Consider the following 57,671-nt stretch of genomic DNA (forward strand, 5'->3'; position numbering starts at 1 on the left):
CCTACTCCTGGAGCAAGGACCACGTTGGCCTCTTTCAGCAGGAGGTCAGAGAAGGATTCAGATGTGTAGCCGTCAGGTACAGGCAGCCAGCAGAAGAAGGAGCCGCCTGGCTTGACTGCTTTCCAGCCGATCCCGCTAAGTGCGTCAAACAGAGCATTGCGGCGCTGCTCATACATGGCGGACAGGCTGTGGACACTGTCCTGAGATCCTGTAAGGGCAAGTGCGGCCGCTTCCTGAATGCCGCCGAAGAGGCTGCAGTAGTAATGATCCTGGATAAGGTTGATCAGGCTGATCAGCTTGGCATTGCCTAATGCAAAGCCGACGCGCCAGCCGGCCATATTATAACTCTTTGACAGTGTATAAAACTCCAGGCCAACTTCCTTGGCTCCAGGTGTCTGGAGGAAGCTGACCGGCCTTTGTCCGTCAAATCCGATGCCGCCGTATGCAAAATCACTGGACACCACGATATTATGCCGCTCAGCGAAGCGGACTGTTTCTTCATAGAAGCTGCTGCTGGCCACGGCACCGGTAGGGTTATTCGGATAGTTGATAAACATCAGCTTGGCCTTGTCTGCAACAGGCGCAGGAATCCGGCTGTAATCCGGCAGGAAATCATTGTCTGCCGTTAGCGGCATAAATGACATATGAGCACCGGCAAGCGAAACACCCGACCAGTAATCCGGGTACCCGGGATCCGGTACAAGGCACAAGTCACCGGGATTGAGCAGACATTGACTGATTTCTACGAGTCCTGTCTTGCCGCCAAACAGAATGGCGACCTCAGTAGCAGGATCAAGATCGACATTATAGTCTTCCTTATATCTGGCGGCAACCGCCTCTTTAAGGAACGCATAACCGCTAAATGGCGGATATTTATGATAAAGCGGGTTGGCCGCTGCTTCCTGCAGCTTAGCTACGATATGAGGCGGCGTCGGCTTGTCGGGGTTTCCTTGTCCCAGGTTTATTACGTCATGGCCTTCAGCCAAGCGGGCCGCCGCTTTACTGACCAGGCGGGCAAAAAACTGCGTCGGCAGTTCCTGCATCCGGTGGGCGGGCTCAATCGTGATGCGTGAATGATTATGGTTCATGGTTTGGCAACACTCCATATCTTCCGGTTCGGAACAGAATATTCCTAATGTAGCATGTACATCCCGGCCTGTCGAGACATGGGCGCTTAAGCAAAGGTTCGGTCGTAATAAGCAGCTACTATAGTCACAGAGCGCTTATACCCGGACCCGATGAACCGGAGCAGGTTATCAAGGTGCTGCGGTTTTCCTCAGGAAAGGCTTAAGGTCTGCTTCAAATTCAAGCAAATACGGCTTTTTGGCCGCATCAAAGACGAGCAGCAGCGGGTCGTTCTCCGGACAATAGAAGAGAAATACATCGTCAACGGCGAATTCTGTTTTGCCGATCTTTAAGCTGACAGGCTTGTCGAGCGGTACCCGGTATACAAAACCGCATTTCTCATCGGGCTTTACTTTCGGGGAAAGCTTGGTTGCCGAACGCAGCCAGCCGGACGCCATGTTCTGGTATTCTGCGTCGTTTGGCAGCGTCCGTACAACTTTACCTGCCTTTACATCAAAAATTTGAACCGGCTTTAATGTAATATCCTCTCCCTGCACGGCTGCCTGTGCATGCCACGCAAAAAGGGATGCAAGCATTAGCAGCGCCAGAATAGCAGCAGCTTGTTTTCGCATGTGAACATATCTCCTTTGACTGAAATATTGGTTGACCTTCCGTTATATTGTTCCCAGCTTGACACCTCACCATGACAGGGTAAGATAGTAAAAAAGGTTTTGTGGACGAATGGAGGGGAAGGCATGACCGAACGTTTAAAAGTAGCACTCCTGCAAATGGATATCCAGGCAGGTGATCCGGAAGCGAACTTCCGGCATGTTGAGGAGCTTTTGCAGCAAGCAGTCAGCGGTCCGGAGAAGCCGCAGCTGATCGTGCTGCCAGAGCTGTGGAATACAGGATATGCGCTGGACATCATTGACTCAATCGCCGACCGGGAGGGACAACGGACCAAGGAAATGATGTCCGCATTCAGCCGCGAGCATCAGGTTCAAATTGTGGCAGGCTCCATTGCGGAGCTGAAGGCGGACGGCGGCGTTTACAATACCATCCATGTCTTTGGTCCCGATGGGGCGGAGGCTGGTGAATATTCAAAAATTCACTTGTTCTGTCTGATGGATGAGGAGAAGCATCTGCAGGCCGGCGGGGAGCTCGGGCGCACCGAGGTGGGCGGCGAGCAGGCGGGCATGATGATTTGTTACGATATCCGTTTTCCGGAGCTGGCAAGAACACTGGCCCTGCAGGGAGCAAAGATACTAATAGTACCCGCAGAATGGCCTAACCCAAGGCTGAACCACTGGCGTACACTACTGACTGCCAGAGCCATCGAGAATCAGATGTATGTCATTGCATGCAACCGTGTAGGAACAAGCGGGAGCACATCCTTTTTCGGACACTCCATGATCATTGATCCTTGGGGTGACATTATCGCCGAGGCGGGAGAGGAAGAGACAATCCTTACGGCTGAGATCAATCCTGAGCTTGTTGCCGAGGTGCGGGGCCGGATTCCCGTTTTCACCGACCGCCGGCCGGATCTCTACAAATTAGGATAAAGGTCAATGGTTTCCTTCATCGTCTGAATAAACGCTTCTGCTGCCTTGGACAGGTACCTCCCTTGACGGCTCGCGATGACCAGCGTCCGGGATGGAGAGTGGCTGAGCTTCTTGTATACTGGGGCAAAATCGCTCCACTTCGCACGGGCTACCATCGCTGGTACGAATGCAATGCCCATGCCCGCTGCCACCAGAGATTGTACGGTCTCGATGTTGCTCGTTTCAAATACGATTCGAGGCTCGAAGCCTGCCTTGGCGCACAGGTCATGCGTTATTTGCCGGAAGCCCTGGCCTTTCTTCAGTACAATGAACGGCTCATCAGCCAGTGAGGTAACCGCTATGCCTTCAGCTGAAGTATTCTCCTGGCCTGCGAGACTATGCTGCGGAGGCAGCGCAAGCAGAATTTCTTCTTCGGTCAGGGGTACACAGTCCAGTGACGGGTCAAGGAGAGGCAGGGAAAGAAGGGACAGATCGGTCTGTCCGCTGGCCGTCAGCTGTTCAAGATTCGCCGAGGTTTCCTCGACCAGCACAATTTCAATTTCCGGATAACGGGACTGGAAGACTGGCAGCACTAGCGGAAGCACATGAGCACCCGTAATCGGCAGGCTCCCCACAACGAGCCTGCCTTTTCGCATGTGATTCAGGTCATCCATCTCTTGCTTTAACTGTTCTACGGCATCAAGTATCCCTTCCGCCTTCTGAACGAAGACGGAGCCGGCATGTGTCAGCTCAACGGAGTTGGTTGTCCGCCTAAAGAGCATGACGCCGATTTCCTTCTCCAGCTTTGAAAGCTGCTGGCTGAGGGAAGGCTGGGCGATATGAAGCTTTTCGGCTGCTCTGGAAAAGTTTTTTTCCATGGCGATTTGAACGACGTATTGTAGCTGGCGTATTTCCAAGGCTGCTGCATCTCCTTTTGTTTGGTATAGAAGTAATAGGGGAAGAATCTGATCGTTAATAGGCTATAACTATTAGTCTTATAGATATTATATCTTGGATCAATGATTTAGAAAATGTTAATATGATAACAACAATTCGACAGGGGATACAACTCCCGTTATTTTATCGAAATTTATGGGGTGACAATAATGGCTAAGAGAACGATGTTTGAGAAGATTTGGGATAATCATGTGATTCATTCAGAAGAGGGAAAGCCTAGCGTTATTTATATTGATCTTCACTTGGTTCACGAGGTTACATCTCCGCAAGCATTTGAAGGTTTGCGGTTGTCCGGCCGCAAGGTTCGCCGTCCTGACCTTACATTTGCGACTATGGACCACAACGTTCCAACGAAAGACCGCTTCAATATCACTGATCCGATATCCAAGCAGCAGATTGACACGCTGACGAAGAACTGCCAGGACTTTGGCGTCACACTCTTCGATCTGAACAATATTGATCAGGGTGTCGTGCACGTTATGGGCCCGGAGATCGGCCTGACGCACCCAGGCAAGACAATTGTCTGCGGTGACAGCCATACATCAACCCATGGCGCATTCGGCGCATTGGCTTTCGGTATCGGTACAAGCGAGGTTGAACACGTGCTGGCTACCCAGTGCCTTCAGCAGTCTAAGCCTAAGACAATGGAAGTCCGCTTCAATGGCAAGCGCAAGCCAGGCGTAACGGCGAAGGATATGATTCTTGGGGTTATTGCCAAATACGGTACCGACTTTGCGACTGGTTACGTACTTGAATATACGGGCGAAGCAATCAGCAGCCTGACGATGGAAGAGCGTATGACCGTCTGCAACATGTCTATCGAAGCAGGAGCGCGTGCCGGTCTGATTGCTCCGGACGCTACGACTTTCGAATATCTGCGCGGCCGCCAGCATGCACCGCAGGGCGAAGAGTTCGAGAAGGCGGTTGCCCGCTGGTCTGAGCTGACTACAGACGAGGGTGCAGTATACGATCATGTTGTTGAGTTTGACGTCGACAGCCTGATCCCGCAGGTAACCTGGGGAACAAGCCCTGGCATGGGAACCGATATTACGGCTGTCGTTCCTGACCCGAAGGATTTCGCAACGGAGAACGAGCGGAAAGCAGCTGAGAAGGCTTTGGAGTACATGGATCTGAAGCCGGGTACGCCGATCAGTGAAATTCCGATTGATTATGTATTTATCGGCTCTTGTACGAACGGCCGGATCGAAGATCTCCGGGCTGCCGCCGAGGTTGCCAAAGGTTACAAGGTTAACGAGAAGGTGACGGCGATTGTCGTACCGGGCTCCGGACGCGTTAAGATGCAGGCTGAGAAGGAAGGTCTTGACAAGATCTTCATCGAAGCAGGCTTTGAATGGCGTGAAGCTGGGTGCTCGATGTGTCTGGCCATGAACCCTGACGTTCTGCAGCCGGGACAGCGCTGTGCATCAACATCCAACCGTAACTTTGAAGGCCGTCAAGGCCGTGGCGGACGCACGCATCTTGTATCTCCGGCAATGGCAGCAGCAGCAGCAGTTATGGGCCGCTTCACGGATGTGCGTGACTGGAATTTTAAATCCGAAGTACTGAACTAATCGGACCGATATAGAGGGGAGCAGCATAACTATGGAAGCCTTTAAAACTATGACCGGCATTGTCGCTCCGGTCGATCGTGTGAATGTAGACACTGACGCTATTATTCCTAAGCAATTCCTGAAGCGCATTGAGCGCAGCGGATTCGGACAATTCCTGTTCTATGAATGGCGATTTGACGAAGCCGGCAATATTAATCCGGATTTTGAACCGAATAAGCCTCGTTACCAGGGTGCTTCAGTTCTGATCTCCCGTGCCAACTTCGGCTGCGGCTCTTCGCGTGAGCATGCGCCTTGGGCTATACTGGATTACGGATTCAAATGTGTAATTGCTCCGTCCTTTGCTGATATCTTCTATAATAACTGCTTTAAGAACGGCATTTTGCCGATTAAGCTAAGTGAAGAACAGGTCGAAGATTTGTTCCAGCGTACGGCACAGTACGAGGGATATGAACTGACCATCAGTCTTGAAGATAAGACTATCACCGATAACCATGGACTTCATATTACATTCGATCTGGATGAGCACCGCCGTCAATTCCTGCTTCAGGGACTGGATGACATCGGGCTTACGCTCCAGCATGAAGACAAGATTTCTGCTTATGAAGCGGAGCGGGCAGCACAAGTATAAGGTATGTTAATGAATCAAATCATCAAGCCGTTCCGCCGGGAACGGCTTTCTTTTTTACACATATACGCGAAAAATCACACATTTAGGTTGATCTAGGGCTGTTTTTCTTCAAAAATCGCATTGTTGCACATTTTTCCCTGACGACGCAACTTTTTCTGCAGGATTGCGTCTAAATATACGTCTGTATTCGTCAAAGCTGACGATTCGGTGCGGGCAACAAATCTGGCTTGAGGTGAATTATGAAGAAGTTTGTAACGATGATGCTGTTGATGTCGTTCGTTTGTGCGCTTCTCCCGGGAATCGGACAAGCTGCCACTGTAGTCCCGAAGTTGTTTCTGGACGGAAATGTCATCCAGACGGATGCGCAGCCGCGCATTGTCAAGTCGTCAACGATGGTTCCAATGCGGGTTATTGCCGAACAGCTTGGTTACAGTGTAGACTGGAATTCGAAGACCAGAGAAGTAACAATCGCGGATGGCAGCACGCTTATCGTGCTTACGGCTGATCAGGATGTTGCTGTTGTTAACGGGACAAGCGTGAAGCTGGATGCTCCCGCGTTCATCGACAAAGGTGTAACGTATGTGCCTCTGCGGTTTGTTGGGCAGAACCTGGGTCTTACTGTGAGATGGGAGCAGACAACAAAGTCGGTTTACTTGATTACGCCGGCCATGCCAGAGTTGCCATCAAACGGTGCTGGTGTAGGCGCTCCAGTAACACAGCCTGCGGCCGAGAAGCCGGCAGCGGATACAAGTGCTCTAATTGAATCGATCAATTATAACGGCATGGGCCGGATCACCATTAAATACGATGGTCAGTTGACGCCTAACAATGCATTCTGGCTGGAAAATCCCGACAGGCTTGTGATTGATATTCCTAATACTGCTTTCTCCCCGGAGTATTCTGCGGCCCTGGCTGCGGCAGGGAGCAGGAGTGAGGGGAAGATCATAACGGAGACATTGAATCTCAAGAGCATCCGGTATTCGCTCTTCTCCTCCGATCCGTCAACTGTACGTGTTGTGCTGGATATGGCGGTAAAATCCGAATACCAGGTTTCCTCGGGAGAGGGCGAGTATTATATTGATGTGGCGCTGACTGACGTTCCGGCTGATGCCATTACTGAGCCAGCTCCGTCACAAGTTATCCCGGTCGGAGGGACTCCAAGTGGTTCGCCGACAGGCTACAAGGTCGTTATTGATCCTGGTCACGGGGGTAAGGATCCGGGTGCAATCAGTGTGATTGGCAAGGCTGAGAAGGAGTATAATCTTGCTATTGCTTTGAAGGTGAATGCTCTTCTGGAGAAGGAGCCGATGATTCAGCCCTATCTCACACGCAGTACGGATGTCTTCATTGAGCTTGAGGACCGTGCCAAGTTTGCGAATAATTTAAAAGCTGACTTATTCATTTCCATTCATGCCAACAGCTACAAATCTACCATCCGTGGTACGGAAACCTACTATAGCCGTGCGGACAGCAAGGCGTTTGCTGATATTATGCACAAACAACTGCTGGTCGGAACCGGACTGCCTGACCGTAAGGTCAGACAAGCCGGCTTCCTGGTTATCCGTAAGACGAACATGCCGGCCGTTCTTCTGGAATCGGGGTATTTGTCCAACAGAGAGGATGCAACTGTACTCTTCACTGAATCCGTTCAAGATCGGACCGCAGCTAGGATAGTAGCGGCCATCAAGGAACAACTGAAGCTGAAGTAAGGAGGCCGTCTCTAATGAAGAAAGTAGCTTTACTGTTGATGCTGTCCGTTGCAGCAATGTCTGTTTCTGCCTGCGGCAAGGGCAGGGATGTGAGCGAGCCGGCGCAAGTGCCGGCTTCATCGCCTGTTCAGGTGGATGATAACAATCCTCAAGCCCAAGAGGAGATTCCAGTCATCAGCATGCCTGTGAACGTCTATGTATCCGATGAGGACATGTCTGATCTCAAGGAGAAGTCTGTCATCATCGAGTTTGGGGATGATACCGCGAAATATTTGTCTGCTCTGGAAGCACTCAAAGGGGAGGGCGAGGGAGAGGTATCGCTCTGGCGGGATGCGGTTTTCCATTCGGCAACATTTGGCGACGGCAGGCTTACCGTTGACCTCAGCTTGCCGGAGGAGGCCCGGCTGGGTGCTCCGGGAGAACAGCTTGCTGTGGATGCTCTTCAGCAGACATGCTTCCAGTTCGATGAGGTGAAAGAGCTGGAAATCCTTGTTGACGGTGAAGCGGTAGAAAGCTTGATGGGTCATGTGTATCTCGACCATCCGATTGTAAGACCTTAATGATCATAGGACCATCCCGGCTGCCGGTAGATGGTTCTTATCTTATCTAAGTAGTTCATTACATATAATAGCGTAGGGGGACTGGCTGAATGCCTCACTCAACATCACATTGGAAGAAGTTGCTGATTTCTACATTAATCTGTTCCATGCTAACCGGCGGAGCTGCATTTGCAGAGACTGCAGGTACAGGTGCGGCATCAGGCGCAGCAGGCACAGAAGGCTCCGCGAATACGGCGGTCGGCGGCTCGGTGTCCATGCTGTTCTCAGATGTAGCCGCAGGTCATTGGGCTGAGAAGCATATTAGTAAATTGTCGCTGCAGGGTATTGTGAAAGGGAACAACGGTAAGTTTCGTCCTTCGGATAATGTAACCCAGCAGGAAGCAGTTGTAATGGCGATTCGTTTCCTGGGCCTGGAGAACGAGGTAGCCGCGGCAGTCATGAGCTTTCCCGATTCATTTCGTGTAGGAAATTATTATACGTCTTATACAGCTCTGGCTTTCCAGAAGGGTCTCCTGGAACAGGAGGCCGAAATGAAGGCCGCAGCAGCTGATACCTCGGTGGATTGGGGCAGCAAGCCGGCTACACGTGAGTGGATCACGAAGCTGGTGGTCCGAGCTATTGGCGAGCAGGAGAAGGCCGCAGCACTAAGCACTTCGGTGCCAGCTTTCCATGACGCTGCTCTAGCAGACAGCTCTTATAACGGTTATATTAATGCGGCTGTGTCTCTTGGCCTTGTGAATGGTGTTTCTGCAAACCGTTTCGACCCGAAAGGGCTTGTCAACAGGGCGATGATGGCGACTCTGCTGAGCCGGGCAGAAGCGAAATATCCAGTTAACTATGAAGGGCAAGCGCAGGGTGTTATATCCGCAATTTCTGATAATCAGATCACGCTCTATTATGCTGATGGACAAACGGTTACCTATGCCATCACGCCGTCTACGATGATATTCCGTTTTGATTCCGAGAAGGCTTCAACATTGGGATCGTTAAACGCCTATACCAATGCCATGGTTATTACTGAGAATGGCACTGCACGTTATATAGAGCAGCTGGATGCCAATGTTCTGGTCGAAACGGTAACGGGTACGATAGGCAGTATTGATTTGGCATCCGGTGAACTCTGGCTTAAGGTAGGCAGCGGATATCAGTCGTTCAAGTATGACGGGAATCTCGTTATTGCGAACAGCAGCGGGGCCCCTCTAGCTCTGACTGATTTGCAAGAGGGAAGCACAGTTGAGGTTCTTCGGGATAAATTCCGCACTACACCGCTCGTTGTGAAGATTATTGTCAAGGGTGCTCCGGTCAGCCGTGCGGGCAGTGGAACCATTACACAGATTCAGGCAGGAAAAATAACCATTCAGGAAACCGAGAGCTCGGTAACCTGGAATGTCTCTTCATCCGTTGCAGTTACAAGAAATGGACGTCCGGCCAGCCTCGGCGAGATTACGGCAGGGGATAAGGCAGTATTCGAAATTCAGAATGATCTTGTAACCAAGCTGGATGTTACAGCAACCGGAAGCCAGAAGTTGACGGGATCGTTCAACGATATCAGTGCGGACGGCAAGACTATTACCTATATCGTGAACGGCCGGCCAGAAGCGAAGTTCATCGCTGCCAGTGCCAAGATTATTATTGATGGTATTACTAACCCGGGAATAACCGACCTTGCCAAGGACGATGAGTTGGAGCTGACCCTAAATGCGGATGGACAAGTTACCCAGATTAAGGTTATCAACCGGGAAGTCGTGATGCTGAATAATGCAACCATATTATCTTATGTGCCGGAGAGCAAGGTGCTTACGGTAGCTGATTCCAGCGGCAAGCCGCATGCTCTGTCTCTTTCCTCTAAGACGAGGATCGACTTTAACGGTACAGCAATGGCGGTTGAAGCTGCGGGCTCGATGCTGGTCAAGGGACGTAAAGTTAGTGTCGGATACTCGGATTCCAATGCTATTATCCTTAAATTTGTATTCCAGTACTCCGGCAAGCTCTCAGGCATCAACTCGTTGACCAACCAGATTACCATTCGAATGTCAGATGACTCGGCAGTAACACTGCCGCTCGAAAGTCCGACTGTTGAACTCCTTGGCAAAACGAATCCTGTATTGGCCGACTTGAAGACCGGTGACAGTGTGACACTTCTTCTGAATGCTACCCAGGATAAGGTGGTACTAATTAAAGTCGGACAGGTGGTGCAGCAAACAGTGTCTTCTGTGGATATAGCTGCGAACAAAGTGAAGCTTACCTCAGCGGAAGGTCAGACCAGCGAGTGGAGTACAGGCTCTGCATTTACTATCTCGGATGAAAACGGCAAGGCGATTGCACTGAATCAGCTGGCGGCAGGCCAAGTGGTCAATGTCACCTATGAAGGCAGAACAGCAGTAGCAATTAAGAAGGTTGCAGTGACGGCAGGACAGCTTGTTGCTGTAGATGCAGGTAAGGTCACGGTGAAGGACTACACTGGACAGACGGTTGTGTACCAGATGGATAACGGCTATCAAGTGATGAAGAATGGCGCTTCCGTCACAGCCGGCACGCTGGCGGTTGGTGACCGGGTAGAAATTCGCAAAAATACGAATGACCAGCTTATCATTACCGTGAATCCTGGTCTGGTCAAAACGTATTGGAAATATGATGCGGCAGCTAAGACGTTGTATACAACCCGTTCTGCTGTAGCGGACCGTTACATGTATACGATCCTTCCGGAGACTGTCATCCAGTCGGCTGATGGCGCCAAGCTGGATATACAGAATCTTAAGAATGGCGATAAGATTACTCTCTATCTCTATCAGGACAAGCTTCTCGAGGTTGTGAAGCAGTAATAAATTGCACGAAAGAGGTGCTATCCGGCAGGCCGGACTGGCATCTCTTTTTGTGTATGATAAATCCTGTTTGCGGTTGATTACGATGTTCTATGATAAATTCGTGAAATCCTTATAGGGCATGCAGGAATATTTCTATTAAACCGTATTCTATGCTTGCGATTCGTGACATTTTTCGCTACACTTTGTACGATAGCCCATTTCTCTTAGAAGAATAGGGGACGCAAGCGCCACAGAGGCGGGCAGGAGAGAAGATATGAACGCTAAGCAAATGCGTCACATCTTGGACTGTATTGCCGAGATGTTTCCTGACGCACATTGCGAATTAAATCATAGTAATCCGTTTGAGCTGACAATCGCTGTTTTGTTGTCTGCGCAATGTACGGACGAAACGGTTAATAAGGTGACAGCGGACCTGTTCCGTAAATATAAGAAACCGGAAGATTATCTTGCGGTTCCACTTGAGGAGCTTCAAGAAGATATCAGGCGGATAGGCTTATACAGGAACAAGGCGGCGAATATTCAGAAGCTGTGCCAAATTCTGCTCGAACGATATGATGGCCAAGTTCCGGAGCTACACGAGCAGCTGACTGAACTGCCGGGAGTGGGCCGCAAGACAGCTAATGTCGTCGTATCCAATGCATTTGGTGTGCCGGCGATAGCGGTAGATACACATGTCGAGCGGGTCTCCAAACGGCTTGCCGCCGCTAAGCCCGATGACTCCGTTCTGGAAGTGGAGAAGAAGCTGATGAAGCTTGTTCCCCGGGATGAATGGACGCTAACCCATCACCGGTTGATCTTTTTTGGACGCTATCACTGTAAGGCACAAAGCCCTAAATGCGACATCTGCCCTTTGCTTGATGTTTGTAAGGAAGGCAAAAGGCGTATGAAACCTGTACAAAACAGGAAGAATAAACCAAAAATAAAACAATCGCAAATCGCCAGTAAAGGATGAGGAACAATGAAATGCATTTCCGTTTACACTGACAATTTTGAACTATTCTCGGACATCTACGAGCAGATTCTTGAATCTCCACCGGCTGATAACGAAGATGTCGTGCTCGAAGGCATCACGGTAAGCGGCTCCGGTGAAGTGCCCGATCAATATATTGAACGGATGCGTGTTAAGCCGGAGGTTGTCGTGATGCGTGAGAAGAAGCGCGGCATTACGATTCTTCAGCACGGAAATGTCTTTGAGATCTGTATGCCTGGCGATGAAGGGGACGCTGAGTAGCGTTCTGCCATATGATAAACCCATGAAGCCGGCGGCGGTTGCCGCCGGCTTCATTTATTAAGCATGAAAGTATGACCATAATAGATATGGGAGAGACAGCGTCATGGACAGCAAAACGTTAGAGACATTGCATCCGCTTGACAATGCTCTGGTCACGATTCGCGAGAGGATGCAGAAGCAAAACGATCCGGCTCATGCGGATAAAGTGGCGGAGCTGCTTGAGAAACGGACAGGAGATGCGCTGATAGCCGCCTTCTGCGGCCATTTTTCAGCGGGGAAGTCGACGCTCGTTAACCGGTTGTGTGGTGCCGAGCTGCTGCCTTCGAGCCCTATCCCAACAAGTGCGAATGTGGTATCGATCCGGGGCGGCGAGCCATCTGCTGTCATAGAGCGGATTAACAATGGTACCAAGGAAACGATTACAGCAGCTCCTGAGCGGTTGGAGGAGTATTGTGTGAACGGAGAGGAATTTGTATCCGTTGCCATCTCTTATCCTTCGGACCTGCTTAGAGAAGACCTTATGCTGCTGGATACACCAGGCATTGACTCCACGGATGCGGCGCATCGGCTGGCAACGGAATCGGCTCTTCACCTGGCAGACGTCGTGTTCTATGTCATGGATTATAATCACGTGCAGTCTGAAATCAACTTCACGTTCGCCAAGCAGCTGACTGACTGGGGCAAGCCTATGTATCTGATTGTTAATCAGATCGATAAGCACCGGGACAATGAGCTCCCTTTTGAAGAATACAAGGAGTCTGTCAAGCGCGCGTTCACCGATTGGCATCTGGAGCCTGCGGGGATCCTATTTCTGTCACTTAAGAAGCCTGATCATCCAGCCTCCCAGCTGGTTCAGCTGGAGGCACTGCTTCGTCAGCTGACCAGCAGCAAGCAGCAGCTGCAAAGCTACAACATCGATGCTTCAGCGCGATTCTTGATAGCAGAACACGTTAGACAGTTAGCATCTGAGGCGGAGCCGGAACGGCAGCGTCTGCTTGAAGCTGCCGGAGGAGAGGAAGAGGCAGCAACGGTTGCAGACAGGCTAAAGACATTTAAGTTAGAGCTCGAAGATGCCAAGCGCCGTCCAGCCAAGCTCCAGGAAGCACTGCGCCAAGAGGTTCAGGCCATTCTCGGCAGCGCTAACATTATGCCTGCTGTTGTTCGGGACTTAGCCCATGAGATGCTGGAAAGCCGCAAGCCCGGCTTCCGTACCGGTATTCTGTTCGCGGGTGCTAAGACAGCAGCTGAGCAAGCCAGACGGCTTGAGGCGTTCCGCCGGGAGCTGGATGAACAAATTCAGGCGGCAGTCTATTGGCATCTGAAGGATCTGCTCCGCAAAGCCGCTGATAAGCTCCGGTGGCGGGGAGATGAGGTAGAGAGGCAGCTGCAGGGAAATCTCGATCAGGAAATGACGGGTGACTGGCTGCTGGCCCAGATTCAGTCTGGTGCGGTCATGGGCAATGAATACACGATGACTTACAGCAGGCAGGTAGCGCAAAAAGTGCAGGAAGACGCTCGCCGGCGAGCCTATGCATTCATCGAACTGCTGGGTGTTAAGGCAGCGGAGCAATCTCTGGAGGAAGAGCGGCAGATTGAGCAGCAGCTTGCAGAGCTGGGTTCGAAATCTCAGGCGGTCATAGAGCTGCAGGCGATGGATCATAAGACAGAAGCTTATCTGCAGAGTTTACTGGCCGAGCTGCCTGCGTCTCCTGAACGGCCGTCACTCCCTGTTCCAGATGCTTCAAACACGATCATATCGTACAGTCCGGATCAGTCCAGTACTCATGCAGTAAAGTCGTACGAATCTTCCGATACCGCGGGTTCCCCGGCTGGTCAGGCAAAGAAAGACCTTGGCAGCGCTGCAATTATTGCTGCTGGGCATCTGGAAGCAGCCAGTAATGTCTCTGCACCTGCCGCCAATAAGGAAATGCTTCATACTCAGCATGCCTCTGCTCGCAGGCTTCTGGAAGCTGCTTCCCTGCTGGAAGGCTACGAAGCAATGATTGATACAGTCGATGCCATGAAACGTAAGGCAGACCGGCTGAAGAACGGCAGATTTACCATCGCCTTGTTCGGGGCTTTCAGTGCAGGCAAGTCTTCATTTGCGAACGCGCTAATCGGATCGCCGGCGCTTCCGGTCTCGCCTAACCCGACGACAGCTGCGATTAACCGCATTGTGGCTCCCGAGGCGGAATATCCGCATGGTACTGCCAAGGTTATCATGAAATCCTACGAGACCATGCTGGATGATGTCCGTTTCTCGCTTTCCATGCTTGGCGGAGATACATCTTCAGCGGACATCAGCGAGCTGCTGGAGCAGGTCAAGGCATTTACACCTGCAGGACTGCACCCGGGCGGGAGACCGCATTACAGCTTCCTGAAGGCGGCTCTGCACGGATGGGGCTCATATGGCGCTCAGCTGGGCAAGGAGCTTAAGGCATCCGCTAAGGAGTATCGGCAATTCGTTGCGGAGGAGTCCAGATCCTGCTTCGTACAGCAGATTGATCTTCATTATGACTGTCCGTTGACAGCGCAAGGAATTGTGTTGGTGGATACGCCCGGAGCTGATTCGGTTAATGCCCGGCATACTGGTGTCGCGTTTCACTATATCAAGAATGCTGACGCAGTCTTGTTCGTAACGTATTACAATCACGCCTTCTCGCAGGCGGACCGGCAGTTCTTGACCCAGCTTGGACGGGTTAAGGATCAGTTTGAGCTTGATAAAATGTTCTTTATTGTCAATGCAGCTGACCTGGCAGATAGCAGCGAAGAGCTTCAGGGTGTTCTAAAGCATGTGGAGCAGAATTTGCTGCAGCACGGGATAAGGTTTCCGCGAATGTTTGCCGTCTCGAGTCTGCTGGCACTTACCGGTAAACAGGAGGGAAATCAAGAGCTAATCAGGCATTCGGGGATTGATGCCTTCGAGCAGTCTTTCCTTGATTTCACAGCCAAAGAGCTCGGGGGCATCGCGATCGAAGCGGCCAGGCGGGAGATTACACGGGCAAAGGATATCGTTGCCGACTGGATCGAGTCCGCGGGACATGATGAACAGACAAGGTATACGGAAGCGGAAGCTCTCCGTGAGGCGGCAGCTAAGGCGCTTCAGCATGTACAGTCAGCTGGTAGCCGGGCACCGTTTGATCCGCTGCGGCAAGAGCTGCAGGAGCTGTTCCATCATGTTCTCCAGCGGGTTCGCTATCGCTTTGGAGAATTCTTCAACTTCTCATTCAATCCAGCTGTGCTGCAGGATGACGGCCGCGACCTGAAGAAAATGCTGGTGTCATCATGGCTTGAGCTGCAGCAGATGCTGCGTAAGGAACTGTCCCAGGAGCTGCTTGCGACTCAGTTAAGACTGGAACTGTCGCTTAAACGGCTGGTGCAGAAGCACTACGAGTCGGAAGCAGCTGATACAAGCAGGCTGCTGGAAGGCTTCCGTGCGGAGGCGTATGAGCCCAGTGATGCTTCCGCGCCTGAGGTGTATGAAGAATGGCAGGCTCGGGAGCAGCCGGATATACGCTGGCTGTCCACCAGATTCAAATCCCCAAGGCATTTCTTCGAGGGCAGCGGCAAGTCAGCCATGAGAGAAGAACTTGAGCAGTTATTGGCCCCCGGTATGCAGGATTATATGGAACGGCGGGCAGAAGAATGGACCGGCCATTATGAGCAGGCATGGAAATCGGCGCTGGCTGAAGTGGCCTCCAGGCTGGAACGAAGTATCCGCAGCTATGAGTCCGGCAGAATGGCGTCCCTTAACCAGTCAGTCAGTGAAGTAGAGCTGCGCCGGTTGTTTGATGCTTTAAGCGTGGTCTGAGAGCAGGGGACCGGACCATAAGCACGAGCTTTATAATTATCGGCATTCACTATGAAATTTATCGTTATTAAACCTGTGCGCTGAAGCAGCGCGCAGGTTTTTTTGCGTGATGCATTCCCACATCATCCAAATGGAAGAAATCAGCTGATATTGCCAGCAATGAGCAATCATTTGGGCGAAATCTTGTCGTTCCCTCTGTTAATTGTGACCATTGCGTGTCAGAAAGCGGAATAACGGGCTCAATCCTGTTTGCCCGCTAACTGCTAAGCTGATAATATTCATTCATGCTTTCACAAAAAAAGATGGACGGGAGAGTGCAACCTTGGATGTGTTCAGGCAGCTGAAACAGTTTTACTGGCCGGAACGTAAGCTCATTATTGCTTCCATTACGGCACTGATGTTCGTGACAGCACTGGGCTTGGTGTACCCTAACATGCTCCGTATTTTAATTGATGACGTTATTATGAAGGAGCAGTTCGGCTGGGTTCCGGCACTCTCGCTGACGGTTGTAGGCGTGATTGCCTTGAAAGCCTCACTGCAATTTGTACACGGTTTCTTTGGCGGCAGGCTGGGCAACCGGGTGGCTTACCGACTCCGTAATTCCCTGTATCAGAAGCTGCAGTATTTATCCTTTCAATATTACGACACGGCGAAGACAGGAGATTTAATGTCCAGACTGACAGCCGATCTGGAGGCGATCCGGAATTTTGTCGGCTTCGGCTTTGCCCAGCTGCTGAATATGGGACTGATGATTGTTTTTGGCGGGGCGATGATGCTGTATATCAATTGGCAGCTGACTTTAATTGCCTTAGCCACCATTCCGCTGCTGGCATTTACGGCCGTTCGGTTTGAGCGCCGGATTCATCCGGGATTCCGGGAAATGAGGCAGGCGATGAGCCGGCTGACTACCGCTGTGCAGGAGAATATCACCGGCGTGCGGACAGTAAAATCATACGCGCGCGAAAAGCATGAGGTGGATAAGTTTTCCCTGCGGAGCGATGAATACCGGGATAATCAGATTCATGTCGCCTTCACATGGGGCCGCTATTTTCCGATTATGGAGTTCCTTGCAAGCCTGTGTGTTGTTATCCTGCTCGTTGCTGGAGGTACATTGGTAATTCGGGGAGCGCTGTCGCTCGGCTCTCTCGTCGCCTTCTTCAGTATGATGTGGTACATAGTCGGGCCGATGTGGGGCCTTGGATTTCATATCAATAACTATACGCAGTCTAAGGCGTCCGGCGAGCGCGTGCTTGAGCTGCTGAACCATCATATACATGTGAAGGATATACCGAATGCTGTCCGGCTTCAGCCTGATGAGGTAAATGGGCATATCAGGTTTGAGCAGGTGACCTTCAACTATCCCGACAAGGCACCTGCCGTAATGAATCTTACGCTGGATGCGAAGCCGGGAGCGGTAATCGGTTTGCTGGGTGCTACCGGCTCCGGCAAATCAACGATTATCCAGCTGCTGATGCGTGCTTATAATATCAATCAAGGTACCATTACACTGGACGGACGCGATATTGCCACAATCAGGCTGGAGGATCTCCGCTCGCAGATCGCGCCTGTATTTCAGGAAACCTTCCTGTTCTCAGCTTCAATCCGGGAGAATATTGCTTATGGAGTCAAGGAAGTAACAGATGAAGAGATAGAGCGGGCGGCGAAGCTGGCAAAAGCGCATGATTTTATCACGGAACTGCCCCTAGGCTATGACACGATTGTCGGGGAACGGGGGCTTGGATTGTCCGGTGGTCAGAAGCAGCGGATTGCAATAGCCAGGGCGCTGATTAAGAATCCGCGCATACTTATCCTGGATGACGCCACCAGCGCCGTGGATATGGAAACCGAGCATGAGATTCAGGCTGGCTTTAAGGAGGTCATGGCCGGGCGGACAACATTCATCATTGCCCACCGGATCTCGTCACTGCGCCATGCCGATGAAATTATCGTGCTTGATAACGGCAAAGTAATTGAGCGCGGCACACATGATGAACTGATCGCCAGAGAAGGACATTATCGCGATACGTATCATATTCAATACGCCGACCGCCCGGATGAACGGCTGGAAGAGGAAAGGAGGGTCGCACATTGAGTGAGCAGCAGGGTAACACCGCACGTAAGCGCGAACGGTTCGTTTACCAGGATGATGAGCTGATCGAGAAGCCGTTTAACTGGGCTCAGCTGCGGCGTTTGTTCACGTACATGAAACCATATCGCAAACAGCTTCTTCCGATTGTCATTGTGATGATGCTGCTCGGCACGCTGACCAGATTGGCTATACCCGCTATTATCATTCTGGCTATTGATAATGTTATATCGCCAACTACAGGTAATCAGGATTATGTCAGCTTGTATATGTATGCCGGAATTGCGTTCGCACTATATGTCCTTCAGTGGGCTGCCAACACATACCGCATCCGGTACACCAATGTAATCGGACAGCGTATAATTTATGACCTTCGTCATGATCTGTTCTCCCATATTCAAAAGCTTTCGTTCCGCTTCTACGACCAGCGGCCGGCCGGTTCTGTGCTCGTCCGTATCACGAATGATGTGAACGCACTGCAGGAGCTCTTTACCAATGGCGTGGTTAATCTTATGATGGACTGTGTGCAGCTAGCAGGAATCGTGGTCATTCTGCTCGCCTGGAACTTTAAGCTGGGCCTTGCGGTTATGATCACGGTGCCGCTGATGTTCCTCGTCTCCACCGCGCTGCGCAAACGGATCCGTTATGGCTGGCAGGATGTGCGGATTAAGCAGTCGCGGATCAATTCCCATCTGAATGAGAGCATTCAGGGAATTAAGGTAACCCAGTCTTTCGTGCAGGAGAAGAACAATATACAGTATTTTGATCACATGAACACGGTAAATCTGAAGGCTTGGAACAAGGCTTCCATGCTGAACCAGATGTTCGGGCCGGTGATCGAAATCACCTCGGCAATCGGAACGCTGATCCTCTTTTGGTACGGGGCTTCACTTATTCAGGATGGCGCGATTACGGTCGGTGTGCTGGTTGGCTTCGCCAACTATATCGGCAACTTCTGGGAGCCGATCAACCGGCTGGGCCAGATGTATTCGCAGCTGTTAATCGCCATGGCTTCCTCGGAGCGTATCTTTGAATTTATGGATGAGCAGCCCAATGTCAAAGAATTGGAGAAGCCAAAGACGCTTCCCGGCATCCGCGGTGATGTGACCTTCGATAATATCGTTTTTGAGTATGAGAAGGGGCGTCCGGCGCTCAAGGGAATCAGCCTGGATGTTAAGGAAGGGCAGTCTATCGCACTAGTCGGCCATACGGGCTCCGGTAAAAGTACGATTATTAACCTGCTGTGCCGGTTCTACGATCCTGTTGAGGGCCGGGTTCTTATCGACGGCATCGACCTGCGCGATGTTACTATAGACAGCTTGAGATCACAGGTCGGAATCGTGATGCAGGATACATTCATCTTCTCTGGCACCATCCGGGACAACATTCGTTACGGGCGGCTCGACGCGTCAGACGAGGAGATTATCCTTGCGGCACAGGCTGTCAATGCCCATGAATTTATCATGAGTTTGCCTGACGGTTACGATACCGAGGTACAGGAGAGGGGCAATGTCCTGTCGATGGGCCAGCGGCAGCTGCTGTCCTTCGCCCGGGCATTGCTCGCCGATCCGCGTGTTCTCATCCTGGATGAAGCGACAGCCAGCATCGATACGGAAACCGAGCTGAAGATTCAGGAAGCGCTGAAGACACTCCTGTTTGGACGAACCTCGTTCATCATCGCTCACCGGCTGTCTACGATCCGCCATGCGGATAATATTGTTGTGCTGGACCATGGGGCTATTGTTGAGCAGGGCAGCCATGATGAGCTGATGCGTGCACGGGGTGTTTACCACGGTCTAATTGAAGCCCAATATCGCTTCTTATCGGCTTAATGGACGCCTTATCTTGATTTTTATACCGGGAACCTCCACAATGGAAGAAAAACGAAGCGCTTGTCCGGGTACTGCGGGCAGGCGCCCGGCTTCTAGGGAGGTTCTTTGTGTTATGTATGGTTCCCCGTTAACACCTCAGGCAAGACGTATAATGCTGCTTGGATCAGGAGAGCTCGGCAAGGAAGTTATTATGGAAGCTCAGCGTCTTGGTATTGAAACGATAGCAGTAGACCGTTATGCGGGCGCCCCGGCTATGCAGGTTGCACACCGCTGCTACGTGATTGATATGCTGGACGGCGGCGCGCTTCGCAAAATCATCAAGCAAGAGATGCCCGACCTGATTGTCCCCGAAATTGAAGCGATTGCCACAGATACACTGGTGGAGCTGGAGCAGGAGGGCTTCCGTGTTGTGCCTACTGCGCGTGCAGCGCAGCTGACAATGGACCGCGAAGGCATCCGACGCTTGGCTGCTGAGACGCTTGGCCTGCCTACTGCTCCCTACAGGTTTGCAGATAGTCTGGAGGAGCTGCGGGCGGCTGTTGCCGAGCTCGGAACCCCATGCGTCATTAAGCCTATCATGAGCTCATCCGGCAAAGGGCAGAGCGTATGCCGTTCGGAGGCAGAAGTGGAGGGCTGCTGGAATTATGCCATGGAGGGTGGCCGTGCCAAGAAGCAGAGAGTCATTGTAGAGGGCTTCGTAACCTTTGAATCGGAAATTACGCTGCTGACTGTTCGTTCCGTGTCAGGCACTTCCTTCTGCGCACCGATCGGCCACATCCAGAAGGACGGCGATTATGTGGAGTCCTGGCAGCCGCATGCGGTGAGTGAACGGGATAGGGAGCAGGCCGAGGATATTGCCCGCTCGATTACCGAAGCCTTGGGAGGCTATGGTATATATGGGGTTGAGCTGTTTCTGACCAAGGAAGGCGTACTGTTCAGCGAGGTGTCACCAAGGCCGCATGATACAGGCATGGTTACGATGGTTACCCAGGATTTATCGGAATTTGCCCTGCATGCCAGAGCCATCCTAGGTCTTCCGATTCCAGCTATACGGCTGCTTACACCGGGAGCATCTGCCACACTGAAGGCTGACCGGGAAGCATCTGTGTACCGGATCGGCGGACTGGAAGAAGCGCTAGCCTTACCTTATACAAGTGTCCGCTTATTCGGGAAGCCGGAGACGAAGCTAGGCAGGAGGATGGCTGTTGCGTTGAGCTCGGCTGACGATGTGGAGCAGGCGCGGGAGACGGCACGTCAAGCAGCTTCACTGCTGCATATTGCTTACGATAGTTAACGAAGATATCGGACCGTAACGAAGCGGACGCAAGCAGTTCAAACAGCTGCGTCCTGCGGATGTTAGCGGTCCTTTTGACATCTGTGATACTGGGTTGGCCATTTGCAAATTTACAGCGGAAGCCTTATGGTAGAGGCTATATGAGAATGGTAAACAATTCTTGGGAGGGAGTCTGTCCATCATGTCATCTAGGAAAGTATGGCTTGCAGTGGGGCTGGTTTCACTTGCCTCGACCGTGCTGCTGCTCGCGGGCTTTGGTTATGCTGTAAGAGATCTTCTGGCACCTGGCGCTTCGGTGTCTTTTCGGACCGAGGCGCCTGAGCCTGCAGCTTCTCCCGTACCGGCTGAGGGCTACCGAATTGTAGCCTTGGGGGATTCTCTCACCAAAGGAACAGGAGACGCTACCGGAGAAGGCTATGTGAAGCAAGCTGCAGCGCTGTTGGAGGAAGCATCCGGCAAGCAGGTAGAGATTATTAATAATTTGGCAATTGGAGGCATGCGGGCAGATCAGCTGTCAGAGCGGTTGAATGAAGATAAGAGCTTTGCCCGTGCCTTGACGCAGGCTAATCTGATCCTGCTGTCAATTGGAGGCAATGACCTTTTCCAGTTCGCGCGTACGGGCACGGGTAGTGGTGCCGCTGTCATTGACCTGGAGCTTGCTTCCAAGCGTCTGGAGGAAGGCCTGAGCCGGCTGTCCGAGGTCATTGAACGGATACGCGAGGTCAATGCGGATGCCAAGCTTGTATATATCGGCCTCTATAATCCGTTCTATGATATACCCGAGCTGCGAAGCGGCAGTCTGGCCGTCCAGGACTGGAACCGTGAAGCTTTCCGGATATTACATGAGAAGGGTAATGCAGTCTTGGTGCCGACAAGTGATTTGTTCGAGGAAACCATAGCGTTTCATTTATCTTCTGACCACTTTCACCCTAATCATGCGGGTTATGGGAAAATAGCCGAGCGGCTCGTACAGAGCCTGGTTCCATAAGGAGAAAGCCTGGTTTTAGTCAAGACAGGTAAGGAGGCATGTAAATATGCGTACGCATAACAGCGCCGATGCAGGGGACAAGCAGGTTGTTCTATCGGTACGCGGAATCAAGAAGAGAATCAAGGGCAAGTGGATCATAGAGGATGTCAATTTTGAAGTTAGGGAAGGTGAGATATTCGGATTTCTCGGCCCTAACGGAGCAGGCAAGACGACGACCATCCGGATGCTGGTTGACCTGATTAAGCCGACTGCGGGCGAAATTATATTGTGCGGGCATAATGTCCAGCGTGAGCCGGAGCAGGCGCTCCGCTATGTAGGCAGCATTGTTGAAAATCCAGAGGTTTATCCTTACCTGACCGGGTGGGAGAACCTTGAGCACTTTGCCAGGATGATACCGGATGTCGGGCAGGAACGAATCCGAGAGGTTGTTGGCATAGTCGGAATGGACAAGCGGATCCATGATAAAGTTAAGACCTATTCTCTTGGGATGCGCCAGCGTCTTGGCATAGCTCAGGCATTGCTTGGCCGGCCGAAGCTGCTCATTCTCGATGAGCCGACAAACGGACTTGACCCGAAGGGGATCAAGGAGCTGCGGGAGTTCGTGAGGATGCTGGCAGACCAAGGCATGAGTTTATTTATCAGCAGTCACCTGCTCAGTGAGATTCAGCTTATGTGCGACCGGGTGGCCATCTTGTCACATGGCAAGGTTTTGGCTGTCGGTGATGTGGAAGCGTTGGTTGGCGGCGCCGAGCCTTATGTGGTATGGCAGCTGGATGATCCGGAGAGAGGAAAAGACTGTCTCGCCGGTGTACCAGGACTGCAATTTGCCGGAGAAGGTACTAGACTGCCGGATGAAAGTCAGCTCGCCGCACTCCCTGGAGCAATCGTAACGACATTGCCGGCGGAACAGGTGCCGGCGGCCGTCAGGTTGTTAGTGAACGCCGGAATCGGCGTCCTGGCAGTGCAGAAGATGATGCCAACGCTTGAGGAGCTATTCTTGACCATGACGGAGGGCGAAGGAATTGCTTAATCTGCTGCCGCTTATTCAGAATGAGACACTGAAGGTTTGGAAGAAGAAACGGTTCTATGTTATTGTGCTGATTCTGGTCGTGCTCATCCCTGTCTTTACGTATGCTCAGATGAAGATGGCGCAGAGCAGTGAAGACAAGGACTGGCGCAGCAAGCTGCTACAGCAGATTACAGATTATCAGAATGCCCTCTCCAGTGACAGGATTCCAGAGGAATGGAAAACGCAGCGCCGCGTCATGGTCCAGCAGCTTCAGTATTATCTTGATCATGACGTTAATCCTAACAGTCCGAACGCAGTGACATTCACAAGGGGCTTCCTGGACAACTCGATAACACTGTTTATTCCCCTTATGGTGCTGGCTGTAGCATCAGATCTTGTATCAGGCGAGCGAACGACAGGAACGATCAAGATGCTGCTGACCAGACCTGTCCGCAGGTGGAAGGTGCTCATGAGCAAGGCGATTACCTTGATGCTGTACGTATCCTTAATTGTTGTTACAACCGCAGTACTGAGTTACTTGCTATCGGGCATCTTCTTCGGTTACCATGGCTGGAACCAGCCGGTATTTACAGGGTTTCAGCTGCAGGGCTCCGAGGTGGACAGCAGTCAGGTGCACGCTGTCCCGCAGTGGCTGTATATTCTGATGCAGAGCGGGCTAATTTGGTTCTCAGCTATGACGGTTGCACTGCTGGCTCTAATGGTTTCGGTGCTGGTTCGCAGCACAGCAGCGAGTATTGTCACCATGATGGCTGCCATCATTGCAGGCACTATACTGGCCAACATGGCTTCCTCATGGCATTCTGCTAAATATTTGTTCGCGGTTAATCTAGAACTCACTAATTATTTGGAGGGAACTCCGCCGCCAATTGAAGGCATGACACTGCCTTTTTCGCTGTTTATTTTGGCAGCCTGGTCTGCTGTTTCATTAATCGTTTCGTTTGTTGTCTTTACGAAACAGGACATGATGAATTAAAATAGGTTTTGTTTGTACGAATACATGTTTGTTTTTCAGGAAAGTGATTGAGGGTTCAGTAATGAAGCAATCCGCCTGCCGGCCCGATAAGGCTTGCGGCGGGGCGGTTTCGGATAAGGGGGGCGCGCATGGCCGATCAATTGGACATCTTGGGTAAGGATGCGGCAATCGCGGAACGTATTTACGATGTTGATGATATTCAAATATTAGAGGGGCTTACCGCCGTACGCAAACGGCCGGGTATGTATATCGGCAGCACGACAACATCTGGTCTCCACCACTTGGTCTGGGAGATTGTTGATAATGCGGTCGATGAGCATCTGGCGAAATACTGCTCAGAAATTTCCGTCGTAATTCATAAAGACGGGGCGGTATCGGTCCGGGATAACGGGCGTGGTATTCCTACCGGTATGCACAAGACAGGCATTCCAACACCGCAGGTCGTCTTCACCATCCTGCACGCTGGAGGCAAATTTGGCGGCGGAGGTTATAAGAAATCGGGCGGTCTGCATGGTGTTGGCGCTTCGGTTACGAATGCGCTGTCCGAATGGCTGGAAGTTGAAATCTTCCGCGACGGCAAAATTCATAAACAGCGCTTCGAATATTGGGTTGAAGAGAATGGTACGGAGCATGTGGGTGAACCGGTTACGGGTCTTGAAGTGATAGGCAATACACGCCAGACTGGCACGAAGGTTACCTTTAAGCCGGATGCACGTGTTTTTCACGGCAATACTTCCATAAATTTTGATACCCTCTCTGAACGACTGCAGGAAATCGCATTCTTGAATTCGGGCCTCAAAGTGAGTGTGAAGGACGAGCGTTCGGATAAGGAAGCGGTCTTCCACTATGATGGTGGGGCAAGCGAATTTGTTCAGTATCTGAATGAGGACAAGGTCGTTCTGCATGATGTTATTCACTTCACGGCGGAGAAGGACGAGATTGAAGTAGAGGTGGCGCTGCAGTATAACGACGGCTATACGGAAACCATTGCTTCCTTCGTCAACTCCATTCCAACGCGGGGTGGAGGAACGCATGAGACTGGCTTCAAGACAGCCTATACCCGAGTCATGAATGAGTATGCCCGTAAGAACGGGTTTCTTAAGGAGAAGGACAAGAACCTTGAGGGCAATGATCTGCGCGAAGGCATGATGGCAGTCATTAATATTAAGATGTCCGAGGTGGAATTCGTCGGTCAGACAAAGGATCAGCTGGGAAGTGCAGTTGCCAGAAGCGCGGTGGATGCCGTTGTCTCCGATAAAATGCAGGTGTTCCTGGAAGAGAATCCGCAGGTAGCCCAGATGCTGCTTAAGAAAGCGCTGCAGGCCTCCAAGGCACGCGAGGCGGCTCGTAAAGCCCGTGAGGAAATCCGCTCAGGCAAGAAGCGGAGCGAGAGCTCGAATCTCAACGGTAAGCTGACGCCCGCCCAGTCTAAGGATCATTCTCGCAATGAACTCTTCATCGTGGAAGGGGATTCAGCCGGCGGCTCAGCGAAGCAGGGAAGAGATTCCAAGCATCAAGCGATTCTTCCGCTGAAGGGTAAGCCAATGAACCCGGAGAAATCCAAACTTGCCGATATCTTGAAGAATGATGAATACAAAGCAATAATTTCGGCTATAGGAGCAGGAGTCGGTCCAGAATTTGAGACGGAAGAAGCCAATTACAGCAAGATTATTATTATGACAGACGCGGATACGGACGGCGCGCATATACAGGTGCTGCTGCTGACCTTCTTCTACCGTTACATGAAGCCGCTGATCGATGCAGGAAGGGTCTATATTGCCCAGCCTCCGCTGTACAAGATAACCCGAAAGTCCGGCAAGCTCGAAACCGTGCGTTATGCCTGGACAGACGAGCAGCTGCAGAACTATTTGAAGGAATTCGGTAAAGGATATGAGCTCCAGCGCTACAAGGGGCTTGGTGAGATGAATCCCGAGCAGCTGTGGGAAACCACAATGGATCCGGACAATCGGACACTGCTTCAGGTACAGATTGAGGATGCTGCGAAGGCTGAACGCCGGGTTTCCACGCTGATGGGAGACAAGGTCGACCCACGTAAACGGTGGATCATCGAGAATGTCGATTTTACCGAGTTCGAAGAATAGGGGAGAAGCTTGAATGAGTATGTCCGAGCAATTTTTGCCGGCTTTCCTGGAAGAGGTTGTAGGCGACCGCTTCGGCCGGTATTCTAAATATATAATTCAGGACCGTGCGATTCCAGACGTTCGGGATGGGCTTAAGCCCGTACAGCGGCGCATTCTGTATGCGATGTATGATGCGGGCAACACGCCCGATAAGACTTACCGGAAATCAGCCAAGACGGTTGGTGATGTGATGGGTAATTACCATCCGCATGGTGACTCTTCGATCTATGAAGGTATGGTCCGGATGGCTCAGCCTTGGAAGATGGGCCATGTGCTTATCGATGGTCACGGCAACTGGGGTTCGATGGATGATGATCCGGCAGCTGCGATGCGTTATACAGAGGCGAGACTGTCCAAGATCGCTATGGAGCTGCTGCGCGATATTGAGAAGCGCACGGTACTGTTCAAGGATAACTTCGATAATACAACGAAGGAGCCGGTTGTGCTGCCTGCCCGTTATCCGAATCTGCTTGTTAACGGAGTCAGCGGTATTTCCTCGGGCTTTGCAACGGAAATCCCGCCCCATAATCTGCGGGAAATTATAGATGCTTGTATTGCTGTAATGGAGAATGCCGATATACCGCTGGAGCAGCTGATGTCTATTGTAGCGGGCCCCGACTTTCCGACAGGCGGTATTATTATGGGCGGGGAAGGCATCAAGGAGGCTTATCAGACAGGGAAAGGCAGGATTTATATCCGTTCCAGAACTTCAATTGAAGAGGTTCGCGGCGGCCGGAAGCAGATCGTTATAACCGAGATTCCATATCAGGTCGTAAAGTCCCGTCTGGTTACGGCAATGGAGAATATCCGCCTGGAGAAGAAGGTTGAAGGCATATCGGAGGTGCGTGACGAGAGCGGTCGGGACGGGATGCGGATCGTCATTGAACTGAAGAAGGAAGCGGATGCTGAAGGAATACTTGCCTATCTGTTAAAGAAGACGGATCTGCAGGTAACGTACAACTTTAATATGGTTGCTATTGTCAACAAGACACCCAAGCAGCTAGGCCTAAAAGAAATGCTCGCCGCATACATTGCCCACCAGAAGGAAGTCGTCACTTACCGGACCCAGTTTGATCTGGAAAAGGCGGAGGACAGGGCGCATGTACTCGAAGGCCTCGTGAAAGCCTTGAACCTGCTTGATGAAGTCATTGCTACAATTAAGGCCTCAAAGAACCGTCAGGATGCACAGAAGAATCTCGTCGACAGATTTGATTTCACAGAGCGTCAGGCTGACGCAATTCTAACCCTGCAGCTGTATAGACTGACCAATCTGGAGATAACATCTCTGGAGAAGGAGCTGAAATCACTGGCCAAACAAATTGCATATCTGCAATCAATTCTGGCTAGTGAGAAGAAACTGCTTGGAGTCATTAAGGACGAACTGACAGAAATTCGGGGCAGCTATGGAATCGACCGTCGTTCCGATATCCGAAACGAAGTGGAAGAGCTCAAAGTCAACCTGGAGGTTATGGTTACTCCTGAAGAGGTGCTTGTGACTCTCAGCCGTGACGGCTATATTAAGCGGACCGGCATGCTGTCCTTTACACGCTCAGGTGGCGAACGGCACACCTCCGGTGTGAAGGAAGGCGATCTCATACGTCATGTGCTTGAGGTCAATACAATAGAGAATCTCCTGCTGTTCTCCCGTAAGGGATTTTACTTCCTGCTGCCTGTCCATCAAATTCCTGAATTTAAGTGGAAGGATGCAGGGACTGCGCTCGTAAATGTGGTTCCACTGGCCAAGGACGACAGCATAGTCAGCATCATTCCGGTTAAGAGCTTCGAGCAGGCTGAGCAGTCGTTAGTATTCATAACCAAGCGGGGGCAAGTCAAGCGGACTGAGCTGAAGGATTATTTTACCACAAGATCCACTGCAATTGTGGCTTGCAAGCTCGCTGAGCGTGATGAAGTAATCAAGGTAGCTATGAGCGATGGCTCAAAAGATATACTGCTAGTCAGCAGTCTCGGTATGAGTATCCGTTTTGCTGAACGTGAAGTAAATACAATGGGCCGTGTCTCGGGCGGAGTGAAGGGAATACAGCTCAAAGAAGGCGATGAAGTTACAGCTGCCGTATGGGTGGAAGGTGACGAAGGAGAAGTGCTGGTTGTATCTGATCACGGATATGCCAAGCGTTCCCTGCTTCTGGATTACCCTGTTCAGGGCAGAGGAGGCAAGGGTGTCATCACCTTTGAGTTCAAGGAAGGCAAACGGATTAAACCCAATGGTGACCGCCTGATTGGCGCTATGCACTGCCTGGAAGACCGACTGGTTTTAGCTGTCAAAGAGGATGGCCAGATGCTGGAATTCCACACGGACAAAGCTCCACTGGAGGAACGGAAATCAACAGGCAGACAGATGGTACAAGCTGACCGCAAGGAACCAGCGATATACATTCAAGAGCCATTCTAGTATCGCAATCTCACTCATTGAGATTGTTAAGCAGATCGAAGAGCCGCTGTTAAGGTGACTACACCTTGGCAGCGGCCTTTTGTTCATATTCGACAGACGCACAAAGCGATTAGTTGTCGTACTTTGTCGATAATGAGCTGAACTTACCGATTAATAGCGCAAATTATTAATTGCATTAATCTTTTATTCGACATGTGCAAATGATATACTTATTACTAAGGCAAGTATTGGAACGGCTGTTATGCTTCAGCAAAATGGAGGGGAATCGATGCATGCAACAGAGTTTGCCCGCTTATGGATGAGGATGACAAAGGAATGGAAGACACATCTTGAAGACGCCCTTGCACCAGGTCTTACAGAAGGACAGCTCAATGTGCTGGAGCTTCTGCTTGCTCATCAGCCGATGAAGCCGTCGGATCTACTGCAGTATTTGTCCACGACTCCAGCGGCAATTACAACTCTGCTTGACCGCATGGAACGCGGGGGATTAATTACGAGGTCCCGCGATCAAGCTGACCGGCGTATTGTCTGGATTAATGTTACAGAAAATGGAGAGCAGGAGGCAAAGCGCGGAATGGAAGTCCGCGAGCGGTACATCCAGCAGGCCCTTGATCGCATCTCCTCCCATAACCAGCAGCTGCTAGTTTATCTTCTAGGAAAAGTCGCCAATACAGAAGCGACAGTCAGCAGCAGATAATACAAAGCCGCAAGCATCAGCTTGCGGCTTTGTATTTTTCCATCCTTCTGGTAAGGACAGACATGGCTTCTTTCATCTGCTTGTAATCAGCGCTGCTTAACCACCTGTCCGAACGCTTCTGGAGCATCTCCTCCATGGGAAGAATACGGTACTTCATCTTTCCTTTTTCCTTGTGGCGATGCACCCATGTGAAATGCGGCGTTATATTCTCAAAACTGATTTGACCGGTTTCTGCTTCCCTGCGAACCGTGATCTCGAAGATGACTCCGTTATCCTTGGTATCCCCGCGTTGATTCGAAATAAAATTGCCCATTGAATACAGGATAACTCCTTGCCTTTTGCGGCCATCCGCGTCCTGAACGGACACCACCTCATATGGCTGAACGACATGGGGATGAGAGCCGGCAACGATATCTCCTCCTGCTTGAATAATTGCGCTCGCAATCTTGCGTTGGTTGGCGTTGGGTGTTGTTTCGTATTCCGTGCCGAAATGCATAGCAACCGTTACGAACTCAGCCCCCTTCTGGCGAAGGGCAGTGATGTCCTTCGCACATGCTTCCTGGTCCCATATAGAGACCGCATAAGGCTTGCCGCTCGGCAGAGGAATGCCATTGGTGCCGTAGGTGTATGCCAGCAGCCCCATGGTTATGCCGTTCTGTTCGATAAGTATCGCTTTGCGGGACTCCGCTCTGCTCCTAGCTGTGCCTTTGGTATAAAGTCCCAGTTTGTTCAGGTGTGCAAGGGTACGCTCGATTCCCTTATAACCTTGATCCAGAGCGTGGTTATTCGCAGTGGTTACGATTGTTATACCAGCGCCCTTGAGAGCCTCAGCAATTTCGTAGGGCGCATTGAAACGGGGAAAGCCGCTGTAATGATCCCCGTCAAGCGGAGCTTCCAGGTTGGCGAGCACCCAATCGCCCTTACGCAGTATACCCGTTACGGGTTCAAACACATCCTGAAAATCGTAGCTGTCTGTTGTCTGATCATAGGAGCCTGGTAGCTGCGGCATATGGACCATAATGTCGCCGACTGCAAGCCATACTGCTTCAGCAGCCTGCACGCTCTGCTTTGGCTTTGTTTGCCCGGGTGGAGGTTGTTCTTCATCAATTTCTTGCTGCGGTTGAGGATTGCCGGTCGAGCTGTTGTTTGGGTCAGATGCTGGTGGTGCTTCATTAAGTGTCTCAGAAGGTTCAGTTGGCTGGGGAGGGGGGCTGCTGCGAAGCATATTCCATCCCAGCGCAATAATGAGCAGCAGCATGCAAAGATTTATGAGGACTAGTCGTCGGATAGCCGTTCATCTCCCTTATGCATATAGCAGGTACAAGCCGATTCAAGCTCTTCACTGCTCCATGCCGCCCAGAAGCCAGTCCGGGGAGGGGCTGCGCGGAAGCTCATCCATTCCTTGGTCACTGGATGGTCTATACCAATAAATGCGGACCACAGTGCGATATCCTCATGTGCCATGCCAGTGCTTGAGCGCCCGGCGGGACGGCCGTATTTACGGTCGCCTGCAAGCGGCGAACCAACTGATGCCATCTGTACTCTAATCTGGTGAGGCCTGCCTGTATGCAGCCGTACAGCAATAAGTGCGGACTGCTGCTTCTGGTCAGCTGCAACAGAGGTATAATCGAGCACGGCTTCTTTCGTGTCCGGTCCCGGTTGATTAAAGGCTTGAACGGTGTTAGTCTTGCTGTCCTTGCGAAGATAATGAACCAGCCGCGCACTCCTGTCTGCAGGTATACCATTTGTTACAGCCGTATAGCATTTGTGAAAGCTGCGGCTGCGAACCGATTCCGACAGGCGTGAAGCAGCTTTGGATGTCTTGGCAAACAGCATGACTCCGCCAACTGGACGGTCGAGCCGGTGGACTAGCCCGAGGTATACATTACCCGGCTTGTTATAGCGCTCCTTAATGTCGGCCTTAAGCAGGGTCAGCATATCAGGGGCTCCGCTATCATCCTCCTGGCTGGGAACGCCAGGAGGCTTGATAACTGCCAGTATGTGGTTGTCTTCATAGAGAACAGATATATCCCCATAGGAAGGGACAGGTATACGATGCAGCATTATTCCGACTCCCAGCGTCCCAGAATGCCGCAAGGCAGGTTGAGTCCTGAACGGGTGATGGGGAGTCCGATTTCGCCGCAGCTGATGCGTCCGTTATGCTTACGGCCTATAGTCATCTTCAGCAGGTTTTGGAGCACGCTTGGCGACAATCCCGTAGTATAAGAATTAATCAGCATGAATAGCGGGTCAGGTGAAAGGATGGACATACAAGACTCCAGGAAAGGGTACAAATTCTCCTCAAGCTTCCACATTTCGCCATTAGGTCCGCGGCCATAAGATGGAGGGTCCATAATAATGGCGTCGTACTGCTTTCCTCTGCGCTGTTCACGCTGTACAAATTTGAAGACATCGTCGGTAATGTAACGGATAGGCTTGTCCGCGAGTCCGGATAAAGTCGCATTTTCCTTAGCCCACTGTACCATCCCTTTCGCTGCGTCGACATGGCATACTTCCGCGCCGGCCAGGGCAGCGGCTGCTGTTGCTCCGCCAGTATAGGCAAACAGATTGAGAACGCGGATGGGCCGGCCTGCTGTACGAATTTTCTCCATAATCCAGCTCCAGTTAACAGCCTGCTCAGGGAACAATCCGGTATGCTTGAAATTTGTTGGCCGAATAAGGAAGCGGAGCCCTTCATAGCTGATCTGCCAGGCTTCAGGGAGCTTCTGGTTGAAGCTCCATTGCCCTCCGCCTGATGAGCTTCTGTGATAGTGGGCATGAGGCTGCTGCCATTCCTTCGTCTCCTTCACGACCGGCCAAATAATCTGCGGGTCTGGACGGCGCAGCACAATGCTGCCCCAGCGTTCCAGCTTTTCGCCGTCACCGGTGTCAATAACTTCATAATCCTTCCATTTGTCTGCTAAGTACATCTGTAGGTCCTTCCTTGGTTTGAAATTTGTAGCCGATACCCCGCACGGTATGGATATACCGGGGGCTTGCCGGATCACATTCGATTTTTTTGCGAAGATTGCTGATGTGCACCATCAAGGTGCGGGTATCCCCAATGCTGTTGGCTCCCCACACAACCTGGTAGAGATCATCAAGGCGGAAAGCCTTGCTCGGATTTTGCGCCAGATAAGAGAGCAGATCAAACTCTTTTACCGATAAAGAGATGCTGCGTTCGCCACACTGCACGGTCCGTCCGTCCAAATCAATGACGAGTTCCCCGAATTGCAGGAGAGAAGCCGGCTTGTTGGCATCGGTGGCATCGGTGGCATAGCGTTCCAGCCGCTTGGTGCGGCGCAGCTGTGCCTGAACACGCGCGACCAGCTGCCGCGGGCTGAAAGGCTTGGTAATGTAATCGTCGCCCCCGACTGACAAACCGTGTATAATGTCGTTATCGTCATCCTTGCAGCTCACAAATAAAATGGGCACACCCGAGGATTTACGGATCTGCCTGCAAACTTCAATGCCGTCGAGCTCCTTGAGCAGGATATCGAGCACGATCAGATCGGGCTTAAGCTGCTCAGAGAGCAGGATCGCGTCCGTTCCGTTGTCGGCTATATGTACGTTATAACCTTCACGTGTCAGATACATTTGAATAAGCTCGGTAATTTCTGGTTCGTCATCGACAACCAGAATGGTATGCACATCCATTCCTACTCCTCCTTACCATTAGCAACTATTATAACGAAAGGGGGGGAGTGGAAGCAATGAGGTTAACCGTTTTAGGGGGAGAAATTGTTGTGTAGAAGAACTTGGTGTCTGATCCTGCTTGCTGTGCTGATTATAGCCGTGACCGGCTGCGATCAGCCAGAGAAGATGCAAGGGACGAATGCGAGAGAAGGAGTGCTGGATTTACGCGGAATTGACTTGTTCGGGAATCAGACATGGGCAATGGACGGGGAATGGCAATTCTATCCGCATAAGCTGCTGGAGCCAGGTTATACGCAAGGGGAGTTCAGTGCTTATTTAAGGGTCCCAAAGTCATGGAACAATTACCCGAAGCCCTACGGTTATTCCGACGGCAAGGGTTATGGAACATACCGGCTGACGCTGCTGACGGATCCCGAGCCATCGGTATTGGCCGTCAGATTGCCTACCATATCAACAGCATATAAGATCTGGATTAACGGCGAGGCACGAGCTGAAATGGGCAGGGTAGGTGTCGATGAAGACAGTGAGATGCCAGCGCAAACCCCTCATGTTGTAACATTTGCCAACGAGAATGGCAGGACAGAGATTGTGCTTCAAGTGTCGAACTTCCATCATCAGCGGGGCGGTATATGGGGGCAGCTGGACATCGGTAACCCTACCGCTATCATCGAGCAGCACACCCGGGATGCAGGGCACAATGCAGGCCTGTTTGGCAGCTTGGTCATAATTGGCTTGTACCATATCGCCTTGTTTGCGCTGCGCAGGGAGGAAAAGTTCACGATCCACTTCGGCTTGTTATGTCTCACAGTAGGTGTGAGGACAATCGTGACGGATGAGGCGCTTTTGCTGCGCTGGGTTCCATCCATACCTTGGGAGACTGGGTTTAAGCTTGAATATTTGACCCTGGTTTTGAGTGCCCTGACAGCATATATGTATGTCAACCGACTATTTCCTCTTGATACCTCCAGACGTCTGCGAATCTATGTTATGTCGGTATCGGGGCTTTTTTCGTCTATCATTTTGCTGCTGCCACCATATGAGCTTTCACGGATTCTGCCGTTGTTTCAGCTGTTCATTGTGGCAATCGCATTATATCTGGTCATCGTGCTGGTCAAGGGGTTTATAAGGAAGAGGGAAGGCTCAGTTTTCGTTCTGGTCGGTGTTATGGTCTTCATCATAACCGTGATCAACGACATTCTTTACTACATGGAATCGCTGCATTCTACGGATCTTGTTCCGCTTGGACTGTTCTTCTTTATATTAATGCAGGCTTTTATCATTTCTACGCGATTCTCGAAGGCGCTCAGAAGTGTCGAAACAGTCTCGGAGCAGCTTCTTGAGCTGAATAATCATCTGGAGGACCGGATTGAGGAACGGACAGTAGCTCTGCGCAAGTCCAAGGAAGAGATTGAGGCAACCAATATAGAGCTTGAGAGGCTCGAGCGCTCCCGCAGACATTTGCTTACGAATATCTCCCATGATCTCCGTACGCCGATGACACTGATTCAAGGCTATCTGGAGGCCATGCAGGATGGCGTTGTTCAAGGCAAGGAGCAGCAGGATCATTACGTTCGGATGATGCTGGGCAAGATCGAGAGCCTTAACCGTCTAATCAGTGATCTATTCGAGCTGTCCAAGCTGGAGTCAGGGCAGGTAACCTTTGATCGAAAAAAAATCCTCCTCCGTAATTGGATTGACGATATTCGGGAATTTTATGAATTGGATATCGAAAATCGCGGCATGCAGCTTATAATAATCGAACCTGAGACAGAAGAAATAGATTCAAGCCGGATTTCAGTTCTTATGGACGAGATGCGGATTAATCAGGCTTTGGGAAATTTGATCTACAATGCGCTCAAGCATATGCAGCCTGGCGGACTTATTCAACTACATTTTGCGTACAATCCGGCCATGGAAAAGATTATACTGGACGTCCGGGATAATGGCTCTGGAATTGCAAGCGAGGACTTGCCGTTCATCTTCGACCGGTTCTACAAGAAGGATAAATCCAGGAATTCAGCTGGTGGCGGAAGCGGGATCGGCCTCGCTATCGTGAAGGAAATTATAGAGCTGCATGACGGGCGGGTATCCGCGAAAAGTGTGCCTGGCGAGGGAGCGAGCTTTCGAATTGAATTGCCGGCGAAGGAGGAAGAGAATACAAGATGAGCCAATATGCATCGGGTAGCGTTAGAGGAAGCGCTAGGATGCTGCTCTTATGCGGCGCAGGAGCTTGTGCGGCGTTATGTCTTGCGCTTTATGCCTGGCTGCCGGCCAAGGGCAGCGAGCGCCGTTATACGGCATTTGATCAGCTGATAGCAGATTGGCTGAAACCGACCGTAAGCGGCATGTTTACCGCTTACGGCAAGTTTCTGACGATCATCGGCAGTACAGGAAGCGTGATAGGTATTACAGTTATTCTGACATTGGTGGCGATATGGCTAGTTAGCTGGAAGCAGGCTGTATGGCTGCCTGTTTCAGTCGCTCTGGCCTATGGAGTTAATACGTGGATTAAGAACTCGGTTGTTCGGCCCCGTCCTGAGAAAGCATGGGGGATCGAAGCCGCAGGCTATAGCTTTCCCAGTACGAATGCAGCGACTGCAATGGCTCTGTATTTGCTGTTCGCATTCATTGTGTGGCGTTCGGAACGGCTAAAGCCGGCAGTTAAGCTGTTCGCAGCTGTACTGTGCGGGGTTCTCATCATCAGTACGGGATGGAGCCGCTTGTATTTCTCTGTACACTATGCAACAGATGTTCTTGCCGGCTTTGCGGTAGGCGGGGCTGTTGTTCTGACAATCGCCGCCTTCACGAAAGCGCGTACATAATTTGGCAAAGCAATGAACGGAATATTATTCCGCCTGCTTTAAGACTTGAATCATTTTATCGATAGAAGCCTTCCGTTTCGAATGATCCAGCTTGTTAAGCAGGCGGATGATCTCCGCTGTATCGGGAGTGAGCATGGGCTGATCCCGATTTTCCCGTTTAACCTGCTCACCGCCAATCATATAATCAAGCGATACGCCAAAAAAAGCGGAAAGCTTGATTAGCGTTTCATAAACGGGCTGCCTATTATTAATTTCATAATGGCTGTAAGCAGAACGGGTAATCCCAATATGCCGTGCGACCTCTTCCTGTGATATGTTCTTCTGCAAGCGCAGTTCCCGTAATCGATCTCCCATCGTCATTTGTTTTGGCTCCTCACACAAATAAATACACAGTCCTAACTACTCCAACTTAACAAAAAAGGTTACTAGTAGTAATTTATGATACAAAGTGTATCATTGTCAAGAGCAGGATACTGCTAAATTAAAGGATTCTTATATCCCCGGCTTGCAGTGAAATTTTTGAAGGGTTGGCCAACCTGTGTTATGATACATAATAAATGATAATGAGAATTATTATCGTAATAAGAAGTCTTTTTTTGGAGAGGTGCTCATAATGGAAACGCAACTGATGCAAGATAAATTCCATACTACCACCCTGAAAAGGGAAGGCACTGTCGCAAGCTACCCGCTGGCAGAGTTGTGCGAGCCCGGGCTGATGAGAGCTTTCTTAAAGGAATATGGAGGCTTCATCAAAGCGATGGAGCCGGCGGCAGCTGGTGCTTATTTTGCGGGTTGGTTAAGCTATCCTGCGCTTGCTTGTCAGATGATGATGTCACTATACGGGAAAAAGCTTGAACTGTCCCTGGATAATTTGAACGTTGATCTGTACCTTCATGGTGAAAGGGCAGCTCTTTCATTCCGATTGAATAAGTGGGCTATGGAGGCCGAGCCCGCGGAGCTCAGTCAGCGCGCGCGGTGGCGCAATGAACTGCTTGCTGCCTTCTATGGGGATTCGGTCCGTCCGCTGCTTGCTGCTGTGTCTGAAGCCTGTGGGGTGCATATTGGTCAGCTGTGGGGACAACTTCCTACTAGGTTTCAGTATGGAATAGATGCGGTAGAGGCAGAAGCATGGCCCGAGCCGATCCGTGAGCGGGTGGAAAGTGACTATATGTATTTGAAGCAGGGACTTGAGGGGGGAGTTTTCGGTCGTGCCAAAAACCCGTTCGATGTTCACTTCAAGCTGGTTCCTGATCTGTATAATCCGGACGAGCAGGTAAGGTTGAAGAATGCGTGCTGCTATTTTTATTGTACCGAAGGCGGCTATTATTGTTACACATGCCCGCGAATTAGCGAGACGGAACGAGAAAAAAGACGTCTGGAATATATTCAGCAGCAGCAATTGACCGACGGCGCCCGGTAAGGCTGCTTTTTTTTGGACAGGGCTGTTGGGTATTTGCTCAATATTTGTTATGATTATTATCACAGTCTGTATATGAATGCCGCCATCTCGGGTATATCCTGTATGGAGTGTCGCTCAATCGTTCACACAAAAGCACACGGAGGTAAGCAGATGAGTAAGGATTCGCGCCTTAGGGCGCCTTGGGAGCAGTATGCGGGTCCCAATATCGGGTATCTGCTGGAGCAGTATGAACGCTACACGCAAGATCCATCTTCAGTTGCGCAGGAATACAGGGACTTGTTCGATCAGTATGGCGAACCGCCTTTCCGTTCCGGTGCAGCAGGAGCAATAGCACCATCAGAGTCTTCCTTTGTACAACAGCCGGATGCCAACCTGCTGAAGAAAATCGTCGCAGCCGGCAAGATCGTCTGGAATATTCGTACATATGGCCATCTGGCAGCAGATATCGACCCACTCGGTCTGCAGAATACAGCGCCGGATACACGTCTGCTGGATCCTGAGACGTATGGTCTTAGCCGTGCGGATCTTGATTCATTCCCTGCCACATGGGTATGGGAGGAGGCGCCGGAGCGCGTCAAGACAGGGTGGGATGCTATTTCCCATTTACGTGCCGTATACACCGGAAGAATCGCTTACGAATTCAGTCATGTGCATGAACAAAGCGAGCGGGAATGGCTTATGGCCCAAGCAGAGAGCGACGGCAAGCCCGAACCGCTATCCAACGAAGAGCGCTGTGCGCTGCTCAAACGGATTGTCGAAGTGGAAGAGTTTGAGCGGTTTTTGCACAGAACATTTGCCGGGCAAAAGAGATTCTCCCTAGAGGGAACTGACATGCTGGTACCGATGGTTGACGAGATTGTACGCCGTTCGGCAGGCCATGGAGCGGAGCATATGCTGATGGGTATGGCGCACCGCGGGCGGCTGAATGTGCTTGCCCATGTCCTTGGCAAACCGTACGGAGCCATTTTTTCCGAGTTCCATCATTCTCCAAATAAGGACATGATACCTTCCGAAGGCTCGATGGGTATTAATTTCGGCTGGACTGGAGATGTGAAATACCACCTCGGCGGCAGTCATGCTGTAAAGCCGAAGGAAACCGTTCAGATCCGTGTTACACTGGCTCATAACCCAAGTCACCTCGAATTTGTCAATCCTGTTGTTGAAGGCTTTACACGCGCAGCACAAGAGGATCGGACGAAACCGGGTTATCCGGAGCAGGATGTTGATAAAGCGGTTACAGTGCTGGTTCACGGTGATGCCGCGTTCGCAGGTGAAGGGGTTGTAGCTGAGACGCTTAATTTCAATCAGCTCACCGGCTACCGCAATGGGGGAACCGTTCATATCATCGCGAACAACCGTCTGGGCTTTACGACAGACAGCAAGGATGCTAGATCGACTTATTATGCCAGTGACCTGGCTAAAGGTTATGAAATACCGATTATCCACGTCAACGCGGATGATCCGGAGGCTTGTATCAATGCCATTCGAATGGCTTGTGATTATCGTGCGAAGTTCCGCAAGGATTTTCTTATTGATCTCATCGGATACCGCCGGTACGGTCACAATGAGATGGATGATCCGGATGCGACACAGCCTCTCATGTATCAGAAGGTCCGCAGCCATCCGACTGTCAGCAATGTGTTTGCTGAAAAGCTGCTCAGCCGGGGACTGATTGAAGAGGATCACCTTGCCAACCTCCGCCAGGAGGTTCAGAGCATGCTTCAGCAGACCTATGAGGTTGTGAAGCAGAATGATAAATCCGATCCGCCTTATTTTAAAACCGAGCGCTTGAACGCCGAAATTGGAACGGACATCGTTACGGCCGTTCCGCTGGAGCGGCTTAAAGCTATCAATGAAGAGCTTCTCCGGTGGCCAGATAACTTCCATGTTTATCCGAAGCTAAGACGTATATTGGAGCGACGTGCGGTGGCATTCAATGAAGGCGAAAAGGTCGACTGGGCCTTAGCAGAAATCATCGCTTTCGCAACCATCCTGGAGGATGGCGTGCCCATCCGAATGAGCGGACAGGATTCGGAGCGGGGTACGTTTGCTCACCGTCATATTGTCTTGCATGACTCCGAGACAGGTGAGGTATACTGCCCGCTGCACCGGATACCACAGGCACGGGCTTCATTTGCCATCCATAATAGCCCATTATCGGAAGCGGCTGTACTTGGTTTTGAATACGGCTACAATGTGTTCTCACCGGAGACGCTGGTGATTTGGGAGGCACAGTACGGTGACTTTGGCAACGCGGCACAGGTCATCATCGACCAGTTCATTGCTGCCAGCCGTGTGAAATGGTCCCAGCGTTCCGGACTTGTCATGCTGCTGCCTCATGGCCATGAAGGCCAAGGCCCGGAGCATTCCAGTGCCCGGCTTGAAAGGTATTTGCAGCTGGCAGGCGATAATAACTGGACCGTGGCCAATCTGACGAAGGCGTCCCAATACTTCCATCTGCTTCGTAAGCAGGCCGGTCTGACGAAGAGTCCGGAAATGCGTCCGCTTATTCTGATGGCGCCCAAGAGTCTGATCCGCAATCCTAGGGTTGCTTCAACTGCAGCGGAATTTACCGAAGGTACGTTCCTGCCGGTTATTGAACATATGCAGGGCGGCGATGACAGCCGTGTTGAACGACTAATTCTTTGCAGCGGTAAGGTAACGGTAGATATTCTCGATGCGATTGACAATGCACAAGGGGATCATAAGGAATGGCTTCGTGTCGTGAGTGTAGAGCAGCTGTATCCGTTCCCGGAAGAGAAGGTTCAAGCGATTATCGACCGGTATCCGAATCTGAGCGAGCTGATTTGGATGCAGGAAGAGCCAGGCAACATGGGGGCCTGGACATTCGCAAGACCATACTTGCAGAAGTTGGCACCGGGTAATGCTGAAGTGCGGTATATAGGCCGTCCGGATCGTTCAAGCCCGGCAAGCGGTTATCAATACATTCACAGCTTCGAGCAAGACTATATTCTGAAGCAGGCACTGCGCCGTACGACAACGGAAAGTATGACCAAGGGGAGGTAAATTTCGTGGCAGATATTATTATTCCTGAGCTCGGTGAATCCATAACGGAAGGCACGATATCCAGATGGCTGAAGAAGGAAGGGGACTCTGTACAGGCAGGGGACCTCTTGGTGGAACTGGAAACGGATAAAGTCAACCTTGAGATCAGCGCGGAAGCGGACGGTGTACTGGGCACCCAGTTGAAGGGTGAAGGCGATTCGGTCCAGGTTGGCGAGAAAATCGGCACCATTACAGCAACTGGCGGGTCTGGAGGCAATAAGGCGGCAAGTGAGCCGAAAGCCAGCGAGGCAGCAGCAGCATCCGCTGCACCTCCTAATCATGAGTCCGCGGGCTCACGGAATATCCAAAACGCCGGCCCTGTAGAAAATCCGACTCAGGTTAAAGCGTCACCTGCTGCACGCAAGCTTGCACGCGAAAAGGGTATTGAGCTGGATGGCATAAAGGGCAAGGACCCGCTGGGTCGCATCTTCCCGGATGATGTCCGCGGCGCAGGCGCTGCCCCGGCTGCCAGCCAAAGCCAGACCAGTCAGCCGGGCGAGGTGAAACAGCAGTCTGCTCCAGCCCCATCAGGTACTGCTCCAGACAGCTTCGGCAGCAAGCCGGTAGAACGGCAGCGGATGTCGCGCCGCAGGCAAACCATTGCCAACCGTTTGGTAGAAGCCCAGCAGACTGCCGCTATGCTGACGACCTTCAATGAGGTGGATATGACGGCGATTCTCGATGTGCGCAAACGCCGTAAGCAGACTTTCCTGGAAAAGCATGATGTGGGACTTGGCTTCATGTCTTTCTTCACTAAGGCTGTTGTAGGCGCACTTAAAGCCTTCCCTTATTTAAATGCCGAGATCGACGGGCAGGATATTCTTGTGAAGAAATTTTACGATATTGGCATTGCGGTAGCTGCGAAGGAAGGACTTGTCGTGCCTGTGGTACGGGATGCTGACCGTCTTGGCTTTGCTGAAATTGAGCGGACGATTGCAGGACTTGCAGACAAAGCCCGCAGCAATACCCTGTCATTGTCTGAACTGCAGGGCGGAACCTTCACCATCACAAACGGCGGTGTATTTGGATCGCTTCTGTCCACTCCGATTCTGAATACCCCACAGGTAGGTATTCTGGGCATGCACAAAATTCAATTAAGACCGGTTGCTATTGACGCTGAACGCATGGAGAACCGGCCGATGATGTATATTGCGCTATCTTATGATCACCGTATTGTTGACGGCAGTGAAGCCGTAAGGTTCCTTGTAAAGGTAAAGGAGCTGCTTGAGGATCCGGAGACGCTGCTGCTTGAAGGCTAAGCGGGAGCAGTTCGATTTCTTTCTATAGCACGCAAAAGTAAACAAAGAAGCCAATCTCCGAAGGAGATTGGCTTCTTATTCATCTGCGCTGCAATTAAACCAGGATTGTGCGGGAGATGATTACCAGAAGAATGAAGAGAACCAGAATTGCACCAGTCGAAGTCCAAAGGCCAGCACCTGTACCTGCACCTACACCTGCTCCGTATGCCATTTCGAAACACTCCAATCTTGTTGAATTATTGTGGATCGCTCATCCACAGAATCATTGTATGTCGAAGCTGCATACTGGTCTGGACGTGAGTCCAGTTCCTCGACATTTTGGGCGAAAGGGCAAATAACATCGTTTGTTAGAACCCTATAGTTCCTTGAATCAATACAATGCCGGCATGGAGGGGGACACGCAGCTTTACGGAAGTCCGGGGCAAGATCAGTGCTTTGATTGCGCACGTCCCGTTGAAATCACTCGTTAACTGGGATAAGATCGATAGGGGGAAGCTAAGAGTTTCCATTGTCTACACTATTAACTTACAGAATGGAGACATCCAAGTTATGTATCGTCATATCGAGGATTGTGTTATAGATTTAGAGAAGCACGGTCATTTGGTCCGCGTTCGGGAAGAAATAGATCCCGATCTGGAGATGGCCGCTGTACATAGACGAGTATACGAAGCGGGAGGGCCTGCTTTGCTGTTCGAGAATGTGAAAGGCACCAAGTACAGGGCGGTGTCCAATCTGTTTGGTTCGATCGAACGCAGCCGGTTCATATTCCGCGACACCTGGCAGGCAGCTGAGAATGTCATCGCCCTGCGCGGCAATCCCATGGAGGCACTCAAGCATCCGTTCAAGCATGTGGGTATAGCGCTTGCCGCATTCAAAGCGCTGCCCCGAAAGTCCTCAGGTCTTCCGCCGGGCTTTCGGGAAATCAGGATATCGGATCTTCCCATGATCAAATCATGGCCCATGGACGGCGGAGCCTTCATCACGCTGCCGCAGGTATATTCGGAAAATCCGGACAAGCCTGGCATTATGAATTCTAACCTCGGTATGTACCGTATACAGCTGAACGGTAATGACTACAAGCTGGATCAGGAAATCGGTCTGCATTATCAGATCCACCGCGGTATTGGCATCCATCAAGAGAAGGCGAGCCGAAGAGGAGAGCCGCTTAAGGTCAGCTGCTTCGTCGGCGGTCCGCCTGCCCATACGCTCTCTGCAGTAATGCCGCTGCCAGAAGGATTAAGCGAGATGACGTTTGCCGGCCTGCTCGCAGGACGTCGGTTTCGTTACAGCTATGTGGACGGTTATTGCATCAGTCATGATGCGGATTTTGTCATTACCGGTGAGATCCATCCGGGTGAAACGAAGCCCGAAGGTCCATTTGGCGACCATCTGGGTTATTACAGCCTGATCCATCCATTTCCGGTTATGAGAATTCATAAGGTTTATGCAAGAGAGCATGCCATCTGGCCTTTTACAGTTGTCGGACGCCCACCGGCGGAGGATACAGCGTTTGGTGCGCTTATTCATGAGCTGACCGGCGATGCGATCAAGCAGGAGATTCCAGGTGTTCAGGAAGTCCATGCAGTTGATGCAGCAGGCGTGCATCCGCTTCTGTTTGCAATTGGCAGTGAGCGTTATACGCCTTATCAAACCGTCAAGCAGCCTGCGGAGCTCTTAACGATTGCCAATCGCATACTTGGCACCGGGCAGCTGAGTCTTGCCAAATACTTGTTCATCACAGCGGAAGACCAGGTGCCGCTTGATAGTCATCGTGAAGAAGAGTTTCTTCAATATATATTGGAGCGGATTGATCTGCGCCGGGACTTGCATTTTCAAACCAATACGACCATAGACACGCTCGATTACTCAGGAAGCGGCTTGAACAGCGGCAGCAAGGTTATCTTCGCAGCTTACGGAGAACAGAAGCGCAAGCTGTGCAGGGAAATTCCTGAAGCTGTTATGAACGTCCGGGGTTTTACAGCACCCTGCTTGGTCATGCCAGGGATTATCGCAATCGAGACGAATACGTTCCACAGTTACGAGGTAGCAGCCAAGGAGTTACGCATGTTCTGTGAGGCATTACAAGCCGGCGGCGGGCTTCCGGACTGTCCGATGATAGTTGTCTGCGATGACAGCCGTTTTGTTAGCGGGAGTTTGTCTAATTTTCTGTGGAGTACGTTTACACGGAGCAATCCATCGCATGACATTTATGGGGTTAACAGCTTCTATGAACATAAACACTGGGGATGCGACACAGTAGTTATTGATGCGCGAATCAAGCCTCATCATGCTCCGCCGCTTGAGGCAGACGCTTCCGTGGAACGAAATGTGGACCGTTTCTTTGCCAAGGGAGCAAGCCTGGGCGGAATCAAGCTAGGCTAGGATTATCCGGATATTATTAAACAGGCTGCGCTCCAAGGAGCACGGCTTGTTTGTGATGTGAGGTTAATCACTGTTTATGAGGATTGGGAGGAAAGAACTAGGTCATATTCATTGAACTTAGGTTAAATAATTCAGGACTTAATACTGTGTGTACTGGTACATTATGTATGTACAATTAAAAGGAGGAGAGGTGATGCGGTTGACATCTCTGATTACGCTCGACCTCAGCACGATTGCGGAACAGCATATTTGCTGCGCCATGAGCGATAAGAAGGCACAGCAAGGCGTGCAGCTGAAGAAGGACTGGCTGGCATGCCGGTTTGAGGAGGGCCTAACCTTTACCAAGCTGGACGTAAGGGGGAAGGTGTTCATTGAATATTTGCCGGCTGAGAAGGTATGGGCTCCAGTTGACGCGCCGGGCTTTCTGTATATTAACTGTCTCTGGGTAGCGGGCAGCTACAAGGGTCAGGGTCATGGAAAAGCTCTGCTGAATGAAGCCTTACGAGATTCGTTAGGAACAAATGGGCTCGTCACCCTGACAAGCGCTACGAAGCGGCCATACCTGGCAGACAAGAAGTTCCTAGTCTCACAAGGTTTCGAGGTCTGTGATACAGCTCCGCCTTACTTTGAGTTAATGATCAAAAGGCTGGATAACAGAGCACCTGTACCACGGTTTAAGGAATGCGCCAAGCGCCTTCAGCTCGAGGGAGAGCTGGCAAGAGGACTGGTCGTCTACTACACGAACCAATGTCCATTTACGGACCATTATGCGAATGCAGAGCTGGAGGAGATCGGGAAAGAATTTGGTATTCCTGTTAAGCGTGTTCGACTGACCAGCAGGGAGGAATCCCAGAGTGCACCTGCCGCATGGACCACCTACAGTGCGTTTTATGATGGTAATTTCCTCACTCATGAGATGCTGACGAAGGGAAAGCTGAAGAGTCTGTTAAAGAATCGGCAGTAAAGCGGGTTTATGTTCATAAACGCTTTACTCACGAACATATACTCGCTAATAAAAGTGAAAAATCCAATATTTAGTAGGAGGGGATGAGATGACAACAACCCATCAACCGGAGCAAGTAGACTTGAAGGATATCAAACTTGCTGGCTTTACGTTAACTGAAAGTCTTAATACAGTGCTGAAAACCGGAATTATCGGCAAGCTGCGGGAGGAATTGGAGCGGCGCTCCGAGGAGATTCCGGCTAGGAGCGGTTCTGGCATTTATTTAATTCAAATCTATCCTTCGGATGGCGAATGGACTCCTGATGTTCCTTATCAGCATATTATCGGTATTCCTGTGGCTTACGATAGTGAACTGCCAAGCGGTATGACAACCTATACGATTCCTGCCGGACGATACTTAAAAATCATACATAAAGGTACAGAGTCGGAAATTAGCAAAACCTATGATTATATGAACCACACTTATGGAGGCAGACCCGTAGATATCGAGTATTGGCATGATATCCATACGCTTGAGAACGAAGATGCGGAGATTGACATCTATATACCGTTGAATGACTAGTAGATAACATGATAGCAGCCTGCAGGGATTGCCCGGCAGGCTGCTTATTTTTTATTTAATCTGAAGCATCATGGTCCACAGCTCAGGAGATTCGTAACCGAGACGCCAGGCGGCAACACCGGCAAGGTCGTACTTTTTAGCGATCTCAATCCGCTTCTTCACGGTGTCGACTGTCTCAGCCCATAACACATAAGTGAAGCCGTCCTTTACATACGTGTGCTTGATCTGCTGAAACTTTGGATCATATACAGAGGTCGCTTCGTTGGAATGAAGCAGCGCCGGAAGATCCTTCATAAAGATCGCACGAGAGTCCAGCAGTCTGCCGTTGTTGTCAATCTTCCACTCCCGGATATAGAATGGAATGCCGAGCATCAGCTTGGAACGCGGGATACCATAGGACAAATATTCCTTGACGCCCTGTTCGGTCCATTGAAGACCGGCTACCGAACCGGGGGATGTGCTCCCCTTCCAATATTGATCATAGGCCATGATCACCACATAATCCACATAGGAGGCCAGCTTCTCATGATCATATGCGGTTTTATGATTCCAGGCCGCATCCCCCCGGAGAAGATCGATTGAAATGCTCAAGCCTTTGGCCTTCACCGCCTTGGCAAGATCACGGACGAATACCGTGTACAGATCCCGGTCCGCACCTGCCAGCTCTTCAAAGTCCAGATTGACTCCATGAACCTGCAGCTTGACAAGCCGGTCGACAAGAGCGGAGATGAACCGCTTCTGGGCTTCCGGGCTGCGCAGGAATGTGCTGGTCATTGCTTTGTCAAACTGATTATGCACAAGCGGTACGACCTGCATGCCCTTCGCTATCAGTTCCGCAACGACCTTGGCGTCTGAAGTGTCTTTAAGCGTCCCGCTGGCGTCAGTGAGTTCAAACCAGGTTGGCGAGTTAATATCCATGCCTTGGGTTGCCGCTACTTGACCCATAATGGTAGTGGTACTGGACGATCCATTCCAACCCAAATACAGGAGCTTCTTCATATTATCCCAGATCAGTCTGCCGTCTGAAGTGACAATCTTCGAATTCGCATAGCTGCGGGCATAGGAGAGAGCAGAGCTGCGAGTATGAAAATGGCGGATCAGCTTGTCACCCTGATAGACTTGAAGATAAGGAATATTCGTCCACCAGACATTGCCGTCCTTTACAATCTCAGCTCCAGCCAGTGTCTTGGCATAGGTAACCGCGTTATCAAGGCCATAGTAACTGCGAACCTCTTTGCCATTCTGATAAATAGTATAAGCAGGGATAGCCGAATGAACGATATCACCTGTTGTCATATTCACAACTTCACTGCCGGCGGATTTATTGGAGGCACGTATGGCATCTAGCAGGAAGCTATGAGTGGTTGGCGATGTTACCCCGTCTGCGGTTATGACTTCATAGACGGGAGCCTTGCTTCGCGCCGCTTCTTTTTGCTCAGTGCTTATATTATCCCAAATCCACTGATTGGTGTCCGTGTCCATAATGTGGGCGCTGCCCCACTTGGCCGCTTCTTTCTTAGCTTCAGCGAGCGTGACGAATGCCCATTGAGGCATTGTCTTATCCCCTTGGTATAGACGATATCTTGTATGGCGGCTGTATACCCAGCCGGGCTTCTCAAGATCGCGGATATGCACATTCGTTAGGGAAGAGGCAGCTTGCCGCGCTTCTGCCAGCGTTTGGAATCCCCAGCTGCTGCGGGTCAGCCCGTTCTGATATAATGCATAGCGCGGTAGATTATCCCATACCCACTGGCGGTTGGCGATTTTCTCGACATGGCTGTATTTGAACTGCTTGGAGTAAGCAACTGCCTGTTGCAGGGAAGGGAATTCTTTCAATGCCTTCTCGTTCTGATATACACGATACTGTGTCATTTTCCCTGCAGACGCCTCAACTGTTGAAGTAGCGGCAAGGGCACCTGCCTGCAGGGCGAGCAGAAGAGTTAAGCCAAGCTTAATCTTGTTGTTCATCGTTGGGGGTTCACCAGACCTCTCTCATTCTATCTACATTAATTAGACGCTGTAGAAGAGAAGAGGTTGCGTAGTAAATTTAGGTAATGTATTAAGCGGATCGGGTCAATCCGCTCGGGTATGATTTTAAACAAAAAAAGAAAAGAAGCTGTCCTTTACCGGATCGCAACCGGAAGAACAGCTTCTGTAAATCATAGTTATGGTAGAATTAACGAGTCAAGCGGTAATCAGATCTGAATGTCGGCCCATATCTCTTCATCAAGCCCGAGCGTAATTTGGGAACGAAAAACGCGGTTGCCGTACTGACGAAATACATATTGTTCAATCGCCTCAAGCAGATTTGCTTCAACGAGATACTGGCTTCGGCCCTGAACCCATACTTCAGCTGTGTAGCCGTATTCTTCATCCCATGCCAGCTGCACCTCGACATCTGTCGGAGCTACCCGTTTACGGTCTGCCATATGCAGGCAAACGGCATTGATGATTTCGTCCATGTAAATCCGCATGCTTAATAGGGTCTCCTGTCGTTCACATCACGGCGGTTACGGAAGTGACGTATAACTGCGCGTATGGCAACAAACAAGATATACAAGGCGAGTACGTTTACAAGCAAGCCAAGGAAATCACCCATAAAGCCCATACCGGCGAACATACTGCCGAACATTAGTCCCGCCAGACCGCCGATCATCATGCCCTTTAACAAGCCGCCGCCGCTGAAAAATCCGCGTTGTCCCGCTGTACCTGCGGTAGTTCCAGCTGCCGGGGTTTTGGTGCCTGGATCAGTTGGCCGAACATTGTCAGCCGGCTTCGACGGGGTTGTTGTATAGCTTTTCTTCGGTGAGCGGAATCCGCCGCGCTTGGCGTCAGCCGGGTCGACTGCCGAGAAAGCAACAAATACGGTGAGTGCCATCATTAGCAGTATGATCTTTTTCATGTTGTGGTTCTCCTCCTGGATAATAATTGACAGGCGTATTGCCTTCTATATGTTATACGTATAATCTAGACATCGGTTTCGATTTTTATCCCACTAAGAGTTTTTGCATTAAATTATAAAGTTGTGAAAGGAGAAGTTGCATGTCGGACTATCCGGAACCCTATCTTGAATACCTGATTCAATTTCATGCTGTTCGAGACTATTTTGAATGTCACGAGCTGCTGGAAGAGTACTGGAAGACTATACCTGCCGAAGAAAAGGGGAGAGAGGTATGGGTCGGTTTAATCCAGATTGCCGTTGCCCAGTATCATCTCAGGCGCCGTAATGCGTCTGGTGCACTTAAGATGTTCGAGCAATCAGCGAAGCGACTAGATTCTTTTGAGCTGTCAAGACTGGGTCTGGATGGGCATGCTGTTATAGAGCTGGTCACCGGCAGGATTACCGAGCTGCGCAGCATGGGCAGCGAGACACCATTTATTGAATTCAATTTACCGTTCCAGGATATGGGCTTGCTCCATCAACTACAGCAGATATGCAGAAGCAGAGGGCTGCAGTGGGGGACACCATCGGACGAGGCAAACGAACAGTTGATTCATAGACATACATTAAGAGACCGGTCCGAGGTCATGGAAGCACGCAAGGCCTCTGCAGCCCGCAAGCAGCGGGAAAGCAAAGGATAAGCATCAAGAATTGGATGACAAGCCGTTATGTCAAGTAAAAGTAAGCCGCCGCTTCCAAAGTGAGAACGGCGGCTTATCTGGATAACACTGTATAATTACTCGTTAGAAGCAGCATCCTTGCTTGGGTTCACATCCGTGTATCCATCAACGACAAGCTCCAGTTCGCCGGTTTCCGGATCAATAAGCATGCCGTGCACCGGAGTTCCAGGAGGAAGCAGAGGGTGGTTCTTGACAATGCTAACGCTGTTCTCCACACTTTCGCGGACGCTGTCAAAGCCGGTCAGCCACTTATTCAAATCAAGGCCCGCCTTCATCAGTGTATCAATCGTCTCCTCCGAGATTCCCCGTTCCTTCATGTGGGTTATAACTGTATCGGAATTCAGTGCCGTCATCCCGCACTGATGGTGACCAATAATGACGATCTCGTCGGCGCCCAGCTCGTATACCGCAATCAGCAGGCTGCGCATAATATTGCCGAAAGGCTGTGTAACAATGGCGCCTGCATTCTTGATAATCTTCGCGTCACCATTCCGAAGGTTCATCGCCTTCGGCAGCAGCTCGGTCAACCGCGTATCCATACAGGTCAATATGGCAAGCCGCTTGTCTGGATATCGGGTCGTACGGTATGCCTCGTATTGCTCATTCTTAACGAATTCCTTGTTAAATGCGAGAATTTCTTTTACATTAGTCATGTTTATGCCTCCTGTATCTTATTCTCTTCAACAATATGTATCAGACGGTGCCAACTACCCGCATATGGTTCGTGTACGTCTGATTATCACTTTTTAGTATAAAAGAATGACTGCTATCCGAGTAGTCTACTTGAAGTGTATCTTCAAAGAAAACCTCAAAACGCGGTTCATACCATACTTCAAAAGGAAGGCTCTCTGCCTTAACGTCGCCCTGAGCAGGAGCTGTAATCCATTGAAGCGCTGGTACGCCGCTCATAACGCAGCCGCAGCCTTCCGTATCATACAGCAGCTTAAGCTTCCCCGTGCCCGGACTGCCGGATTCCAGCTTGCTGACGGCGTTCGTGGTAAAGGTCATTCTCATAATCGTTTCCCTCCTCTGGTTCTGTATGCGGACAGCGCTGTCCCTTAGCATGCTTATAACTCCTAATTTAACCGGACTGCTGCAAGGATAACGATCTCAGCTTTAACCTAGATGAGGTCCTGCGGCAGGGTTAAAGTTGATTATACGATTTGTAAAAAGTATGATCAAGTAGTGATCTTAAGCAAAGAAAGGCGGTTTCGGATAATGAGTGAACAAGCAAGCAGCACACTGAAGGAATTCCGTGAACAGATTAAGCAGATCAAAGGATACGAGGAAGCAATCGCGCTTCTTCACTGGGATATGAGAACGGGAGCGCCGCGAAAAGGGATTGCCTCCCGCTCCGAAGCGGTAGGCATGCTATCAGCAGAGGCTTTCAAGCTGTCAACCTCCGAGAGGATGGGAGAGCTGCTGGAGAAGCTGGAAGGACCGGCATCGTCAGGTGAGCTTAGCCGGATCGACCAGAAGCTGGTAGAGGAAACCCGGAAAGAGTATGACCGTAACCGGAAGATTCCACCGGCTTTGTATCAGGAATACGTCATACTCACTTCACAAGCTGAAGCCTACTGGGAGGAAGCGAAGGACAAGGGGGATTATGCGGGCTTCGAGCCGTATCTGGACAAGATAATTGACTATAACAACCGGTTCATTGATCTCTGGGGACCCAAGGAGACCCGTTATGACACGCTTCTGGACATGTACGAGCCGGATATGACGACGGCTGAGCTTGACCGTATTTTCGGCGGGTTAAGAACCAGGCTCGTCCCGCTGGCTGCTGCGATCGCAGATTCGCCTTATCAGCCGGACCGCTCTTTCTTGGGTCAAACCTATAGCCCGGAAGCCCAGAAGCAGTTCAGCCTGTATATTTTACGGGAGATGGGCTATGACTTCGAGGCCGGTCGGCTTGATGAGAGCGTGCATCCGTTCGCGACAGGACTGAACCCGGGGGATGTGCGGATAACTACACGATATCTGGAAGACGATGTCACAAGCGCCTTATTCGGCACTATTCATGAGGGCGGGCATGCACTGTACGAGCAGAACATTATGAAGGATCTGCTGTACACAACGCTTTGCACGGGTACATCAATGGGTATTCACGAATCGCAGTCGCGTTTTTGGGAAAATGTAATCGGACGCAGCAAGCCTTTCTGGCAGCGGTATTTTAACGTACTGCAGAAGCATTTTCCGGGGCAGCTGGATACCGATGTTGACAGCTTTTACCGGGCGATCAATGTCGTACAGCCTTCTCTGATCCGGATTGAGGCGGATGAGCTTACATACAATTTGCACATTATTATTCGCTATGAGATTGAGAAGATGATCTTCAATGAAGGCGCCAAGGCGGCGGACCTTCCTGAGATATGGAATCTGAAATACAAGGAATATCTTGGCATTACCCCGCCAAACAACAAGGATGGTGTGCTGCAGGATGTGCACTGGTCCGGGGGGGCATTCGGCTATTTTCCATCTTATTCGCTGGGCAATATGTATGCCGCTCAGTTCACCAATACACTGGAGAATGAGATGCCGGATCTGTGGGAAAGGGTAGGCAAAGGCGATTTGTTGCCGGTAAAAGCATGGCTCTCGGATAAGATTTATAAGTACGGCCGCCTTGAAACTCCGTCAGAAATTGTAAAACGGGTAACGGGCAAGCCTCTCGATCCAACCTACCTGGTGTCCTACCTGGAGAACAAGTATAAGGAAATTTACAAGCTGTAAAGCTTGCCAAGCATATCCACTAGGCATAATTATAGAAGAATAACAAGCCTCCGATCGTGCGCCCATGCCGTTCGGGGGCTTTTTGGGCTGCTCCGCACCACAAGTTTACAAGCTGCATAAAGTAAGGTATCAATCTGTTTAACAGGCGGTGTTGGGACGATGAGGCAAGTGGGATGGCGGGCCGCTTCTCTGCTGGTGGGGGTATTAATAGTGCTGCTCGCAGCCGGGTGCGGCAAAGACAGCGGAGATGGAACGGTAAAGCTCCGTATTGGTGAGGTCACACGTTCATTATTTTACGCACCGCAGTATGCGGCGCTTAGTCAGGGCTTCTTCGAAGAGGAGGGTCTTGAGATAGACCTTCAGCCGACTTATGGGGGAGACAAGACGATGACAGCCCTGCTGTCAGGCAGCATTGATATAGGGCTTGTCGGATCAGAAACCTCGATTTATGTATATCAGCAGGGTGCGGATGATCCGGTTATAAATTTTGCACAGATGACCCAGACGGATGGAACCTTCCTGGTGGCCAGGGAGCCAGAGGTGGACTTTCAATGGGAGGATCTGAAGGGGGCTGTTTTCCTCGGGCAGCGCAAGGGCGGAATGCCGCAGATGGCGGGAGAGTTTGCGCTAAAGAAGCATGGCATCGATCCAGCAGCCGATCTGCAGCTGATCCAGAATGTCGACTTTGCGAATATTCCGGCCGCCTTCGCTTCGGGAACCGGGGAGTATGTGCAGCTGTTTGAGCCGCAGGCGTCCATATTTGAGCAAGAGGGAACCGGATATGTCGTTGCCTCGTTCGGCGTGGAGAGCGGCAATCTGCCATATACCGTCTATATGGCGCGTGAAAGCTTCATAGCAGAGAATAAAGAGGCCTTCCAAAAGTTCACCCGTGCGCTGTATAGAGCACAGCAGTGGGTGGAAAGCCAGCCGGCAGATGTGGTGGCCGACGCCGTGCTGCCTTACTTTGAGGATGCGGACAAGGAAATTGTAACCCGTGTTATAGAGCGCTATAAGGAGCAGCATTCTTATGCGGTTGACCCGGTTATCGATGAAGCCGAGTGGAACAATCTGCTGGATATCATGGAATCGGCAGGCGAGCTGAACAGCATGACGCCGCATGCCGCAATCGTCGATAATTCGTTTGCCGAGCTGGCTAAGAGGCCGTGAAGCGGCGAATTACGAGAGCCGGTGAAAGGAGAGTGGGCATATGGCCGCCATGCTTAAACTGGAGAGCGTCTCACATGCTTACCTCGGCGGACAGGGCACGGCCCTTGCCGTTGAAGAAGTGAATCTGGAGGTGCTGACTGGCGAGTTCGTAAGCCTTGTGGGCCCGAGTGGATGCGGTAAAACTACGATTCTGAATTTGCTTGCAGGACTATTTCCGCCCTCTAGAGGTCATGTGCTTCTGGATGGCAAACCCGTACAGGGACCGGATGTCAGGGTGGGCTACATGCTGCAGCAGGATTATCTGTTTCCTTGGCGGACGATTAAGAGTAATGCATTGATTGGTTTTGAGATTAGAGGCGAACAGTCAGAAAAAGCGGAACGTAAAGTTCTTGATCTTCTGAGAGAACTGGGGCTGGACGGATCGGCTGAGCGCTATCCTCAGGAGTTATCGGGCGGTATGCGCCAGCGTGCGGCTCTGGTCCGCACACTTGCAGGTGAACCGGATGTACTGTTGCTCGACGAGCCCTTCTCCGCGCTTGATATGCACATTAAGCTCCAGCTGGAGGAACTGGTTTGGCAGGCGCTTCGGAAGCGGGGGAAGACAGCCGTGCTGGTGACTCACGACCTGCAGGAGGCAGCGGCAATGAGCGATAAGATTGTCGTGCTGGCCGCAAATCCCGGGCGGGTTGAACGGGTGATAACCGTGCCGGAGAGCATCAGGCAGGCAGGCCCGTCAGCATCACGCAAGCTGGCAGATTTTGAGCCATTGGTCGGGCAGCTGTGGACGCAAGTTGCCGAGTACGATGCAGGGCCAGCCGGAGGTGCAGCGTATGAACAATGAACAAGATCACCGGAGCTGGCTTGAAGATTTGGAGACAAGACACTTGGAAGGTGAACGGCGAACAACGGCTGGTGTCCGGATATGCCAACTGTTGCTGCTGACAGCTTTCTTCGGGTTGTGGGAGCTAGCTGGCAGGTATAAGTGGGTGGATGTGCTGCTCTTCAGCTATCCGAGCAAGCTGTTCCATCATCTGTGGACGACACTTCTTGATGGAACGCTGCTCCCGCATATCGGCGTCACCGTGGTCGAAACAGTGGCCGGATTCCTTCTTGGCACCTTGCTGGGGGCAGCCTTCGCGGCACTGCTCTGGTGGTCTCCATTCTTATCTCGCGTGCTTGACCCTTATCTGGTCGTGCTGAACAGTATGCCGAAGGTGGCGCTTGGGCCTATATTCATTGTAAGCTTCGGGTCGGGCTACACATCCATCATAGCAACGACGCTGTCGGTTACGGTCATTATTACCACGCTTGTAATCTATAATGCGTTCCGTGAAACAGACGCCAATTACGTCAAGGTGGTGCGTTTGTTCGGGGGTACCAAAAGCCAGGTTTTTGGCAAGGTGATCCTGCCGGCAGCGTTTCCTGTAATGGTATCTACGCTCAAAGTAAATGTCGGGCTATCCTGGGTCGGTGTTATTGTCGGGGAGTTTCTTGCGGCACGGATGGGTCTTGGTTATCTGATTATCTACGGCTTCCAAGTGTTTAATTTTACAATTGTGCTATCCAGCCTGATCGTCATAGCGATTGTGGCGGCAGCGATGTACCAGCTTGTATCGATGCTGGAGACGAAGTTGACGTCAGGGAGGCGCGGACGGTAGGATAGGATAAAACAACCAGGTGGGGTTTTATCCGATGGGTATCCGTGTCATAAAAACAGCTTTGGCTGCCGTAGCAGCCATCTATACTGCACAATATTTTAATCTCGATCCTCCGCTGTCCGCCGGCCTGCTGGCTATACTCGGCGTGGAGGTCACCCGGATGAAAGGCCTGCATACCGTTTTTGCCCGTTTCACGGCATCGGTGCTGGGCCTTTTGCTCGGTTCTGCGATCTTCTTAATGTTCGGCTTTGAATACTGGTCGGCTTCACTGTTCGTTCTAATTGTATTTCCTATCTTGGCTAAGCTGAATTTAAAAGATGGGATTGTAACCAGTTCGGTAATCGTCTTCCACGTATTTGCAAAGGAAGAGGTATCGGTTCAAATTCTGCTTAACGAAGTTTGGCTGCTGCTGGTGGGACTTGGCTGGGCAACTGTCATTAATCTAATCTATATGCCGCGTGAAGACCGGCTGCTTCAGCAGACTAAAGTTCGAGCGGAACAGCTGCTGGCGGAAATTTTCCAGGAGCTTGGCGGCACGCTGCGCAATCCGGCGCATCTATGGAGCGGCGGGCAGCTGCTGGAAATGGAGCGCGCGATTGAAGAAGGCAGGCGCTACGCTGACATGAGCAGGGAAAACCGGTTCTGGTATCATCCGGCCTACTGGACAACCTACTTCGAGATGAGGAGCCAGCAGTTTGATATGGTTCAGCATATGGTGGAAATTTTGGCATCGGTGTATGAGAAACAGCCGCAGGGTGACCTAATCGCCGATATGCTGGACCACCTCTCGGAAGATATTAAGTCGGATGTATATACCGGCAACGCCGAGAGAGAGCTTTACGAGCTGGAGGAGAGATTCCGCAGTATGGAGCTTCCGCAGACGCGGGAGGAGTTTGAGGTCCGGGCAGCTCTGCTGCAGCTGTGCCGCGAGTTGGAACGCTATCTTGCTGTTGCCAAACGCTTTAAGAAGAAGGAAGCGGTGAAGCATACGAAATAAAATAAAAGAAACAGTCACCGTAGACGAATGTCCTGCATACACTTTAAGTGAATGATTGTATGGAGGAGGTTAAATACATGGCAATTGCAGATAAACAGCTGAAGTGCAGAGAGATCATAACGAAAGCTGTCTGCGGTAAAGGTCGTAAGTTCTCCACCGTAACCCATACTGTAACACCGCCCCATAACCCTACCAGTATTCTCGGCGCGTGGATTATTAACCATCAGTATGAAGCGGTTCGGTCCGGTGACGGCATTGAAGTAATTGGTACTTACGATATCAACATCTGGTATTCGTATAACCAGAATTCGGAAACCGATGTAGCGAAGGAAACCGTATCCTATGTAGAAAATGTCCCGCTCTCGTATCTGGACCCTAAGCACAGGGCTTCAACGGAAGAAGTGTATTCGGAAGCGACGCAGGAGCCTAATTGTGTTGAAGCGAACATCACTTCGAGCGGGAGCAGTGTTGTCGTGCGTGTAGAGCGTGAATTTGCGGTCGAGATGATTGCCGAAACGAAGGTTTGCGTAGCCGTTTGTCCAGGCGGCTGCGATGATGAGGACGGCAAGGATTATGAATTTGGCCTGGAAGACGGCGACTATGAGGATTTGGATCCAGACCTGCTTGATGAGGACTTGTAAACGCCCTTTGAACTTATGGTATAACTTATGCTTCAAGCAGCAAATATTTGAGGGCGTAAGCCCTCTTTTTTGTTGTACTGGTAAAATTGGGCCGAATCATAGTAATTAGACCATCTATATAAAGGGGTTGGGGCTGTGGCTGAACCATTTGGGCTGACTGAACTTGATGAAGGGAACAAGGCAGATGAAAGTGTACTTGCTATAAGCCGGGCAGCCAGCCGGCTATGGGTGCTGAACAGGGTACAGCATGAACTGCGGGACCTCCCTGGTGAGGAGTTAAATAGAAGGCTGAACCTGGCGGGGCTGCGTACGAGCTTAAGCGGGACGCCGGACAAGGGAGGCGTGTGGTCGTCAGAGCTTCGCCGGCTGAGGCAGACGGACCTGCGTTGTTTCAGTGTGCCTGTTTTTCATCTCGAGGCGCTTGGGGTTCGTCGGATTGATCAAGTCAGGCTCTCGGTACCCAGTGATTGGGGCCCGCGTCACCCCTTATACCGGCGGGCAGCATCAATGGCTGTTAAAGCTATCTATGCACTGGGGCTTGATTATGGCGAGGTTCAGATTTCATGTGACAGCAGCGGAAGACTCAGTATAAGCGGTCTTGCCCTGCGGCCGCATGGCAGCAGCTCGCTGCTTTGGAAGGAAGCCGAGTTGAGCTTTAGGCAGAAGGCCGCAGAGGCTGCCGTATCTGACCAGGCGTCAATGGCAGAGGAGGGCCGACTATTAATTGGCGCAGACCCCGAATTCGTTCTGCTGCTGCCAGACGGACGGATTGCCCCGGCGGACCGTTACCTCCGGCAGGGGGATGCAGCCGGCCCAGATTCCCTGCGCGTTGGAGGGAAGCTTAGGTATCCGGTTGCTGAGCTGCGCCCGGATCCGGCGGCATCCCCCGGTCGGCTGGTTCAGAATATCCGGCAGCTTCTGCTGAAGGTCTCACGGCAGACGGAAGGCGCCAGACTGCGCTGGGCAGCCGGAGGCATGCCGGTGGCCGGCGTGCCTCTAGGAGGACATATTCATCTGAGCGGGATATGGCTGAATGCCCGTCTGCTGCGAACGCTGGACAGCTGCCTGGCGATACCGCTGGCGGCAGTGGAGGGAGAAGCGGGATTGGGCCGCAGACCCCGGTATGGTGTACTGGGAGATTTTCGGCATCAGCCGCATGGAGGCTTTGAATACCGCACGCCACCCAGCTGGCTCGTATCACCTGCCGCGGCCGGCGCGGTGTTTGCCCTTGCCCTGCTGGCTGCTCGGGACTACCGGGACCTGCCTGTACTCCCAGGAGAGAATCCGTGTGTGCGCGAGGCTTATTACACAGGTAACCGGGAGGTATTAATACAGGCGGCAAATGAGGTCTTCCGGGTTATTCGTTCTGCACC

Annotated in this window: 48 protein-coding genes (2 of these 48 cut by a window edge); 34 read left to right on the forward strand and 14 right to left on the reverse strand. The window is 51.2% G+C overall.

All coding sequences use genetic code 11. The features are described from left to right. Together L1N82_RS03200 and L1N82_RS03205 are read right to left on the reverse strand one after the other, a co-directional pair. Positions 1 to 1,088: the 5' portion of a pyridoxal phosphate-dependent aminotransferase gene (locus L1N82_RS03200; RefSeq protein WP_268821784.1), read on the reverse strand. It extends 109 nt beyond the left edge of the window; 1,088 of the gene's 1,197 nt are visible here — the first part of the coding sequence; the start codon lies at positions 1,086 to 1,088; its stop codon lies beyond the left edge, outside the window. 168 nt (positions 1,089 to 1,256) lie between these two features. Continuing rightward, positions 1,257 to 1,697 (reverse strand): hypothetical protein, encoded by a 441-nt coding sequence (locus tag L1N82_RS03205; protein ID WP_235285880.1) that lies wholly within the window; start codon positions 1,695 to 1,697, stop codon positions 1,257 to 1,259. A gap of 123 nt (positions 1,698 to 1,820) precedes the next feature. Between L1N82_RS03205 and L1N82_RS03210 the strand changes: the two genes are divergently transcribed. Continuing rightward, positions 1,821 to 2,627, forward strand: coding sequence for a carbon-nitrogen family hydrolase (locus tag L1N82_RS03210; protein WP_235285881.1), 807 nt, complete (start codon positions 1,821 to 1,823; stop codon positions 2,625 to 2,627). Here L1N82_RS03210 and L1N82_RS03215 read toward each other — a convergent pair. After that, positions 2,612 to 3,523 carry a LysR family transcriptional regulator gene (locus L1N82_RS03215; RefSeq protein ID WP_235285882.1) on the reverse strand — a complete coding sequence of 304 codons (912 nt, stop codon included), beginning with the start codon at positions 3,521 to 3,523 and terminating at the stop codon, positions 2,612 to 2,614. The genes L1N82_RS03210 and L1N82_RS03215 overlap by 16 nt on opposite strands. 189 nt (positions 3,524 to 3,712) lie before the next feature. Between L1N82_RS03215 and leuC the strand changes: the two genes are divergently transcribed. From leuC to L1N82_RS03300, 17 genes are all read left to right on the forward strand, one after another. After that, positions 3,713 to 5,134 (forward strand): 3-isopropylmalate dehydratase large subunit, encoded by a 1,422-nt coding sequence (leuC, locus tag L1N82_RS03220; RefSeq protein WP_235285883.1) that lies wholly within the window; start codon positions 3,713 to 3,715, stop codon positions 5,132 to 5,134. A 31-nt stretch (positions 5,135 to 5,165) separates the two neighbouring features. Next, positions 5,166 to 5,762, forward strand: coding sequence for a 3-isopropylmalate dehydratase small subunit (leuD, locus tag L1N82_RS03225; protein ID WP_235285884.1), 597 nt, complete (start codon positions 5,166 to 5,168; stop codon positions 5,760 to 5,762). A gap of 239 nt (positions 5,763 to 6,001) precedes the next feature. After that, positions 6,002 to 7,471, forward strand: a complete 1,470-nt coding sequence (locus L1N82_RS03230) for an N-acetylmuramoyl-L-alanine amidase family protein (protein WP_235285885.1) — start codon at positions 6,002 to 6,004, stop codon at positions 7,469 to 7,471. Positions 7,472 to 7,485: 14 nt separating this feature from the next. After that, a complete protein-coding gene (locus L1N82_RS03235; RefSeq protein ID WP_235285886.1) occupies positions 7,486 to 8,031 on the forward strand; it encodes a GerMN domain-containing protein in 546 nt (181 codons plus the stop codon). Between the two features lie 89 nt (positions 8,032 to 8,120). Then, complete coding sequence (locus L1N82_RS03240; RefSeq protein ID WP_235285887.1) at positions 8,121 to 10,853, forward strand: S-layer homology domain-containing protein; 2,733 nt, start codon at positions 8,121 to 8,123, stop codon at positions 10,851 to 10,853. Positions 10,854 to 11,109: 256 nt separating this feature from the next. Next, a complete protein-coding gene (gene nth / locus L1N82_RS03245) occupies positions 11,110 to 11,808 on the forward strand; it encodes an endonuclease III (RefSeq protein WP_235285888.1) in 699 nt (232 codons plus the stop codon). Between the two features lie 6 nt (positions 11,809 to 11,814). Beyond that, positions 11,815 to 12,087 carry an NAD/NADP transhydrogenase alpha subunit gene (locus tag L1N82_RS03250; protein ID WP_235285889.1) on the forward strand — a complete coding sequence of 91 codons (273 nt, stop codon included), beginning with the start codon at positions 11,815 to 11,817 and terminating at the stop codon, positions 12,085 to 12,087. A 103-nt stretch (positions 12,088 to 12,190) separates the two neighbouring features. After that, positions 12,191 to 15,898: a dynamin family protein gene (locus L1N82_RS03255; protein ID WP_235285890.1), complete on the forward strand. Its 3,708-nt coding sequence runs from the start codon at positions 12,191 to 12,193 to the stop codon at positions 15,896 to 15,898. 322 nt (positions 15,899 to 16,220) lie between these two features. Then, on the forward strand, positions 16,221 to 17,990 hold the full coding sequence (locus L1N82_RS03260; RefSeq protein WP_235285891.1) for an ABC transporter ATP-binding protein: 1,770 nt from the start codon (positions 16,221 to 16,223) through the stop codon (positions 17,988 to 17,990). Next, positions 17,987 to 19,816: an ABC transporter ATP-binding protein gene (locus L1N82_RS03265; protein ID WP_235285892.1), complete on the forward strand. Its 1,830-nt coding sequence runs from the start codon at positions 17,987 to 17,989 to the stop codon at positions 19,814 to 19,816. The genes L1N82_RS03260 and L1N82_RS03265 overlap by 4 nt, the downstream gene beginning before the upstream one ends. 112 nt (positions 19,817 to 19,928) lie before the next feature. Continuing rightward, positions 19,929 to 21,110 (forward strand): formate-dependent phosphoribosylglycinamide formyltransferase, encoded by a 1,182-nt coding sequence (purT, locus tag L1N82_RS03270; RefSeq protein ID WP_235285893.1) that lies wholly within the window; start codon positions 19,929 to 19,931, stop codon positions 21,108 to 21,110. A 181-nt stretch (positions 21,111 to 21,291) separates the two neighbouring features. Further along, entirely contained in the window at positions 21,292 to 22,098 is an 807-nt protein-coding gene (locus L1N82_RS03275; protein ID WP_235285894.1) for a GDSL-type esterase/lipase family protein, read from the forward strand. Between the two features lie 46 nt (positions 22,099 to 22,144). Further along, entirely contained in the window at positions 22,145 to 23,128 is a 984-nt protein-coding gene (locus L1N82_RS03280) for an ABC transporter ATP-binding protein (RefSeq protein WP_235285895.1), read from the forward strand. Beyond that, positions 23,121 to 24,101 carry an ABC transporter permease gene (locus tag L1N82_RS03285; RefSeq protein WP_235285896.1) on the forward strand — a complete coding sequence of 327 codons (981 nt, stop codon included), beginning with the start codon at positions 23,121 to 23,123 and terminating at the stop codon, positions 24,099 to 24,101. The genes L1N82_RS03280 and L1N82_RS03285 overlap by 8 nt, the downstream gene beginning before the upstream one ends. A gap of 128 nt (positions 24,102 to 24,229) precedes the next feature. Continuing rightward, on the forward strand, positions 24,230 to 26,203 hold the full coding sequence (parE, locus tag L1N82_RS03290; protein ID WP_235285897.1) for a DNA topoisomerase IV subunit B: 1,974 nt from the start codon (positions 24,230 to 24,232) through the stop codon (positions 26,201 to 26,203). Between the two features lie 13 nt (positions 26,204 to 26,216). After that, positions 26,217 to 28,652, forward strand: a complete 2,436-nt coding sequence (gyrA, locus tag L1N82_RS03295) for a DNA gyrase subunit A (RefSeq protein ID WP_235285898.1) — start codon at positions 26,217 to 26,219, stop codon at positions 28,650 to 28,652. A 268-nt stretch (positions 28,653 to 28,920) separates the two neighbouring features. Continuing rightward, the gene (locus tag L1N82_RS03300; protein WP_235285899.1) at positions 28,921 to 29,349 is read left to right on the forward strand and encodes a MarR family winged helix-turn-helix transcriptional regulator; all 429 of its coding nucleotides are present in this window, start codon (positions 28,921 to 28,923) and stop codon (positions 29,347 to 29,349) included. Positions 29,350 to 29,365: 16 nt separating this feature from the next. On the opposite strand, the gene L1N82_RS03305 is transcribed toward L1N82_RS03300, so the two are convergent. Genes L1N82_RS03305 through L1N82_RS03320 form a run of 4 tightly spaced genes read right to left on the reverse strand, consistent with a single transcriptional unit; the run spans position 29,366 to position 33,006 of the window. Beyond that, positions 29,366 to 30,607, reverse strand: coding sequence for a CapA family protein (locus tag L1N82_RS03305; protein ID WP_235285900.1), 1,242 nt, complete (start codon positions 30,605 to 30,607; stop codon positions 29,366 to 29,368). A gap of 17 nt (positions 30,608 to 30,624) precedes the next feature. Continuing rightward, a complete protein-coding gene (locus L1N82_RS03310) occupies positions 30,625 to 31,413 on the reverse strand; it encodes an RluA family pseudouridine synthase (RefSeq protein WP_235285901.1) in 789 nt (262 codons plus the stop codon). After that, complete coding sequence (locus tag L1N82_RS03315) at positions 31,413 to 32,279, reverse strand: class I SAM-dependent methyltransferase (protein ID WP_235285902.1); 867 nt, start codon at positions 32,277 to 32,279, stop codon at positions 31,413 to 31,415. Before L1N82_RS03315 ends, L1N82_RS03310 begins: the two co-directional genes overlap by 1 nt. Beyond that, positions 32,248 to 33,006 carry a response regulator transcription factor gene (locus L1N82_RS03320; RefSeq protein ID WP_235285903.1) on the reverse strand — a complete coding sequence of 253 codons (759 nt, stop codon included), beginning with the start codon at positions 33,004 to 33,006 and terminating at the stop codon, positions 32,248 to 32,250. Before L1N82_RS03320 ends, L1N82_RS03315 begins: the two co-directional genes overlap by 32 nt. Positions 33,007 to 33,093: 87 nt before the next feature. On the opposite strand from L1N82_RS03320, the gene L1N82_RS03325 reads away from it, so the two are divergent. Continuing rightward, the gene (locus L1N82_RS03325; RefSeq protein ID WP_235285904.1) at positions 33,094 to 35,172 is read left to right on the forward strand and encodes a sensor histidine kinase; all 2,079 of its coding nucleotides are present in this window, start codon (positions 33,094 to 33,096) and stop codon (positions 35,170 to 35,172) included. Further along, entirely contained in the window at positions 35,169 to 35,828 is a 660-nt protein-coding gene (locus L1N82_RS03330; protein ID WP_235285905.1) for a phosphatase PAP2 family protein, read from the forward strand. Before L1N82_RS03325 ends, L1N82_RS03330 begins: the two co-directional genes overlap by 4 nt. A gap of 24 nt (positions 35,829 to 35,852) precedes the next feature. On the opposite strand, the gene L1N82_RS03335 is transcribed toward L1N82_RS03330, so the two are convergent. After that, positions 35,853 to 36,188 carry a helix-turn-helix domain-containing protein gene (locus tag L1N82_RS03335; protein WP_235285906.1) on the reverse strand — a complete coding sequence of 112 codons (336 nt, stop codon included), beginning with the start codon at positions 36,186 to 36,188 and terminating at the stop codon, positions 35,853 to 35,855. A 253-nt stretch (positions 36,189 to 36,441) separates the two neighbouring features. Here L1N82_RS03335 and L1N82_RS03340 point away from each other — a divergent pair, with 253 nt between their 5' ends. From L1N82_RS03340 to odhB, 3 genes are all read left to right on the forward strand, one after another. Continuing rightward, positions 36,442 to 37,248: a hypothetical protein gene (locus tag L1N82_RS03340; protein WP_235285907.1), complete on the forward strand. Its 807-nt coding sequence runs from the start codon at positions 36,442 to 36,444 to the stop codon at positions 37,246 to 37,248. 150 nt (positions 37,249 to 37,398) lie between these two features. Then, positions 37,399 to 40,275 (forward strand): 2-oxoglutarate dehydrogenase E1 component, encoded by a 2,877-nt coding sequence (locus L1N82_RS03345; protein WP_235285908.1) that lies wholly within the window; start codon positions 37,399 to 37,401, stop codon positions 40,273 to 40,275. Between the two features lie 5 nt (positions 40,276 to 40,280). Continuing rightward, a complete protein-coding gene (odhB, locus tag L1N82_RS03350) occupies positions 40,281 to 41,573 on the forward strand; it encodes a 2-oxoglutarate dehydrogenase complex dihydrolipoyllysine-residue succinyltransferase (RefSeq protein ID WP_235285909.1) in 1,293 nt (430 codons plus the stop codon). Positions 41,574 to 41,667: 94 nt separating this feature from the next. Here the strand turns inward: odhB and L1N82_RS03355 are convergent, their stop codons facing one another. Beyond that, complete coding sequence (locus tag L1N82_RS03355) at positions 41,668 to 41,784, reverse strand: sporulation protein YjcZ (RefSeq protein ID WP_235285910.1); 117 nt, start codon at positions 41,782 to 41,784, stop codon at positions 41,668 to 41,670. A gap of 338 nt (positions 41,785 to 42,122) precedes the next feature. Here L1N82_RS03355 and L1N82_RS03360 point away from each other — a divergent pair, with 338 nt between their 5' ends. The 3 genes from L1N82_RS03360 (at position 42,123) to L1N82_RS03370 (ending at position 45,481) form a co-directional block, all read left to right on the forward strand. After that, complete coding sequence (locus L1N82_RS03360) at positions 42,123 to 43,955, forward strand: UbiD family decarboxylase (RefSeq protein WP_235285911.1); 1,833 nt, start codon at positions 42,123 to 42,125, stop codon at positions 43,953 to 43,955. A gap of 193 nt (positions 43,956 to 44,148) precedes the next feature. Continuing rightward, positions 44,149 to 44,919, forward strand: a complete 771-nt coding sequence (locus tag L1N82_RS03365; protein ID WP_328284418.1) for a GNAT family N-acetyltransferase — start codon at positions 44,149 to 44,151, stop codon at positions 44,917 to 44,919. Between the two features lie 88 nt (positions 44,920 to 45,007). Then, positions 45,008 to 45,481: a GyrI-like domain-containing protein gene (locus L1N82_RS03370; protein WP_235285912.1), complete on the forward strand. Its 474-nt coding sequence runs from the start codon at positions 45,008 to 45,010 to the stop codon at positions 45,479 to 45,481. Positions 45,482 to 45,532: 51 nt separating this feature from the next. Here L1N82_RS03370 and L1N82_RS03375 read toward each other — a convergent pair whose 3' ends face one another. The 3 genes from L1N82_RS03375 to L1N82_RS03385 all read right to left on the reverse strand — a co-directional run bounded on the left by L1N82_RS03375 (position 45,533) and on the right by L1N82_RS03385 (position 48,383). Further along, positions 45,533 to 47,449: a glycosyl hydrolase family 18 protein gene (locus tag L1N82_RS03375; RefSeq protein WP_235285913.1), complete on the reverse strand. Its 1,917-nt coding sequence runs from the start codon at positions 47,447 to 47,449 to the stop codon at positions 45,533 to 45,535. A gap of 227 nt (positions 47,450 to 47,676) precedes the next feature. Beyond that, a complete protein-coding gene (locus L1N82_RS03380) occupies positions 47,677 to 47,955 on the reverse strand; it encodes a YxcD family protein (RefSeq protein WP_235285914.1) in 279 nt (92 codons plus the stop codon). Between the two features lie 2 nt (positions 47,956 to 47,957). Then, complete coding sequence (locus L1N82_RS03385) at positions 47,958 to 48,383, reverse strand: hypothetical protein (RefSeq protein WP_235285915.1); 426 nt, start codon at positions 48,381 to 48,383, stop codon at positions 47,958 to 47,960. A gap of 140 nt (positions 48,384 to 48,523) precedes the next feature. On the opposite strand from L1N82_RS03385, the gene L1N82_RS03390 reads away from it, so the two are divergent. After that, complete coding sequence (locus tag L1N82_RS03390) at positions 48,524 to 49,063, forward strand: DUF309 domain-containing protein (RefSeq protein WP_235285916.1); 540 nt, start codon at positions 48,524 to 48,526, stop codon at positions 49,061 to 49,063. Between the two features lie 95 nt (positions 49,064 to 49,158). Here L1N82_RS03390 and L1N82_RS03395 read toward each other — a convergent pair whose 3' ends face one another. Then, complete coding sequence (locus L1N82_RS03395) at positions 49,159 to 49,755, reverse strand: beta-class carbonic anhydrase (protein ID WP_235285917.1); 597 nt, start codon at positions 49,753 to 49,755, stop codon at positions 49,159 to 49,161. Between the two features lie 40 nt (positions 49,756 to 49,795). Further along, positions 49,796 to 50,116 (reverse strand): iron-sulfur cluster biosynthesis family protein, encoded by a 321-nt coding sequence (locus L1N82_RS03400; protein ID WP_235285918.1) that lies wholly within the window; start codon positions 50,114 to 50,116, stop codon positions 49,796 to 49,798. Between the two features lie 204 nt (positions 50,117 to 50,320). Between L1N82_RS03400 and L1N82_RS03405 the strand changes: the two genes are divergently transcribed. The 7 genes from L1N82_RS03405 to L1N82_RS23375 form a co-directional block, all read left to right on the forward strand. After that, positions 50,321 to 51,835, forward strand: coding sequence for a carboxypeptidase M32 (locus tag L1N82_RS03405; protein ID WP_235285919.1), 1,515 nt, complete (start codon positions 50,321 to 50,323; stop codon positions 51,833 to 51,835). 159 nt (positions 51,836 to 51,994) lie between these two features. Then, on the forward strand, positions 51,995 to 53,002 hold the full coding sequence (locus tag L1N82_RS03410) for an ABC transporter substrate-binding protein (protein WP_235285920.1): 1,008 nt from the start codon (positions 51,995 to 51,997) through the stop codon (positions 53,000 to 53,002). Between the two features lie 40 nt (positions 53,003 to 53,042). Next, on the forward strand, positions 53,043 to 53,843 hold the full coding sequence (locus L1N82_RS03415; RefSeq protein ID WP_235285921.1) for an ABC transporter ATP-binding protein: 801 nt from the start codon (positions 53,043 to 53,045) through the stop codon (positions 53,841 to 53,843). Next, positions 53,833 to 54,660: an ABC transporter permease gene (locus L1N82_RS03420; RefSeq protein WP_235285922.1), complete on the forward strand. Its 828-nt coding sequence runs from the start codon at positions 53,833 to 53,835 to the stop codon at positions 54,658 to 54,660. The genes L1N82_RS03415 and L1N82_RS03420 overlap by 11 nt, the downstream gene beginning before the upstream one ends. Before the next feature lie 34 nt (positions 54,661 to 54,694). Then, positions 54,695 to 55,657, forward strand: a complete 963-nt coding sequence (locus tag L1N82_RS03425) for an aromatic acid exporter family protein (RefSeq protein ID WP_235285923.1) — start codon at positions 54,695 to 54,697, stop codon at positions 55,655 to 55,657. A 77-nt stretch (positions 55,658 to 55,734) separates the two neighbouring features. Beyond that, positions 55,735 to 56,298 (forward strand): outer spore coat protein CotE, encoded by a 564-nt coding sequence (locus L1N82_RS03430; RefSeq protein WP_235285924.1) that lies wholly within the window; start codon positions 55,735 to 55,737, stop codon positions 56,296 to 56,298. A 135-nt stretch (positions 56,299 to 56,433) separates the two neighbouring features. Further along, positions 56,434 to 57,671: the 5' portion of a putative amidoligase domain-containing protein gene (locus tag L1N82_RS23375; protein WP_235285925.1), read on the forward strand. It continues 118 nt past the right edge of the window; the window shows 1,238 of its 1,356 coding nt (coding positions 1–1,238); the start codon lies at positions 56,434 to 56,436; its stop codon lies beyond the right edge, outside the window.

Source organism: Paenibacillus tarimensis, assembly GCF_021532315.1.
Lineage (GTDB): Bacteria > Bacillota > Bacilli > Paenibacillales > Paenibacillaceae > Paenibacillus_I > Paenibacillus_I tarimensis.

Bases quoted from the DNA above. Each gene is read 5' to 3' on its own strand.
- L1N82_RS03205 (WP_235285880.1), bottom strand. From the start codon at position 1,697: ATGCGAAAACAAGCTGCTGCTATTCTGGCGCTGCTAATGCTTGCATCC.
- L1N82_RS03210 (WP_235285881.1), top strand. From the start codon at position 1,821: ATGACCGAACGTTTAAAAGTAGCACTCCTGCAAATGGATATCCAGGCA.
- leuC (WP_235285883.1), top strand. From the start codon at position 3,713: ATGGCTAAGAGAACGATGTTTGAGAAGATTTGGGATAATCATGTGATT.
- leuD (WP_235285884.1), top strand. From the start codon at position 5,166: ATGGAAGCCTTTAAAACTATGACCGGCATTGTCGCTCCGGTCGATCGT.
- L1N82_RS03230 (WP_235285885.1), top strand. From the start codon at position 6,002: ATGAAGAAGTTTGTAACGATGATGCTGTTGATGTCGTTCGTTTGTGCG.
- L1N82_RS03235 (WP_235285886.1), top strand. From the start codon at position 7,486: ATGAAGAAAGTAGCTTTACTGTTGATGCTGTCCGTTGCAGCAATGTCT.
- L1N82_RS03240 (WP_235285887.1), top strand. From the start codon at position 8,121: ATGCCTCACTCAACATCACATTGGAAGAAGTTGCTGATTTCTACATTA.
- nth (WP_235285888.1), top strand. From the start codon at position 11,110: ATGAACGCTAAGCAAATGCGTCACATCTTGGACTGTATTGCCGAGATG.
- L1N82_RS03250 (WP_235285889.1), top strand. From the start codon at position 11,815: ATGAAATGCATTTCCGTTTACACTGACAATTTTGAACTATTCTCGGAC.
- L1N82_RS03255 (WP_235285890.1), top strand. From the start codon at position 12,191: ATGGACAGCAAAACGTTAGAGACATTGCATCCGCTTGACAATGCTCTG.
- purT (WP_235285893.1), top strand. From the start codon at position 19,929: ATGTATGGTTCCCCGTTAACACCTCAGGCAAGACGTATAATGCTGCTT.
- L1N82_RS03275 (WP_235285894.1), top strand. From the start codon at position 21,292: ATGTCATCTAGGAAAGTATGGCTTGCAGTGGGGCTGGTTTCACTTGCC.
- L1N82_RS03280 (WP_235285895.1), top strand. From the start codon at position 22,145: ATGCGTACGCATAACAGCGCCGATGCAGGGGACAAGCAGGTTGTTCTA.
- parE (WP_235285897.1), top strand. From the start codon at position 24,230: ATGGCCGATCAATTGGACATCTTGGGTAAGGATGCGGCAATCGCGGAA.
- gyrA (WP_235285898.1), top strand. From the start codon at position 26,217: ATGAGTATGTCCGAGCAATTTTTGCCGGCTTTCCTGGAAGAGGTTGTA.
- L1N82_RS03300 (WP_235285899.1), top strand. From the start codon at position 28,921: ATGCATGCAACAGAGTTTGCCCGCTTATGGATGAGGATGACAAAGGAA.
- L1N82_RS03305 (WP_235285900.1), bottom strand. From the start codon at position 30,607: ATGCTGCTGCTCATTATTGCGCTGGGATGGAATATGCTTCGCAGCAGC.
- L1N82_RS03310 (WP_235285901.1), bottom strand. From the start codon at position 31,413: ATGCTGCATCGTATACCTGTCCCTTCCTATGGGGATATATCTGTTCTC.
- L1N82_RS03315 (WP_235285902.1), bottom strand. From the start codon at position 32,279: ATGTACTTAGCAGACAAATGGAAGGATTATGAAGTTATTGACACCGGT.
- L1N82_RS03320 (WP_235285903.1), bottom strand. From the start codon at position 33,006: ATGGATGTGCATACCATTCTGGTTGTCGATGACGAACCAGAAATTACC.
- L1N82_RS03330 (WP_235285905.1), top strand. From the start codon at position 35,169: ATGAGCCAATATGCATCGGGTAGCGTTAGAGGAAGCGCTAGGATGCTG.
- L1N82_RS03335 (WP_235285906.1), bottom strand. From the start codon at position 36,188: ATGACGATGGGAGATCGATTACGGGAACTGCGCTTGCAGAAGAACATA.
- L1N82_RS03340 (WP_235285907.1), top strand. From the start codon at position 36,442: ATGGAAACGCAACTGATGCAAGATAAATTCCATACTACCACCCTGAAA.
- L1N82_RS03345 (WP_235285908.1), top strand. From the start codon at position 37,399: ATGAGTAAGGATTCGCGCCTTAGGGCGCCTTGGGAGCAGTATGCGGGT.
- L1N82_RS03355 (WP_235285910.1), bottom strand. From the start codon at position 41,784: ATGGCATACGGAGCAGGTGTAGGTGCAGGTACAGGTGCTGGCCTTTGG.
- L1N82_RS03360 (WP_235285911.1), top strand. From the start codon at position 42,123: ATGTATCGTCATATCGAGGATTGTGTTATAGATTTAGAGAAGCACGGT.
- L1N82_RS03365 (WP_328284418.1), top strand. From the start codon at position 44,149: ATGCGGTTGACATCTCTGATTACGCTCGACCTCAGCACGATTGCGGAA.
- L1N82_RS03370 (WP_235285912.1), top strand. From the start codon at position 45,008: ATGACAACAACCCATCAACCGGAGCAAGTAGACTTGAAGGATATCAAA.
- L1N82_RS03375 (WP_235285913.1), bottom strand. From the start codon at position 47,449: ATGAACAACAAGATTAAGCTTGGCTTAACTCTTCTGCTCGCCCTGCAG.
- L1N82_RS03380 (WP_235285914.1), bottom strand. From the start codon at position 47,955: ATGCGGATTTACATGGACGAAATCATCAATGCCGTTTGCCTGCATATG.
- L1N82_RS03385 (WP_235285915.1), bottom strand. From the start codon at position 48,383: ATGAAAAAGATCATACTGCTAATGATGGCACTCACCGTATTTGTTGCT.
- L1N82_RS03390 (WP_235285916.1), top strand. From the start codon at position 48,524: ATGTCGGACTATCCGGAACCCTATCTTGAATACCTGATTCAATTTCAT.
- L1N82_RS03395 (WP_235285917.1), bottom strand. From the start codon at position 49,755: ATGACTAATGTAAAAGAAATTCTCGCATTTAACAAGGAATTCGTTAAG.
- L1N82_RS03400 (WP_235285918.1), bottom strand. From the start codon at position 50,116: ATGAGAATGACCTTTACCACGAACGCCGTCAGCAAGCTGGAATCCGGC.
- L1N82_RS03405 (WP_235285919.1), top strand. From the start codon at position 50,321: ATGAGTGAACAAGCAAGCAGCACACTGAAGGAATTCCGTGAACAGATT.
- L1N82_RS03410 (WP_235285920.1), top strand. From the start codon at position 51,995: ATGAGGCAAGTGGGATGGCGGGCCGCTTCTCTGCTGGTGGGGGTATTA.
- L1N82_RS03415 (WP_235285921.1), top strand. From the start codon at position 53,043: ATGGCCGCCATGCTTAAACTGGAGAGCGTCTCACATGCTTACCTCGGC.
- L1N82_RS03420 (WP_235285922.1), top strand. From the start codon at position 53,833: ATGAACAATGAACAAGATCACCGGAGCTGGCTTGAAGATTTGGAGACA.
- L1N82_RS03425 (WP_235285923.1), top strand. From the start codon at position 54,695: ATGGGTATCCGTGTCATAAAAACAGCTTTGGCTGCCGTAGCAGCCATC.
- L1N82_RS03430 (WP_235285924.1), top strand. From the start codon at position 55,735: ATGGCAATTGCAGATAAACAGCTGAAGTGCAGAGAGATCATAACGAAA.